52 protein-coding genes and 3 pseudogenes (1 of these 55 running past the window's edge) are annotated in these 56,543 nt (G+C 66.7%); 28 read left to right on the plus strand and 27 right to left on the minus strand.

The annotated features are described in order from the left end of the window. Positions 1–111 precede the first annotated feature (111 nt). Positions 112–897, plus strand: a complete 786-nt coding sequence (locus ACT3S6_RS06315) for an AAA family ATPase (RefSeq protein WP_444554331.1) — start codon at positions 112–114, stop codon at positions 895–897. Here ACT3S6_RS06315 and ACT3S6_RS06320 read toward each other — a convergent pair. After that, complete coding sequence (locus tag ACT3S6_RS06320) at positions 887–1,327, minus strand: YtoQ family protein (RefSeq protein WP_444554217.1); 441 nt, start codon at positions 1,325–1,327, stop codon at positions 887–889. The genes ACT3S6_RS06315 and ACT3S6_RS06320 overlap by 11 nt on opposite strands. 283 nt (positions 1,328–1,610) lie before the next feature. Here ACT3S6_RS06320 and ACT3S6_RS06325 point away from each other — a divergent pair, with 283 nt between their 5' ends. The 10 genes and pseudogenes from ACT3S6_RS06325 to ACT3S6_RS06370 all read left to right on the plus strand — a co-directional run bounded on the left by ACT3S6_RS06325 (position 1,611) and on the right by ACT3S6_RS06370 (position 10,731). Next, positions 1,611–2,303: a histidine phosphatase family protein gene (locus ACT3S6_RS06325; protein ID WP_444554218.1), complete on the plus strand. Its 693-nt coding sequence runs from the start codon at positions 1,611–1,613 to the stop codon at positions 2,301–2,303. Positions 2,304–2,327: 24 nt separating this feature from the next. Beyond that, on the plus strand, positions 2,328–2,882 hold the full coding sequence (locus tag ACT3S6_RS06330; protein WP_444554219.1) for a DUF3090 domain-containing protein: 555 nt from the start codon (positions 2,328–2,330) through the stop codon (positions 2,880–2,882). Beyond that, entirely contained in the window at positions 2,882–3,649 is a 768-nt protein-coding gene (locus ACT3S6_RS06335) for an SCO1664 family protein (RefSeq protein ID WP_444554220.1), read from the plus strand. The genes ACT3S6_RS06330 and ACT3S6_RS06335 overlap by 1 nt, the downstream gene beginning before the upstream one ends. A 676-nt stretch (positions 3,650–4,325) precedes the next feature. Next, positions 4,326–4,622 (plus strand): helix-turn-helix domain-containing protein, encoded by a 297-nt coding sequence (locus ACT3S6_RS06340; RefSeq protein WP_059280964.1) that lies wholly within the window; start codon positions 4,326–4,328, stop codon positions 4,620–4,622. Continuing rightward, complete coding sequence (locus ACT3S6_RS06345) at positions 4,619–7,612, plus strand: hypothetical protein (RefSeq protein ID WP_096197737.1); 2,994 nt, start codon at positions 4,619–4,621, stop codon at positions 7,610–7,612. Before ACT3S6_RS06340 ends, ACT3S6_RS06345 begins: the two co-directional genes overlap by 4 nt. Positions 7,613–7,640: 28 nt before the next feature. Further along, the gene (locus tag ACT3S6_RS06350) at positions 7,641–7,973 is read left to right on the plus strand and encodes a hypothetical protein (RefSeq protein WP_096197736.1); all 333 of its coding nucleotides are present in this window, start codon (positions 7,641–7,643) and stop codon (positions 7,971–7,973) included. Between the two features lie 2 nt (positions 7,974–7,975). Continuing rightward, the gene (locus ACT3S6_RS06355; RefSeq protein WP_096197735.1) at positions 7,976–8,299 is read left to right on the plus strand and encodes a hypothetical protein; all 324 of its coding nucleotides are present in this window, start codon (positions 7,976–7,978) and stop codon (positions 8,297–8,299) included. Between the two features lie 302 nt (positions 8,300–8,601). Continuing rightward, complete coding sequence (locus ACT3S6_RS06360) at positions 8,602–8,967, plus strand: plasmid mobilization protein (RefSeq protein ID WP_443385747.1); 366 nt, start codon at positions 8,602–8,604, stop codon at positions 8,965–8,967. A gap of 131 nt (positions 8,968–9,098) precedes the next feature. Continuing rightward, a pseudogene (locus ACT3S6_RS06365) lies at positions 9,099–9,446 on the plus strand (relaxase/mobilization nuclease domain-containing protein); the annotation flags it as partial. Positions 9,447–9,786: 340 nt separating this feature from the next. Then, positions 9,787–10,731, plus strand: a complete 945-nt coding sequence (locus tag ACT3S6_RS06370; protein WP_096197734.1) for a hypothetical protein — start codon at positions 9,787–9,789, stop codon at positions 10,729–10,731. Positions 10,732–10,782: 51 nt separating this feature from the next. Here the strand turns inward: ACT3S6_RS06370 and ACT3S6_RS06375 are convergent, their stop codons facing one another. From ACT3S6_RS06375 to ACT3S6_RS06385, 3 genes are all read right to left on the minus strand, one after another. After that, positions 10,783–10,989: a hypothetical protein gene (locus ACT3S6_RS06375; protein WP_096197733.1), complete on the minus strand. Its 207-nt coding sequence runs from the start codon at positions 10,987–10,989 to the stop codon at positions 10,783–10,785. 10 nt (positions 10,990–10,999) lie between these two features. After that, positions 11,000–11,554: an antirestriction protein ArdA gene (locus ACT3S6_RS06380; RefSeq protein ID WP_059280958.1), complete on the minus strand. Its 555-nt coding sequence runs from the start codon at positions 11,552–11,554 to the stop codon at positions 11,000–11,002. A gap of 137 nt (positions 11,555–11,691) precedes the next feature. After that, positions 11,692–13,248: a recombinase family protein gene (locus tag ACT3S6_RS06385; RefSeq protein ID WP_444554221.1), complete on the minus strand. Its 1,557-nt coding sequence runs from the start codon at positions 13,246–13,248 to the stop codon at positions 11,692–11,694. 118 nt (positions 13,249–13,366) lie between these two features. Here ACT3S6_RS06385 and ACT3S6_RS06390 point away from each other — a divergent pair, with 118 nt between their 5' ends. From ACT3S6_RS06390 to ACT3S6_RS06410, 5 genes and pseudogenes are all read left to right on the plus strand, one after another. Then, entirely contained in the window at positions 13,367–13,792 is a 426-nt protein-coding gene (locus ACT3S6_RS06390) for a hypothetical protein (RefSeq protein ID WP_006822820.1), read from the plus strand. A gap of 148 nt (positions 13,793–13,940) precedes the next feature. Then, positions 13,941–14,967, plus strand: a pseudogene (locus tag ACT3S6_RS06395) (ISL3 family transposase); the annotation flags it as partial. A gap of 121 nt (positions 14,968–15,088) precedes the next feature. Continuing rightward, on the plus strand, positions 15,089–16,399 hold the full coding sequence (locus tag ACT3S6_RS06400; RefSeq protein WP_013350322.1) for an ISL3-like element ISAar39 family transposase: 1,311 nt from the start codon (positions 15,089–15,091) through the stop codon (positions 16,397–16,399). Between the two features lie 120 nt (positions 16,400–16,519). Next, positions 16,520–17,821, plus strand: a complete 1,302-nt coding sequence (locus tag ACT3S6_RS06405) for an ISL3-like element ISAar42 family transposase (protein ID WP_069600542.1) — start codon at positions 16,520–16,522, stop codon at positions 17,819–17,821. 238 nt (positions 17,822–18,059) lie between these two features. Then, positions 18,060–19,266, plus strand: a pseudogene (locus ACT3S6_RS06410) (ISL3 family transposase). Positions 19,267–19,656: 390 nt separating this feature from the next. Here ACT3S6_RS06410 and dld read toward each other — a convergent pair. The 3 genes from dld to ychF all read right to left on the minus strand — a co-directional run bounded on the left by dld (position 19,657) and on the right by ychF (position 24,066). After that, complete coding sequence (gene dld, locus ACT3S6_RS06415) at positions 19,657–21,372, minus strand: D-lactate dehydrogenase (protein ID WP_035095247.1); 1,716 nt, start codon at positions 21,370–21,372, stop codon at positions 19,657–19,659. 393 nt (positions 21,373–21,765) lie between these two features. Next, complete coding sequence (locus ACT3S6_RS06420; RefSeq protein WP_011013961.1) at positions 21,766–22,923, minus strand: DNA methyltransferase; 1,158 nt, start codon at positions 22,921–22,923, stop codon at positions 21,766–21,768. Between the two features lie 39 nt (positions 22,924–22,962). Beyond that, entirely contained in the window at positions 22,963–24,066 is a 1,104-nt protein-coding gene (gene ychF, locus ACT3S6_RS06425; RefSeq protein ID WP_444554222.1) for a redox-regulated ATPase YchF, read from the minus strand. Positions 24,067–24,120: 54 nt separating this feature from the next. Here ychF and ACT3S6_RS06430 point away from each other — a divergent pair, with 54 nt between their 5' ends. After that, on the plus strand, positions 24,121–25,377 hold the full coding sequence (locus ACT3S6_RS06430; RefSeq protein WP_444554223.1) for a DNA recombination protein RmuC: 1,257 nt from the start codon (positions 24,121–24,123) through the stop codon (positions 25,375–25,377). A gap of 311 nt (positions 25,378–25,688) precedes the next feature. Here ACT3S6_RS06430 and ACT3S6_RS06435 read toward each other — a convergent pair whose 3' ends face one another. Further along, positions 25,689–26,777 carry a 4-hydroxy-3-methylbut-2-enyl diphosphate reductase gene (locus ACT3S6_RS06435; protein ID WP_444554224.1) on the minus strand — a complete coding sequence of 363 codons (1,089 nt, stop codon included), beginning with the start codon at positions 26,775–26,777 and terminating at the stop codon, positions 25,689–25,691. Between the two features lie 10 nt (positions 26,778–26,787). Then, positions 26,788–27,741 (minus strand): hypothetical protein, encoded by a 954-nt coding sequence (locus tag ACT3S6_RS06440; protein WP_444554225.1) that lies wholly within the window; start codon positions 27,739–27,741, stop codon positions 26,788–26,790. A gap of 144 nt (positions 27,742–27,885) precedes the next feature. Between ACT3S6_RS06440 and xseA the strand changes: the two genes are divergently transcribed. Together xseA and ACT3S6_RS06450 are read left to right on the plus strand one after the other, a co-directional pair. Further along, a complete protein-coding gene (gene xseA, locus ACT3S6_RS06445) occupies positions 27,886–29,136 on the plus strand; it encodes an exodeoxyribonuclease VII large subunit (protein WP_444554332.1) in 1,251 nt (416 codons plus the stop codon). Beyond that, positions 29,133–29,381 (plus strand): exodeoxyribonuclease VII small subunit, encoded by a 249-nt coding sequence (locus ACT3S6_RS06450; RefSeq protein ID WP_444554226.1) that lies wholly within the window; start codon positions 29,133–29,135, stop codon positions 29,379–29,381. The genes xseA and ACT3S6_RS06450 overlap by 4 nt, the downstream gene beginning before the upstream one ends. Positions 29,382–29,386: 5 nt before the next feature. Here the strand turns inward: ACT3S6_RS06450 and ACT3S6_RS06455 are convergent, their stop codons facing one another. From ACT3S6_RS06455 to ACT3S6_RS06485, 7 genes are all read right to left on the minus strand, one after another. Then, positions 29,387–30,289 (minus strand): PPK2 family polyphosphate kinase, encoded by a 903-nt coding sequence (locus tag ACT3S6_RS06455; protein ID WP_444554227.1) that lies wholly within the window; start codon positions 30,287–30,289, stop codon positions 29,387–29,389. 114 nt (positions 30,290–30,403) lie between these two features. Beyond that, entirely contained in the window at positions 30,404–31,618 is a 1,215-nt protein-coding gene (locus tag ACT3S6_RS06460) for a pyridoxal phosphate-dependent aminotransferase (RefSeq protein ID WP_444554228.1), read from the minus strand. Between the two features lie 82 nt (positions 31,619–31,700). After that, on the minus strand, positions 31,701–32,666 hold the full coding sequence (locus ACT3S6_RS06465; protein WP_444554229.1) for an ABC transporter substrate-binding protein: 966 nt from the start codon (positions 32,664–32,666) through the stop codon (positions 31,701–31,703). Beyond that, the gene (locus ACT3S6_RS06470) at positions 32,663–33,397 is read right to left on the minus strand and encodes an ABC transporter permease (RefSeq protein ID WP_444554230.1); all 735 of its coding nucleotides are present in this window, start codon (positions 33,395–33,397) and stop codon (positions 32,663–32,665) included. The genes ACT3S6_RS06465 and ACT3S6_RS06470 overlap by 4 nt, the downstream gene beginning before the upstream one ends. Continuing rightward, entirely contained in the window at positions 33,394–34,077 is a 684-nt protein-coding gene (locus ACT3S6_RS06475; protein ID WP_444554231.1) for an ABC transporter permease, read from the minus strand. Before ACT3S6_RS06475 ends, ACT3S6_RS06470 begins: the two co-directional genes overlap by 4 nt. Continuing rightward, complete coding sequence (locus ACT3S6_RS06480; protein WP_444554232.1) at positions 34,064–35,041, minus strand: ABC transporter ATP-binding protein; 978 nt, start codon at positions 35,039–35,041, stop codon at positions 34,064–34,066. Before ACT3S6_RS06480 ends, ACT3S6_RS06475 begins: the two co-directional genes overlap by 14 nt. Continuing rightward, the gene (locus ACT3S6_RS06485; protein ID WP_444554233.1) at positions 35,038–35,523 is read right to left on the minus strand and encodes an NUDIX hydrolase; all 486 of its coding nucleotides are present in this window, start codon (positions 35,521–35,523) and stop codon (positions 35,038–35,040) included. Before ACT3S6_RS06485 ends, ACT3S6_RS06480 begins: the two co-directional genes overlap by 4 nt. 68 nt (positions 35,524–35,591) lie before the next feature. Between ACT3S6_RS06485 and ACT3S6_RS06490 the strand changes: the two genes are divergently transcribed. Next, the gene (locus tag ACT3S6_RS06490; protein WP_444554234.1) at positions 35,592–36,077 is read left to right on the plus strand and encodes an Lrp/AsnC family transcriptional regulator; all 486 of its coding nucleotides are present in this window, start codon (positions 35,592–35,594) and stop codon (positions 36,075–36,077) included. A gap of 4 nt (positions 36,078–36,081) precedes the next feature. Here ACT3S6_RS06490 and ACT3S6_RS06495 read toward each other — a convergent pair whose 3' ends face one another. Next, positions 36,082–37,326: an MFS transporter gene (locus ACT3S6_RS06495; RefSeq protein ID WP_444554235.1), complete on the minus strand. Its 1,245-nt coding sequence runs from the start codon at positions 37,324–37,326 to the stop codon at positions 36,082–36,084. 168 nt (positions 37,327–37,494) lie between these two features. Between ACT3S6_RS06495 and ACT3S6_RS06500 the strand changes: the two genes are divergently transcribed. Together ACT3S6_RS06500 and ACT3S6_RS06505 are read left to right on the plus strand one after the other, a co-directional pair. Next, positions 37,495–37,974 carry an Lrp/AsnC family transcriptional regulator gene (locus tag ACT3S6_RS06500; RefSeq protein ID WP_444554236.1) on the plus strand — a complete coding sequence of 160 codons (480 nt, stop codon included), beginning with the start codon at positions 37,495–37,497 and terminating at the stop codon, positions 37,972–37,974. A gap of 61 nt (positions 37,975–38,035) precedes the next feature. Beyond that, positions 38,036–39,958 carry a hypothetical protein gene (locus ACT3S6_RS06505; RefSeq protein WP_444554237.1) on the plus strand — a complete coding sequence of 641 codons (1,923 nt, stop codon included), beginning with the start codon at positions 38,036–38,038 and terminating at the stop codon, positions 39,956–39,958. Here ACT3S6_RS06505 and ACT3S6_RS06510 read toward each other — a convergent pair whose 3' ends face one another. The 3 genes from ACT3S6_RS06510 to ACT3S6_RS06520 all read right to left on the minus strand — a co-directional run bounded on the left by ACT3S6_RS06510 (position 39,959) and on the right by ACT3S6_RS06520 (position 42,938). Continuing rightward, positions 39,959–41,203 (minus strand): phosphotransferase, encoded by a 1,245-nt coding sequence (locus tag ACT3S6_RS06510; protein WP_444554238.1) that lies wholly within the window; start codon positions 41,201–41,203, stop codon positions 39,959–39,961. It lies immediately after the preceding gene. A 33-nt stretch (positions 41,204–41,236) separates the two neighbouring features. Further along, the gene (locus ACT3S6_RS06515) at positions 41,237–42,217 is read right to left on the minus strand and encodes a hypothetical protein (RefSeq protein WP_444554239.1); all 981 of its coding nucleotides are present in this window, start codon (positions 42,215–42,217) and stop codon (positions 41,237–41,239) included. A gap of 94 nt (positions 42,218–42,311) precedes the next feature. Continuing rightward, positions 42,312–42,938: a GNAT family N-acetyltransferase gene (locus ACT3S6_RS06520; RefSeq protein WP_444554240.1), complete on the minus strand. Its 627-nt coding sequence runs from the start codon at positions 42,936–42,938 to the stop codon at positions 42,312–42,314. Between the two features lie 117 nt (positions 42,939–43,055). Here ACT3S6_RS06520 and ACT3S6_RS06525 point away from each other — a divergent pair, with 117 nt between their 5' ends. The 3 genes from ACT3S6_RS06525 to cpaB all read left to right on the plus strand — a co-directional run bounded on the left by ACT3S6_RS06525 (position 43,056) and on the right by cpaB (position 44,912). Further along, on the plus strand, positions 43,056–43,655 hold the full coding sequence (locus ACT3S6_RS06525; RefSeq protein WP_444554241.1) for a 5-formyltetrahydrofolate cyclo-ligase: 600 nt from the start codon (positions 43,056–43,058) through the stop codon (positions 43,653–43,655). Positions 43,656–43,747: 92 nt separating this feature from the next. Further along, positions 43,748–44,122, plus strand: coding sequence for an FmdB family zinc ribbon protein (locus tag ACT3S6_RS06530; RefSeq protein WP_444554242.1), 375 nt, complete (start codon positions 43,748–43,750; stop codon positions 44,120–44,122). Positions 44,123–44,225: 103 nt separating this feature from the next. Next, positions 44,226–44,912: a Flp pilus assembly protein CpaB gene (cpaB, locus tag ACT3S6_RS06535; protein WP_444554243.1), complete on the plus strand. Its 687-nt coding sequence runs from the start codon at positions 44,226–44,228 to the stop codon at positions 44,910–44,912. Here the strand turns inward: cpaB and ACT3S6_RS06540 are convergent. The 4 genes from ACT3S6_RS06540 to ACT3S6_RS06555 form a co-directional block, all read right to left on the minus strand. Next, positions 44,909–48,826: a DNA helicase gene (locus tag ACT3S6_RS06540; protein WP_444554244.1), complete on the minus strand. Its 3,918-nt coding sequence runs from the start codon at positions 48,824–48,826 to the stop codon at positions 44,909–44,911. The genes cpaB and ACT3S6_RS06540 overlap by 4 nt on opposite strands. Before the next feature lie 224 nt (positions 48,827–49,050). Beyond that, a complete protein-coding gene (gene guaA / locus ACT3S6_RS06545; protein WP_444554245.1) occupies positions 49,051–50,637 on the minus strand; it encodes a glutamine-hydrolyzing GMP synthase in 1,587 nt (528 codons plus the stop codon). Between the two features lie 63 nt (positions 50,638–50,700). Continuing rightward, positions 50,701–51,105: a DUF3817 domain-containing protein gene (locus tag ACT3S6_RS06550; protein WP_444554246.1), complete on the minus strand. Its 405-nt coding sequence runs from the start codon at positions 51,103–51,105 to the stop codon at positions 50,701–50,703. Next, positions 51,102–51,911: an SURF1 family protein gene (locus ACT3S6_RS06555; RefSeq protein ID WP_444554247.1), complete on the minus strand. Its 810-nt coding sequence runs from the start codon at positions 51,909–51,911 to the stop codon at positions 51,102–51,104. Before ACT3S6_RS06555 ends, ACT3S6_RS06550 begins: the two co-directional genes overlap by 4 nt. Positions 51,912–52,029: 118 nt before the next feature. On the opposite strand from ACT3S6_RS06555, the gene ACT3S6_RS06560 reads away from it, so the two are divergent. From ACT3S6_RS06560 to ACT3S6_RS06570, 3 genes are read left to right on the plus strand one after another with little or no spacing between them, the layout of a single operon-like run. After that, complete coding sequence (locus ACT3S6_RS06560; protein WP_444554248.1) at positions 52,030–53,169, plus strand: serine hydrolase domain-containing protein; 1,140 nt, start codon at positions 52,030–52,032, stop codon at positions 53,167–53,169. Further along, the gene (locus tag ACT3S6_RS06565; protein ID WP_444554249.1) at positions 53,166–53,519 is read left to right on the plus strand and encodes a hypothetical protein; all 354 of its coding nucleotides are present in this window, start codon (positions 53,166–53,168) and stop codon (positions 53,517–53,519) included. The genes ACT3S6_RS06560 and ACT3S6_RS06565 overlap by 4 nt, the downstream gene beginning before the upstream one ends. Further along, on the plus strand, positions 53,503–54,123 hold the full coding sequence (locus ACT3S6_RS06570; RefSeq protein WP_444554250.1) for a hypothetical protein: 621 nt from the start codon (positions 53,503–53,505) through the stop codon (positions 54,121–54,123). Before ACT3S6_RS06565 ends, ACT3S6_RS06570 begins: the two co-directional genes overlap by 17 nt. 35 nt (positions 54,124–54,158) lie before the next feature. On the opposite strand, the gene ACT3S6_RS06575 is transcribed toward ACT3S6_RS06570, so the two are convergent. The 3 genes in view from ACT3S6_RS06575 to ACT3S6_RS06585 are tightly spaced (at most 1 nt apart) and all read right to left on the minus strand, a layout consistent with a single transcriptional unit that may run on beyond the window. Further along, complete coding sequence (locus ACT3S6_RS06575) at positions 54,159–54,659, minus strand: PTS sugar transporter subunit IIA (RefSeq protein ID WP_444554251.1); 501 nt, start codon at positions 54,657–54,659, stop codon at positions 54,159–54,161. Next, the gene (locus tag ACT3S6_RS06580) at positions 54,628–56,397 is read right to left on the minus strand and encodes a glycerol-3-phosphate dehydrogenase/oxidase (protein WP_444554252.1); all 1,770 of its coding nucleotides are present in this window, start codon (positions 56,395–56,397) and stop codon (positions 54,628–54,630) included. The genes ACT3S6_RS06575 and ACT3S6_RS06580 overlap by 32 nt, the downstream gene beginning before the upstream one ends. Position 56,398: 1 nt before the next feature. Then, on the minus strand, positions 56,399–56,543 hold the 3' end of the coding sequence (locus tag ACT3S6_RS06585) for a GuaB3 family IMP dehydrogenase-related protein (protein ID WP_444554253.1). The gene runs 1,019 nt beyond the window's last position; 145 of the gene's 1,164 nt are visible here — the last part of the coding sequence; its start codon lies beyond the right edge, outside the window; its stop codon occupies positions 56,399–56,401.

Below are 56,543 nucleotides of genomic sequence, written 5' to 3' on the forward strand. Positions count from 1 at the left end.
CCTTTTAGAGCGGTAGTCCACGGTGGCATAGTCGGTACCAGCACTGAGGCCGCAGCATCAAAAGTGCTATTCAAACGTCCGCCTCCTCGACACCGATTCCTGTCGTCCGAAGTGACGTGCCCTGACGGCTCGTACCGTGGGCCACCGGGTGCATCCGACTGCGCTCCCCCGGAAATAAACGTTGAAGCTGAAACCAGCCGGGTTCCGGCCCGAAGAAGCCCTGGAAGCTGGAGGTCTCCAGTCCAACCCTCGACGCGCGCAGGATTCACATCCGTCTTTCAGGAAGTCCATTACGCTTGCGTCAGGGCCCGCATCCTCATCACCGGCATGTCCGGTGCCGGGATGTCGACGTTGCTCGAAGAGCTTGCCATTCGGGGACACCTCACCGTTGATACGGACTACGACAACTGGGAGTTGCCGGGAAGCGTCTGGGACGAGTCGAGAATGAGCGACCTCCTGGCCCGGCACGATGATTTGCTGATCTCGGGCACCGTCGAGAACCAGGGAAGGTTCTACGACCGGTTCGACCACGTGGTGCTGCTGAACGCTCCGGTCCAGGCTCTCATCGAGCGTGTCGCCAACAGGACGAACAACCCGTACGGACGCACCAGGGCACAGCAGGATGAAGTGCGCCGGAATCCGAGGGACGTCGAACCACAGCTACGGCGAGGCGCAACCATCGAGCTTGACGGGCGTCGGCCCGTCTCCGACCTGGCCGACGACATCGAAGCACTCCGATCACCCCGTCATTCCGTCGTGCACTCAAGGCGAGCACGAAGTTCGTGCATCAGGGGCCGATGCCGGCCCAGGGACAACGGTGGAACCGGAACGCGGCAATGCGGTGAGGCGAAAGTCGACCGCGTTCCAGCACGGAGCAACCGCTGTTTTATGCCTTGAGTACGTACTGCAGTGTCTGCACCACCTGATCAGTGGTCTTGCACCAAGCCTGTGCTTCGGCGTCGACCTCCTTGAGCGGATGGACGATGTCTTCGTCGTGCAACGTCATGTATGGCTTGCCCAGGGCTGCGCAGTAGCCGGCATCGAAGGCGGCGTTCCATTGTTTGTACTTATCTCCGAAGCGGACCACCACCAAATCACTCTGTTCAATCAGCGTGCGCGTACGAATGGAGTTGACCTTGGAGGACTGGTGATCACGCCAGAATTGGCTAGAGGTCTCGCCGAGGTGGTCGCCTGCGGCGTCGCTTGCGGGGTGGTCGGTCACCGGCGAGGTGAATTCCACGTCGAGCCCGAGGGCCTCTGCACCACGCTGGATCTCATCACGCCAGTCGGTGTGGATCTCACCGGAAAGATAGACGGAAAAAGTCATGGTTTGATGCTCCTTCATAAATGTCGGTTGGACCTAAAATTGGCCCTTCAGCCAACCTTCCAACAGAACGGCGGAAAGTTCCAACGACCGACAGAAGATGACACGCTCCGGGTTCCCCGCCGCCGCCGTAGGTGGTCAGCCGATAGGTGTCGGATGGTAGAGCGGGAGTCGACCCCGTCACGTCACGGACCACCCTCTGGTCATCTTGTACATCGCATGAACTGTCGACGCACGCCCCAGCCCGATTCACGCCCCCCAGCTAATGGGTGGCTAGGCTGGGTGGATGGCGACAGTTCTTCTCGTGCGGCACGGCCGCACCACAGCTAATGCCACTGGTCTGCTAGCTGGCCGAGCCGCTGGCGTCAGCTTGGACTCGGTCGGGCGTGACCAGGCCGCTCTGACCGGAGAACGGATCGCGCCCGTCCCCATTGCCGGGGTGGTATCGAGCCCACTTGAGCGTTGTCAGGAAACCACCGAAATCATCCTCGAGCGCCAGACCGGCACACCGGGCACGGTGGTCGATCAAGCCCTGACAGAGTGCGATTATGGCCAATGGCAGGGCCGCGCGCTCAGTGATCTCGCGTCCGAGGAGTTGTGGCCGTTGGTACAGACCCAACCGTCCGCCGTCGTCTTCCCCGACGGTGAGTCAATGGCAGAAATGCAGGCCCGGTCAGTGGCAGCAATTCGCCGCCATGATGCGGCCTTCGAAGCCGCGTACGGCCAGGAAGCCGTATGGGTGGCGGTCAGCCACGGTGACGTCATCAAGTCAATCCTTGCCGATGCGCTTGGCATGCATCTTGACCTGTTTCAGCGTATTAACGTCGGCCCCGCCTCTGTATCGATCGTGCACTACGGAACGAGTCGGCCGAACGTCTACGCGACCAACACCAACGCGGGTGATCTATCGTGGCTGACTACCAACACTCTTTCTGGTGATGCCCCGGTGGGCGGCGGTGCAGGACAGAAGGCCCCATGAACCATATGCGCCTAGAATACTGACATGGCTACACGTGTTCACGAATTCGACTGGCCCGATCGGGTCGTCGTTGGCACCCTTGGCCTTCCGGGGGCGCGTACGTTCTACCTGCAGGTGCGTGCGGGGACGCAGATCATCAGCATTGCGCTCGAGAAGCAGCAGTCTGCTCTGCTCGCGGAGAAGATCGACGAAATCCTCGACCAGCTCATCACCATCGATGGCAACCCCTTCAGTGTTCCCACGAACACTCCCGTTGAACTAGTCGATAATGACCAGCTCGAGGTCGTCCAGGAGCAGTTCCGTACCGGAGCTGTGGGCCTGGGCTGGGACCCGACCACGGCCCAAATCGTCATGGAGGCTTACCCCATCACCGATGCTGATGCTGATGGCAACGGCGAATGGCTCGTCGAGGAAGGCACTGACGAGCCCGAAATGCTTCGGGTGCGAATTCCGGTCGGCAGCGCCCGTGCATTCACCAAGCGCACCCGCGAGATCGTCGGGGCCGGTCGTCCGATATGCCCGTTCTGTGGTTATCCCATGGACGCAGACGGGCACAACTGTCCCTCCCCCGAGGTCTGATGGCGACGCCGGACCTCGCGACAGCCGAGCTGACTCTGACCGGTCGCATCACGACGGCGTCCAACGCTACGTTCCTCGGCACCATCGGCAATGTAGTGGTTGTCTATAAGCCGATAGCTGGCGAAACTCCGCTCTGGGATTTTCCGCAGGGCCTCTTGGCTCATCGGGAAGTGGCCGCATATCTGGTCTCGCAGGCCCTCGGCTGGGACATCGTGCCACGCACCTGGCTGCGTGATGGGCCGATGGGTGAAGGAATGGTGCAGCTCTGGCAGGAGCGGGACCGAACCCAAAACGCTGTGGACCTGGTCGCAACGGACCAGGTTCCGGAGACCGGCTGGAAACAGGTTCTCGAGGGGCGTGATGAGAGCGGACGGATAATCGCGCTCGTCCACGAAGACTCGCCTGCCCTCAGACGCATGGCGGTGTTCGACATCATCGTCAACAACGCCGACCGCAAAGGAGATCACATTCTTGCCATGGCTGACGGCCATCGGCACGGTGTGGACCATGGGCTCACCCTCCACAGCGACCACAAACTGCGGACGGTGCTGTGGGGGTGGCTGGGAGAAGCCCTCACCGCCGATGAACGAGACGGCATAGGTCGGGTCAGCGAAGGGCTACAGGGCGGTCTGGGCCAGGAACTGGTGGACTTGCTCAGCGTCGAGGAACTGGCATCTCTCGCGGCACGTTGCACACGGTTGCTCTCAGAGGGCCGGTTTCCATCCCCACGCGGTGAGATGTCCGCGGTGCCTTGGCCCCTTTTCTAAGGCGCCCCCACTGGCCCCGCAAGCTGAGCCACCCGAAAGTGAAGCCGCACAAGGAGCACGGCATTATTGCGACGCACCACGGGTGGAAATATGTGGGTGGCCGTCACGAACATATGTTCCTGGCGGCCACCGCTGTAAGTTTCAGGCCGGCCGGTACCTAGACGTTGAATCGGAAGTCGACCGCATCACGTACATTGCTTACCTCTTGGACTTCGGATTCCACGCTCTCGGCTGCCAACATGCGCCCGATCTTGCTACACTTAGTGGTGTAGCCGAACGTCGACTACTACCCCGACCGGAGCAGTGCTCCTCCGGCGGAAAAGATGAAGACCCCGGGACGAGCACACCGGGGTAAGAGGGACTGGCGGGCGACCCACCACCTTCGGATAACAGGGCAGGGTCGCGTGTCGGACCCAAGGGATGGGCTCCTCCGACTGCCACTGGTGACCCACACTCGCGGGACCGGCGTGACTCCCGGCGCGAGGAAAGAGGCCAGAGTCACGGGTTCCGAGCGAGATGGACGCGCTCGGGTAGACCGGCCGATTGCGAACCACACTCGTCGGGCCTGGCGCTCCAGCGACGAGGACAGAGGCCAGAGCGCAGCCGCCCTCATCGGTAGGTGAGGGACTCAAGAGGCGGCCACGAGTACACGGGTAATGACTCCTAGGGAGTCCCTGTGTCCTCGACACCTCACGTCCAACCCATCTATCTCACCCTCCAGCAGGCGGCTGCCGAGGGTTATGCCGCGTACTCCACACTTCGGAAGTACATCACTGACGGCCGACTGCCCGCCGTCAAGGTCGGTTCCCGCGTCAAGGTGCTGCGCGCCGACCTCGAAGCTCTCGCGGTGGCCGTCAGGCCCGCGACCTTCGAGGAGATTGAGGCTGCCGCAGAACGGCTTGCCGCATCCGCTCCCCCGCTGAACGACGCTCAGGTTCGTCGTCTCAGCACGATCTTCGGCGGTGCGGCATGAGCGCCGCGGCCTCCAGCTGGGTGCGCCACGACATCACCGACGGCGTGCGGCGCGGCATCGTCTTCGAGGTGCTCGTGCGACGTCGCACACGAGCCGCGGTCAGCGGGGGCGCGACCGTGCCCAACGATGCCTCGACCGGCGGGGCGGCGGGGTCTCAGCCTCCCGTCACCGAGTGTGACAGTTCCGAACTGTCACACCTTCTCGACCTCTCCGAGACGACTATTTCCCCTGGCCAGGAAGGAAATGCTCCAGCACGGTCATTAGCCCCTATGGGGAGCCCCGAGTTAAGACTGTATGACCGTGGCGCCGCGAGCGGTCCGCTGTCACCTGCGCCGGAGGCTGTCGGGGCAGGCGTGCCGGTGTCCACGACGGCGTTCGGCGATCTCCCGTCGGTGAAGGCGATGGGGACCGGCCGCGCCGGGATCGTCGTGGGCTTCGACACCGAGTTCACGACCGTGGACGGCGCGCGGATCATCGACTCGTACCAGCTCGTCACGCCGGACCCGGTCGATCCGTCGATGATGGTCGAGGTTGTCATCCTTCCCCCGCTGGGCTCCGGCGCTCGCCTCTCGCTGCACACGGCGCTGTGGGCCGTGGTGGTCGCTGCCGAGCTGTGGCATTCCGCGCTGGTGCCCGACGAGGTCGGTCCCCGTGGCGTGCCGCGCGGGGCGTTCTGGTCTGATGACTGGCAGGAGCGTCGGGACGCGCTGGCGAAGCTGCGCGTGCCCATCGTGCTTGCCTGCCACTACGGCTCGGCGGACCTTACGACTTTCCGCACGGGCGGTCAGAGCCGCGAGCTGGACAGCCTCGTCCGGCTAACCTCGGCTGCCGGTGGCCTGGTGACGCTCCTGCCGTTCCGCTCGCAGCGCGGCAACGAGAACGGGCACTGGTGGCAGAGCCTGTCGGTGTCCGTCCGCGACACCATGTCGCAGGCACCCGCCGGGAAGAAGAGCCTTGCCGTCCTCGGCGCGGCGTGCGGTGTCACGAAGCTGGACGTGCCGGAGGGCTGGATCTCCCGCATGACGGACTACCGACGTGAGCACCTGGATGAGTTCCTGGAGTACGGCATCAACGACGCGGTCATCGTCGTCGAATACCTCGCTCGGCTGTGGGGTGACGGAGTCGTTCCTCCGATCACCCTCAGCGGTGGTGCTGCTGCAGCGCTCGTGGACTCTGGAAGCTCCTACTTGGGGGCGTCGAGCCCCTCGGAGTTCCGCCGGAAGTTCGCTGGGCTGGTGGACGAGGACGAGGGCGTCGAGGCTGTCGAGGAGGGTGACCGGCTGAGCTTCTACGCGAAGCGGGGTCGCAACCCGCTCGATGGCGCTGCCGCGCAGCTCTCCTCCGCGTTCGCCCGTGCGTATCACGGTGGGTTGAACTCGTGTCCGATGCCGGGCTACTACCCGACCCCGACTGTGGACATCGACGCGCAGAACGCCTACCCGACCGCGATGGCTCTTGTGCGTGATCTCGACTGGGAGGCCGGTGCCATCGAGGAGGTCGTGCATGAGCGAGCGCTCACCGTTGACGACGTGTCCTCGGCGGCGACCCCGTTTGTCGGCTTCGTGTCGTTCGGGTTCCCCGCAGACGTGGCGCATCCGTGCTTGCCGATCGTCGCTGATGGCACCCTCGTCTATCCGCGCACGTCCGAGGGTGTTGCTGGCACCTGGGTCTGCGGCCCGGAGCTGTGGCTCGCTCTCCGCCTCGGCGCTGAGGTCCACTGCCAGATCGGCTATCTCGGTCGCGAGCTGGGGCAGGACGGTGGGCCGAGCCTGTCCCTGCGCCATGGGGTGAAGCAGCTCATCGATGACCGGAACGCTGCCAAGAAGATTTTCGGCAAGGGGTCTCTGGAAGAGCAGACGCTGAAGACCGGCGTGAACTCGGTGTACGGCAAGACCGCGCAGGACGTCGCTGAGCAGCGCTCATGGGACGCTCGCGCACAGGAGATGGACAACGTCGGCGGCTCGGCGGTCTCCAGCCCCTACCACGCCGCAACCACCACGTCTTTCGTTCGTGCGCAGCTGCTCGCGACCATGAACCAGATCGTCGAACACGGCGGGCACGTCTTCTCGGTGACCACGGACGGGTTCATCACGGACTTCACCGTTGATGAGGTCGCTGGCCTCGACCTCTACGGGCTTGACGAGGTGCTCAGCGACTCTCGCACTGCTCTGACCGGCGACCCGAGTATCTGGGAGGCGAAGCACGCGCAGGACGATCTGGTGAACTTCACTACGCGCGGCAACGTGTCGCTCTCTCCAGGCGGGGTGTGCGCTCACAACGGCCTCAAGGCTCCGAAGGGTACCGTCCCGGACAGTGCCGAGGACCGGGAACTGCTGCTGACCGCTGTCGTGACCCGCGAGGGCCGGGTGCCGAACGGGTACACGCGATTCCCCTCGTTCCAGGAGCTGTCACGCACCGAGGATCGTAAGGACTTCCTGCCGTCCCGGGTCGAGCGCTCGGTGAGCATGGACTACGACCTCAAGCGTCAGCCCGTCATGCCCTCCATGACACCCGAGATGGTGCCTCTGCCGGACGGCTCCGTTGAGGAGATGGCGACCTTCACCACGCAGCCGTGGGAGCGGGTCGAGGACTGCCTGCGCGCTCGCCAGATCGCCCGCGACATGGCCGAGACCGGATGCCTGCGCACCGTCGCTGAGTGGCGCGACTGGAACCTGAAGTACACGCACGGTAAGGGCCGCCGCATCGTCACTCCGCAGCGCGCAGTGCTCATGTCCATCGTCATGGCGCACCGTCAAGGCGTCGCCACGATCCCGACTCTCGCTGACCGCTCGATGACTATTGCCGACCGCCTCGACTGGCTCAGCGAGTGGGGGCTCGGCACTGTCTCCCGAGGCGATTGGGACAACGCCCGCCGGCCTGAGCGGGCGTCCCAGATGCTCGCCATCGACACCCTCGACCCGTACCTCGACCGGATGACATCCATGGCGCCCGGCGACCACCCTACGGACGCCGACCGACTCCCGTACTGACCAGCCCAACGACCCGAAAGGAATGACCATGAACAACGACTACCAGATGCTCGACGACCTGATGCAGGACATGCACGACCGGAACACGGTGCGCATCGCGATGACGGACTGGCTCATCGGCGGGCACGCGCCCGGTGATGCATGGCAGGCCCGCGACCCCCGGCGCACCACGGTCGAGGGTTCCCTGCGCTCTGAGGCACTCGTGCTTGGCGCAGCGCTCGACTTGCTCCGCGAGGACGTGCAGGAAGCACGAGACGAAGGCCTGCCCGAAGACACGATCATTGCTGCCCTCGACCTCCCGTCCGAGATCGCGTCGCTTGTCCTCGGAGAGGGCCACCCTCTCAACGGGAAGGATAACTGACCATGAGCAACAAGACCACGACCAACCTCGACGTGCTGATCGAGCAGGAGCGCCGCCGTGCGTCCGAGCGCATCGCCAAGCTCAAGCGTGCTGCCGCCGCCGAGCTGCGCCGCATCGACGGAAAGGTCATCGATCTGCTGCGCGACCAGAACCCCGACCTCTACGACCGGCTCTGCCATGAGGCGAGCGAAGCCATCGCCGCGGAGAAGGTGAAGCGGTCGATCCGCGCGAAGGAGGCTGCATCGTCTTCGGGCGCGGTGAACGACGGGGCCGCCTCGCAGACCGTCGATGCCGAGCATGAGGAGGTGGCACCGTGGAACGGCTGACGAGTCCGATCCGGGACTTGCGCCAGCGTCCCGGGTTCCCCTCGCCCGGAGGTCGCGCAGCGACCGAGGACGAGGGCCAGCGGCTCTTGGAGGACCGAGGCGCTAGCCGAGTGTCCGACAAGAACCCTGCTGGCCGTCTTCCGTACGCCCCGGAGAACGAGCCCGACTCCCCAAGCAGCGCTGGTCGGGATCGTGCGGAGGGGTGTGCGGAAGACCCGGCCCTGTCAGCGGAGCAGCACCACGACTCCCAGGTGAACACCGGTCGTGGTGCTGCGCAGAGGGCAGGGTCGGCCGAGGCTCCGGTGGAGCCTCGGAACAGCCGACGTCGAGAGGTCTCTCTCGACGTGCGGCTGACGGTGGCTGATCGCGACGCGATCCGCCACCGCGCCCACGTGCTCAGCGTCAAGCCGAGCGCATGGGCTCGTGCCGTCATGCTCGACGCGCTGGACTCGAGGTCCTCGAAGGTCGCTCAGCTGGAGAGCAACGCCGGCGTGAAGGAGACGGCGCCTACGTCTCTTGCTCCGGCAGTAGAGCAGCTGCGTCGAGTTGGTGTGAACCTGAACCAGGCGCTCCGCAAGGGCGCTGCCGTCGATGACGGCCTCCTTCACGCGGTGATGGTTGCGGTGGACGAGGTGCGTGCCTCGCTCGGCGATCGGACACGGTCATGAGCACCGTGAACATCCGCCCCTCGACCAACGCTGCAGGAGCCGTTGGGTACATCCTCTACGGGCGTGACCCTGAGGTGCGAAAGGAGCTCCTCAAGGTCGGATCGACTCGTGCAGCCACGTATGCGATGTCCATGGTCGACGGCGGGACGACCCCGTCGGAGTTCATAGCGTGTGCCGAGGCGCACGCCGCTGCTCATGGTCGGACGAACCAGCTTCAGAGCTATGTGCTGGCGTTCCACCCCGACGAGTTCGATGTGACCTCGCACGCCGACCTTGAGCGCATCCGGGACGTGGCCGTCGAACTCGCGGAACGCATGCACAGCGCTGACTACATGGTCGCGGTGCACTCTGACTCTGCCGGAGGCCACGGGCACGCGCACATCCTCGTCATCAACCACGACAACCTCACCGGTAAGAGCCTCCAGCGGTACACGTCGTGGAAGCACGGATTGCGTCAGTTGAACGACGAGCTGATGGCAGACGAGGGTCTGCGGGTACTCCCCGATCCCGAGGAACCGAAGCCCGACTGGGAGCTGCGCCGCGAGGCCTTCGCTCCGGGCGGGTTCGAGCAGGTCCTCGGCGACAAGGTCTACGACGCACTGACCGACTCACGCTCGACGAATCGCGAGGCGTTCGAGCACGTCCTCGCCGGGCACGGGGTCACGCTCGCGGTGACGAACCGCGACGGCTGGAGTTACAAGATGCGCCGGGATGACAACGGGAAGCTCGGACGGAAGAAGGCCTCGGCGCTGACACCCGAGTTCACCGCCGAAGGTGCTCAAGAGATCTTCGACTACCACGCACAGAAGGGACAGGCTCATGGGAGCGCTGGACAAGATCAAGCAGTCCGACGAGCAGCAGCGGACTACGGAGATGCTGGAGACCTTGATCTCGCAGCGCGACGCCGACAGGCAGCAGATCGTGAATCTCACGAAGACCGTCGCCGACCTGACCGAGTACGTGAAGACCATGGACGAGGAGCAGGCGACGCGGCTGGATCGCCTGTCGACCTCGCAGCAGCACGAGCTTCCCTCCACGCTGCCGCTCGACGCCGAGACGAAGAGTCGGCTGAACGAGATCGAGAAGACGCTCGCAAGCGTCGCGCAGCAGCTGAGCAGCAGCGAGGTGGTGAAGCTGCCCGACGGGTTCTCGGTGACCAGGGCGGACCTGGCCGCGCACACGATGACGCGGAAGATCAGCGAGGAGCTGAAGACGACTGCCTCGGCCTCGGCTGACCTCGCCGACGCCGTGCGCAAGCGCGGCAACGTCCGCATCGACACGGACAAGCTCACCGAACACGCCGTGAAGGTACTCGATGATCGGCTGGCGAAGGCCGTCGAAGCTCCCATCCAGAGGGTCGAGGAGACTCTCGCGGGACTCGAATGGCGAGTGAGCAAGCTCGGGACCGAGAAACTCGCCAAGGTGACCGACCGTGCCCACGAAGTGGTCAGCGCTGCCCGGCGGGCCGAGCGCCGGATCGAGCAGCTTTCGGCGAAGGTCACCTGGGCAACGGTCGGGCGAATCTGCCTTGCCCTCATCCCGTTCTCCGTCGCGTTCATCATGCTCACGGGGATGGTCGGCGGGATCACGCAGATGCTCGGCCTCGGACCGCTGCTCGGATGGGCCTGGGACTCGTTCGCCGCCGCGAGTGCCTGGTGGGCGAAGGCACTCATTGCCCTCGCCGCCCTGGGCGGATGCGGTCTGTTCGGTTGGTTGCTTTGGTGGCTCGGAAAGAAGCTGTACGAGAGCTATCGTGGCTGGTAGCCAAGGAAAAAAGTGAGTGCCCCGTAGCCGAAGCTACGGGGCACTCTGAACTCAGTCGACGTCGGGGTCATCACCGAACAACTCGGCATCGGTGTCGAAGTACCCGAGAAGGTCCCGCTGCTGGCGGATCAGCTCGACGGTTGCCTTGTGCAGGGCGAGCAGGTCATGGAGGTGGGCCTCCTCATCGCTCATTTCGGGGTCGCCGATCCACCACCGAAACGACTCGGCGTGGCTGTAGGCGTTGGTCTCAGCGCTCATGATCGCTCCCTCACAGGTCCCGAAAGACGTACACGGAGATCGCGTCGGCTCGGACCACCGTGTAGTCGTATTCGAGGTCGCGGGTCCAGGCAACCCAGTTGAAGTAGCGCACAAGCTCTTCCGGCGCGTCCTGCGGGATGAGGCCGATCTCCTCGGCGAGAGTCTCGGCGTAGTCCCGGAAACTGCCCCATGTTCCGCAGAAGCGCTCTTCGAAGTCGGAAACAGACGGCAGGTCTCCAGTGCCTTCTGCGACGTAGCTGCCGGAGGCCGTCCAAGCGCACAGAGCATCGCGCTGGTGCTCGGGGACCGCGAGGAGGACGCGAGCCCACTCTGCGGCCTCCGACGGACTCATCTCGCCCGAGGCGGGGATGTTCTCGTGGTCCATGACCCACAGCTCTTCGCACCCACTGTGCACGCGATGAGCGCCGCCGTGGACGTCAGCAAGGGTGACTTCGTCGGCGGTCTCGGCATCGAACCACTCGCCGACGAGGCGAGCGTTGTTGTCGCAGGCGAGGCAGCCGATCCAAGCTCGGGGCGTGGTGTCGGTGTTCGTTCGGGTGGTCATGGCAGGTCTCCTCCGTGGTCGAGGAGAGCGGCGGGCGCGACAGGCAGTCGTGCTCGGTGAATCGACGCGCTTACGCCACGTCGCCGCTCTCAAGAGGTCTCCCGGCCACGCTCCGCGTGGCTACCCAACCAGGTGGTCTACCTCCAGTCGACGACGACGGACTCGGTCCTGAACCCCTTGCGCCCGCGCGGCTGCGGGAGAAGGGTAACCGTGGCAAGGGTGTCGATGGTCTGACGACGGAGGTCAAGTGAAGCGTCCTGGAACGCCTCGGCAGGATCATCGACGCCCAGGATCGGCGACAGCGCGCCCGCGCGCCCTTGCATGAGCCTTTCGGCTTCCAGCTCCTGAATACGCACTTCTGCGGCGTCCCGAACACGCTTGAGGTCGCGGGCCTCGATGATCTCGGCGTCGTAGTCGGCCTCGGCGCGCAGAATGCGCGCCCGCTGGTCGCTGATCGCCGAGTCGATGCCTGCCGCATGCGGCCCACCGTCCGCGAGCTCGACCATCACCGTCGCGTCCTTGCGTGCAAGACGCTTGGCGACGACCGTCATGACGAAATCGTCGATGGCGGCGCCCGAGCGGACGATGTGCCCTGCGCACTTGTACCCGCGCGGTGCCCCGGTCACCTTCCTCCCGCACACCTCGCCGGTCTCCTCGTCGACGTATCCGCACCGGTAGAGCCCGCTGCCGAGGTGCTTGCGCTTGGTCGAGCCGGATGTGTTCGTCACCCGCTCCGTGTCATCGAGGACCTGCTGCGCCTTCCACCACGTCTCATCGCTAACGATCGGCTCCCACTGCCCCCGGATCGGCTCTCCAGCGTCATCACGGAGGATCTGCGCCTTCCACATCCGGCGCCGCTTCCCATCCGCCTGAGCAAACTTCGGAGTGTACGTGCTCAGCGCCGCGTAACGCGGGTTCCGCAGGATGCCCAGCACGGTCGAGGGAGACCACGGACCGTCCTCGACGATCGGCCTAGGTTCGAGGCCCTGCTGCGCGCGGGCGGTGGCGCGCTCGACGCTCACGGTGTGCGTGTGCTTGGGCAGTGGTGTGATCCCATCGATCTGCTCGGTGCCACTGAGAGCCCGGGCGAGCGATCGCAGCGACTCAGGGTGCTCGATCCTGGTGAACAGCTCGTAGATCGCCTTCACGGCCTCGGCTTCGTGAGGGATCACCTCACCGTCGACGGCGTAGCCGAGCGGGCGCATGCCCTTCGGGGCGCGCCCCTGCATAGCGCGCTGACGCTGGGCTGCAGACTGGCGGGCACTCTTGCGTTCCATCTCGGCCCGCGCCACAGCCGCCTTGATGCGGGCATACATCCGACCGCCGTCGGTCGAAAGGTCCGCGTCGCCATTGGCCGTGACGAGGGCGAGGCCGCGCAGCTCGGCGGCGTCGATCCAGTCCTCCAGCTGTCGGGGCTGCCGAGTGAGCCTGTCGAGGTCGTAGCAGATGATCGCGCCGAACCGTCCGAGCAAATAGTCGGCGACCATGCGGTCGTAGTCCGGGCGGATGGCGCTCCTGTCGGTGGCGCTCTTCGACTGGTCCACGTAGGTCTCGACGACCTCCCAGCGCCGGAATCGTGCAAGGTTTTCGCAGTCCTCGCGCTGGCGGTCGATAGCGAGCCCGTCCATCTCGCGATCCTGTGAGATTCGGAGGTAGATGGCTGCCTTGCGGGGCGCGGTGGAACGCTCGTTCATGTAGCCAGACTACATTATGACGTAAGCTCCATCCGTAACTGATGATGTCACCATCAGTGTGCACAGTGGTAGAGTTGCACCATCTGACCAAACGCACAAGACGCCCCAGGAGACACCCATGCCGCAGCTGACACTCAGCTTCCCCGACCTTGCCGAGCACGCAAGCCGAGTCCACCCCGAGCTTAGGACGCTCGTTCAGGAATTCGCCGAGACCGACCGCGCCCGGTTCACAGAGTCAGCGTCACTGTGTGAGATGTGGATTGACCCCGAATTCAAGAAACTACTCAACACTCTTCAACTCGATGGCCGGCTGCCTAACATCGATACAAACATCGACGCCAACAATGATTTCAAGCGCGTCTTGACGTTTACGTTGCCGGAGGGCGGCGAGACTACGGATGTACGCGATATCATCCAGCATGCATGGGCGGCAACGGTCGACACATACGCGGGCGCTCTCTACCACCGAGCGAAAGAGATCGCGGCAGGAAACTCGAACTCGAGCTGGACCCCCGACCAAGCCACGAGCGCCCCCACTCTCTAGAGCGTAGGTCCACGTCAGGGCCTATTTCTGGCTCTTCGCAGATGAGGGTGTAGCTGCGGAGTGTGGGGTGGGCGCGTCGGTGCCGGGATAGACGTCGAGGTCTCCCGATGATGGAAGTTCTCACGCTCGCCATCAGGAAGACCTCGACGTGCCCAACGCTACCTTCGACAGCCCCGATTTGACGACCTTCGCGCGCCTGGACGAACTCGGTCTGGTCGCCGTCGGTCAACGCCTCTCGGCCGAGCGGGCGGTGCTCGAGTGTCGACTCGCGGAGGAAGATCCGTGGTGCCGCGCCTGCGGGGCGAGGTCGACCTCGCGCGGCACGATCACTCGTCGCCTCGCTCACCAGCCGTTCGGCCACCGCCCCACGACCCTGCTGGTGCGGATCCGGCGCTACCGGTGTGATCACTGCGGCAACCGCTGGCGAGAGGACACCACCGCCGCCGCGCCCGAGCGGGCGAAACTCTCCCGCGGCGGGATGCGGTGGGCACTGGAAGCCCTGGTCATCGATCACCTCACGATCGCAAGGATCGCCGCCGGGCTCGGGGTTGCCTGGCACACCGCCAACGACGCCGTCCTGGCCGAGGGCCAGCAGCTGCTGATCGATGACCCAGCCCGCTTCGACGCCGTCCGCGTGATCGGTGTTGACGAGCACCTCTGGCGCCACACCCGGCGCGGCGACAAGTACGTCACCGTGATCATCGACCTCACCCCAGCCAGGGACAAGACCGGCCCGGCGAGGCTGCTGGACATGATCCCCGGCCGCTCCAAAGCAGCGTTCAAGGCCTGGCTCAAGGCCCTCCCCAAGGCATGGAAGGACCGCATCGAGGTAGTGGCGATGGACGGGTTCACCGGATACAAGACCGCCGCCGGCGAGGCCCTCCCAGGCGCGGTCGCGGTCATGGATCCCTTCCACGTCGTCCGCCTCGCCGGAGACGCACTGGAACGACTGCCGACGACGCGTCCAGCAGCAGCTCCACAAGCGCAGGGGCCGCAAGGACGACCCCCTCTACAAGACTCGCCGCACCCTCCACACCGGCACCAAGCTGCTGACCGACCGCCAATGCCAGCGCCTCAGCAGCCTGTTCGAGCGAGAGAAGCACGTTGCGGTCGAGGTGACCTGGGAGATCTACCAGGCGATGGTCGCCGCCTACCGAGAACCCGACCGGGCGAAAGCGGCTCTTCGCAGATGAGGGTGTAGCGGTCGGTGGCGGGGTGGGCGCGTCGGTGCGGGGATAGACGTCGAGGTCTCCCGATGATGGAAGTTCTGACGCTCGCCATCTGGAAGACCTCGACATGCCCCACGCTACCTTCTCGTCCCCTGATCTCGATGCCTTCTGCGGCCTGGACGGGCTCGGCCTCACAGCCACCGGCCAGCGCATCGAGACGGGCCAGGCAGTTCTGGAGTGCCGGGTCCTCGCGGACGATCAGTGGTGCCATCGCTGCGGCCAGGCCGGAGTTCCTCGCGGCACGGTCCTCAGGACGATCGTGCACGTCCCCCTCGGCTGGCGACCGACGATGCTGCAGGTCAGAGTGCGTCGCTACCGCTGCCCGGACTGCTGCACCGTGTGGCGTCAGGACACCACAGCCGCTGCCGCGTCCCGCACGAAGCTGTCGCGCGACGCGGTCTTCTGGGCACTCAAGAGCGTGGTCATCGACCGGATGTCGATCGCGCGGGTCGCCGAGAACCTCGGCACCGCCTGGCACACCGTGAACGACGCTGTCCTCGAAGCCGGCTCCGAGCTCCTGATCAACGATCCTGCCCGGTTCGAGGGGGTCCGGGTCCTCGGCGTGGACGAGCACGTCTGGTCCCACACCAGAGGCGGTAACAAGTACGTCACCGTGATCATCGACCTGACCCCGGTCCGCGATGGCACCGGAGCCTCGAGGCTGCTGGACATGGTCCCCGGCCGTTCGAAGAAGGTGCTCAAGACCTGGCTCGACCAGCAGGAACAGGGCTTCCGCGACCGGATCGAGACCGTGGCGATGGACGGGTTCACCGGTTTCAAGACCGCCGCTGCGGAAGAGATCCCGCAGGCCGTCGCGGTGATGGATCCGTTCCACGTCGTCGCCCTGGCCGGTGACGCACTGGACCGCTGCCGGCAACGGATCCAGCAGACCACCTGCGGGCATCGTGGCCGATCCGGGGATCCTCTCTACGGGATCCGCCGAGTCCTCCGCACCGGCGCAGACCTCCTGACCGATCGCCAGTGCGGCCGCCTGAGCAGCGTGTTCGCCGCAGACGAGCACGCCGCAGTGGAGGCGACCTGGGGCATCTACCAGCGGATCGTCCAGGCATACCGCAATCCCGATCGCGTTGCCGCCAAGCAGCAACTCACCGCCGTGATCCAGGACCTCGCCGGCAACGTTCCAGCCTCGCTGACCGAGGTCATCACGCTCGGCCGCACTCTGAAACGCCGGGCCGGGGACGTGCTGGCCTACTTCGACCGGCCCGGCACCAGCAACGGCCCAACAGAGGCTATCAATGGCCGCCTCGAGCACCTCCGTGGCACCGCGCTGGGCTTCCGCAACCTCGCCCACTACATCCTCCGATCCCTCCTCGACACCGGCGGATTCAGACCCCTGCTACACCGTCAAATGCGATGAGCCGCATAGGCTCTTCGCAGTTGACGGTGTAGTCGGGGGTGGGCGGCTGGTTCGTGGATAGACGTCGAGGTCTTCCAAGATGGAAGTTCCTACACTGCTCATCCGCCGGAAGACCTCGACTTGCACCACGCTACCTTCGCCGCGCCCGACCTGACCACGTTCTGCCGTCTCGACGAGCTCGGCCTCGAGGCCGTTGGGCAGCGTCTCGAGCCAGATCGGGCGGTGATCGAGTGCCGCGTCGTCGAGGACGACCCGTGGTGTCGGAAGTGCGGCGCCGAGGGCGCGCCACGGGACACGGTGACGCGCCCGCTGGCGCATGAACCGTTCGGGCACCGGCCGACGACGCTGCTAATCCGGGTGCGCCGCTACCGGTGCGTGTCCTGCCGCCGCACCTGGCGGCAGGACACGTCGAAGGCGGCCGCGCCCCGGGCGAAGATCTCCCGCGGCGGGATCGGGTGGGCACTCACTGCGATCGTGGTCGACCACCTCACCGTCTCGCGCGCCGCCGCCGGTCTCGGGGTGTCGTGGCACACCGCGAACACCGCGATCCTCGCCGAAGGCAAGCGGCGCCTCATCGACGACCCGGCCCGGTTCGACGGGGTCACCACGATCGGCGTCGACGAGCACGTCTGGCGACACACCCGATTCGGCGACAAGTACGTCACCGTGATCATCGACCTCACGCCCGCCCGCGAGAAGACCGGCCCCGCGCGCTTGCTGGACATGATCGAAGGCCGCTCCAAGTCCGTCTTCAAGCAGTGGCTCGCGGGCCGCCCGAAGCAGTGGCGCGACGGGATCGAGGTGGTCGCGATGGACGGGTTCAGCGGGTTCAAGACCGCCGCCGCGGAAGAGCTCCCCGACGCGGTTGCGGTGATGGACCCATTCCATGCCGTCCGTCTCGCTGGCGACGCGCTGGATGCCTGCCGGCGCCGGGTCCAGCAGGACACCACCGGGCACCGCGGGATGAAGGGCGACCCGCTCTACAAGGCCCGCCGCACCCTCCACACCGGCGCGAGCCTGCTCACCGACAAGCAGCGGGCACGCCTGGACGCGGTGTTCGCGAGCGAGGAGCATGTCGAGGTCGAGGCGACCTGGGGCATCTACCAGCGCATCGTCGCCGCCTACCGGGAACCCGACAAGAAGAAGGCCAGGCAGGCCATGCAGGCGGTGATCGCCACGATCACCACCGGGGTTCCCGCGGCGCTCGTGGAGATCCGCAAGCTCGGCCGCACCATGAAGCAACGCGCCGCCGACATCCTCGCGTTCTTCGACCGGCCCGGCACCAGCAACGGCCCGACCGAGGCGATCAACGGCCGCCTCGAACACCTCCGCGGCTCCGCGCTCGGCTTCCGCAACCTCACCCACTACATCGCCAGGTCGCTGCTCGAAGCCGGAGGGTTCAGACCTCACCTACACCCTTGATTCCGAAGAGCCGCGAAAGCCAAAGCGAAGATGGAGAAGCTCATCACCGCGCTGAGCAAGCGCGTCCCGGACGCCTTGCCCGAGCTGGCCAAGCTCGGCCGAACACTGACGAAACGGGCTCTTCACAGATGAGGGTGTAGCGCGTAGTCAAGGATCGAACGGCGTGGCGCTGCCCGGGTAGGCATCGAGGCCTTCCGATGATGGAAGTTCTCACACTGCCCATCTGGAAGACCTCGACGTGCCTGACGCTACCTTCACCGACCCTGACCTGACCATGTTCTGCCGCTTGAATGAGCTCGGCCTTGAGGCCACCGGTCAGCGCCTCGAGCCCGCCGGTGCGGTCCTGGCCTGTCGAGTCGTCGAACCCGACCGCTGGTGCCGACGCTGTGGCTGTGAAGGAACCGCGCGCGGCACGGTTGTCCGCCGGCTGGCCCACGAGCCGTTGGGGTGGCGTCCGACGACGTTGGAGGTCACGGTCCGCCGCTACCGGTGCACCGGCTGCGGCCACGTGTGGCGCCAAGACACGTCTTTGGCGGCCGAGCCACGCGCGAAGCTCTCCCGGCGAGGGCTGGCGTGGGCGCTGGAGGGCATCGTCATCGCCCACCTGACGGTCGCGCGGGTCGCTGAGGGGCTCGGGGTTGCGTGGAACACCGCCAACGATGCCGTCCTGGCCCAGGGCACACGCGTCCTGATCGAGGACCCGAACCGCTTCGACGGCGTCCGCGTGCTCGGCGTCGACGAGCACGTCTGGCGGCTCCAAGCGAGTCTTCAAGGAGTGGCTCGCCGCTCGCCCTCAGGCATGGCGTGAGGCCATCGAAGTCGTCGCGATGGATGGCTTCACCGGGTTCAAGAGCGCCACCGCCGAGGAACTGCCCGACGCGGCTGCGGTGATGGATCCCTTCCACGTCGTGCGCCTTGCCGGTGATGCCCTCGACCAGTGCCGACGCCGAGTCCAGCAGGAACTGCACGGGCACCGCGGCCGCAAAGACGACCCGCTCTACCGTGCGCGTAGAACGTTGCACACCGGCGCGGGCCTGCTCACCGACAAGCAGCAGACCCGCCTGCAGGAGCTGTTCGTGCTCGAGGAGCACGTGCCCGTCGAGGCGACCTGGGGGATCTACCAGCGGATGATCGCGGCCTACCGCGAGAAGGACCGATCCCTCGGCCGCGCGGCGATGGAGGCGCTCATCGACGCCGTCAGCCAAGACGTCCCCGCCGGGCTGGACGAGTTGCGCAAGCTCGGTCGGACCCTGAAGGCTCGCGCCACCGACGTGCTGGCCTACTTCGAGCGGCCTGGCACCAGCAATGGCCCCACAGAGGCGATCAACGGACGCCTGGAGCACCTGCGCGGCTCGGCCCTGGGCTTCCGCAACCTGACCAACTACATCGCCAGATCCCTGCTCGAGTCCGGCGGATTCAGACCTCAACTACACCCTCATCTGTGAAGAGCCGCTTTAGACATCCCTCATCGTCACGGACCACTATGAACGATGTCCCGACTCACCTATGAACGATGTCCTGAACCTACACACCTTCAGCTCCACCAATATGTTCAGGCAATGTGTTTCAGCAATAGCCTCCGGGCTCGTCGATGTGGCCGGTGGCGAGGATTTCGCCGGTGTGCCGGCCGTCGCGGGTCAGCTGACGGCGTGAGGCGATGACCCGTTCTCGGACCGGGCGCGGCCCTCGCCGCCACGCGATTCTATGGCCTGCCCAGCCTCTGACCGATGTCTCGACTCATCCGTCCCGGTGGACCTAGGGAGTCGAGCCCTAGGTCCACCCGAGATGGATAAGACATCGCTCAGGCTCTCACGGCGTCGCGCTACCTTGGGGACTTAGGCCCAGTCCTTGTGCGGCGACGTGCCGCCGATACCGGCGTTGAACGTATTCGTCGGATCGAGCTCCTTGAAGTGCTCTTCCATGGACTCCGGCAGCTTGTAGATGCGACCGTAGTTGTGCTCGGCGGGCAGCTTCGCGCCGCGCTCCTCCAGCAGGTGCTGGATGCGGTCGTGCAGCGCCTCGGGATCCACGCCCTGCTTGGCGACATAGTCCTGGTGCATCACATGGCAGAAGAAGTGCCCGTAATACGCCTTGACCTCAAGCTGGTCGTCGATCTCCTCCGGCAGCACCTCGAGCCAGTTCCAATCGTCGCGACGCAGGGCCACATCGATGGGGATGAGCCCTGCGATGTGCCGGCGCTTCAACGCGGCGTAGCGAGTGGCGGCACTGGCCGCGCCGAACCGGTTGAGCGACGCGCTCTTTTCTTCATCAGACGTGCAGATGAAGAACTCACCAGTGTGCTCGGGCTCTGCGAAGAACTCCTTGAGCATCTTCTCGCTCGCGGCCTTCTGCGACTCGCTGACGGTGAGCAGCAGGTGATGCTCGAAACGGTTGCGGTACTCCATCATGCGCTTGGGCAGCTGGTTGGGCAGCACGCTGAACATGGCTTGCGATACCGTGTCGGCGAAGGTCGGACCAATGCCGGGAATCTTCGAGAACAAGCCGTTGGCCCACGTCTTGAACGAGAACATGCGCGTCTGCAGCGCTGGACTCATGAACTTCAGGAAGACGAAGGTGTCTTTGCCGTACTTCTCGGCCAAGTCGAAGGCACTGCGGCCCATGTACTCACCAGAGATAGGCAGCGGCATGTCGGCTTCGAGGAACAACCGACGGATCTCTTCGAGCTCGTGCGTGTTGTTCGTGCCGATGTAAAGCACGGTCGGGTGCACTTCGCGAGGGAAGGTGCGGGTGCGCACCGCGAACACCATCAGCTTGCCGGCCGAGCCGGAAGCCTCGAACAGGTACTCGGGGTTCGCATTGTAGCGAGCAGGCGAAGGCACGATCTTGCGCAAGTGCTCGGCGTACTCGGTCTCGTTCGAGTCTTCGGGAGCTGGGGTGACATCCTCGGGAGACCACTCGCCGCGCTGTAGACGGTCGAGTGCGACCTCAGGGTCGTCTCCGAGCGAGATGCCCAGGTGATTGACCAGCTCGACCTTGCCGTCGTCGTTGACGCGGGCGAAGATCGCTTCGCGCGTGAATGCCGGACCCTTGCGAATCTGGCTGCCGCCCGAGTTGTTCGCGATGCCGCCGATGACCGAGGCGCCGATTGATGTCGACCCGATCACCGAGTGCGGCTCGCGCTGGTGCTTGGCGAGCGCGTCGGTCAGGTGTGTCAGCGGGGTGCCCGCGAGCGAGATCGCCTCGCGCGCGTCGTTGATGAGGTGCACCTCATCGATGCGGTGAGTCGAGATGATCACAATGGGGCGATCGTAGTCTTGGAAGCCGGGGCCGGATCCACCAGTCAGGCCCGTGTTCGATGCCTGCGGGATGACGATGAGGTTGTTGTCGACGGATACCTGCAGCGCCCGCCACATCTCGACCAGCGTGCCGGGGCGCACCACGGCGAAGACTGGTCCTCCGCCGAATCGATAGCCTTTGCTGAATGGCATCGTGGCACGCTCAGAGGTCAGTACATGTTCGTCGCCGACGATTCTCTTGAACGCATCGATCGCTTCGTGCGAAGTCGTGGTGGTCTGTCCTGGTTGCGTCATCTCTAAGCTTCCTATATTCAGTTGCATCACAAGTGCGTCATGATGCTGAGGGGATGTCGCCTTGATCCGAGCTAGTCCGCGGTCGTTCATTTTTTGATGGGCGGGGAAACGAGCCAGGGGGACGACGTCTGCGACCGTCTGCCCGGAAGCTCGCTACGGCGTCCAAGGAGTGTGCGTGTGCGTATGCATGTGCATACGCGCATCCTCATTGTACAAGATGCGCATCAGATAGTTTCGGACCGCGGTACTTTCGGACTCCGGTAGGTTCGGACCGCGATAGTTCGGACCGCGATAGTTCGGACCGCGATGTCGGCCACTGCCCTCACCCCATAGATCGACGCAGCAATCAGACTCGCCTAGCGCCGCTTGAACCGTCCCAGGTTTGGTGGCTCTTCACAGATGAGGGTGTAGCGCGTAGTCAAGGATCGAACGGCGTGGCGCTGCCCGGGTAGGCCCCTCCTTCATGTCCCGCCTAATAGGCCAGATCGGCGTCAGGCCATCCTGCGGACTGAAGTCAGGAGTTTCGTCAAGTGGCAATGCTTCGCCCGCGTGGCTGAGTCGCCCAGTCGACTCATCGAACCACACCGGATAGAACATATCTTTACGGTCAGCTCGAAGCGAGTCGTCGCCCGACCGCAAGAGCCCCTTCCATCGAGGCCTCTGCAGTTCCCCTTCAGCATCGGCCATGTCTCGATGCGTCAGAAGGTCGTCATCGACCGAACCGATTCGCGCGTCAGGACCAAATACAAAGAACGCATACTCTTCGACCCTCGAAAGATATCCCTGAGTAACGCCTTTAGGGTTGTTGACAATTGTGACGAGTTGCCGCGTAGATTCCGGGAAGAGCTGATCTAGCAACACGCCCAAACGGTTTACTTCATGCTCATCGATAGTTGCCACAAGAGTAGCATCGCTACGCATGAGCTCCCGACAGATCTTCAACCGTCGCTCCATGAACGCCAGCCATTTCGAGTGTCGATAGTCGTCATCACTCGCGACGTAATCGTTGTCGTACTTCCAGTCCCTCGCCCCGGTGTTGTACGGCGGGTCGATGTAGATGGCGTCGATGGAATGCCGGTGCGTATAGGTCAGCATCTCCAGCGCGTGGTAGTTCTCAGCGTTGACGACCGTGTGGAACGGCTTGTCGCCGCCCCGCTCAACCCTGCCTGTCTCCACCAGGCCGGGGTAGATGCGATCCCGGAACTCCGCGACGACCACCACGTCGTCGGCAAGCACTGCCCGAGTCTCGGGTTCTTCGACGTCGAGCTCCGCGAGATGAGCCACACGCTGCCCGTCGACGCACTCGATCCGAGTTGTCCGCCACAGCCGTTGGTCACCTGCCTTTGTCCCCCCTCGCGGAGGCAGCACCCGCACCTTGTCGCCGCGACGGACGACCCTGCCGGGCAGCTCGACAGCCTCAGGCTGATGCTGCTCAAAGACGAGCCCGAAGGTGCGACGCTTGGTCAGCGCAGCGACCTCGGCTTCCAGGTCAGTACCAAGTTGCGCGTCCGCCTTGCGCACCTGCCGCAGCAGTTCCGTCAGTCTCGACACGGATAGGGCTCCTTCGTCATCATCCGTAGCGCGTCCGGGCTATTTCTTACTTCCAGACGTAAGTCCCGTCCGGAACTCCACGACGTCGCCGTCCTTCATGATGTATTCCTTGCCTTCGATACGTGCCTTGCCGGCGGCCTTGGCGGCAGCGGTTGACCCGGCAGCGACCAGGTCTTCGAAACCAATGATTTCGGCCTTGATGAATCCTCGCTGGAAGTCGGTGTGGATGACTCCGGCTGCCTGAGGCGCGGTGGCCCCCTGCGGGATCGTCCAGGCACGTGATTCCTTCGGGCCTGCCGTCAAATAAGTCTGCAGCCCCAAGGTGTTGAACCCGACGCGGGCCAACTGATCCAGGCCGGACTCCTCATAGCCGGCGTCGGCCAGCATCTCCGCGGCTTCGTCCTCTTCGAGTTCGACCAGGTCGGATTCGAACTGGGCATCCAGGAAGATCGCCTCGGCCGGAGCCACGAGTTCACTCAGTCGGGTGCGCAGGGCCTCGTCGGCGAGGGCTTCTTCGTCCATGTTGAAGACGTAGATGAATGGCTTGGTGGTCATGAGCTGCAGCGAAGCGATCTCGGCGAGATCGAGCTTGGCTGCTGCGGCGCCGGCGTAGAGCGTGGTGCCCGTTTCCAGCACTTCCTGCGCCGTCTTGATGGCTGCCAGCAACGAGGCGTCGGCCTTCTTGGCCTTGACTTCCTTCTCCAGCCGCGGCAGCTGGTTTTCAATCGTCTGCATGTCGGCCAGGATCAGCTCCGTGGCGACGGTGTCGATGTCTCCGGCGGGGTCGATTTCTCCGTTGACGTGGACCACGTCAGGATCAGCAAACGCCCGGGTGACCTGGCAGATGGCGTCTGCTTCGCGGATGTTGGCCAGGAACTTATTGCCCAGCCCCTCCCCCTCGGAGGCGCCCTTGACGATTCCGGCGATGTCCACGAACGACACCGTTGCCGGCAGGATGCGCTCGGATCCGAAGATCCCGGCGAGGACCTTCAGCCGCTCATCCGGCAGGGGGACGACGCCGACGTTGGGCTCGATCGTGGCGAACGGGTAGTTCGCCGCGAGAACCTGCGCGCGGGTCAGTGCATTGAACATGGTTGACTTGCCGACATTGGGCAGTCCGACGATTCCGATAGTAAGTGCCACGGGAGACAACTCTACCTGCCGCAATGTGTCGGCGCGGACTGGCACAGTGGACCCATGGACGCTTTTGCATGGGTTGTGTCGACTCTCACGTTGTTATTGGGCCTGGTTCTCGGGGCTTTCGGCCTCTGGATGCTCGGGCTCAGGGACCGTTTTTCCGTCCTCAATCACGAGAACCGCACGGCCACGCAGGAACTCGCCACCGCCGAATCGGCGTTGGCGACCGCACACAGCCACATTGATTCGCTCCAGTCCCGGCAGGACGCTGAACGCCAACGCGACGGCGACGAACGGAAGGTGCTGCAGGTGTTGGCTCCCGTGGCGGAGAAGCTCCAGCAGGTCCAGCAGCAGGTGACGGTCCTCGAACGTGACCGGGTCGAGCAATACGGCCAGCTCAGCCAGCAGTTGAACATGGCAGCCGAGCAAGACGCCGCCATTTTGAGGACGACGTCGTCACTGGCCGGGGCCTTGCGCAACACGTCGGCGCGGGGCACCTGGGGCGAGGTCCAGCTACGCCGGGTGGTGGAAGCAGCGGGGATGCTGTCCCGGGTGGATTTCAACGAGCAGGTCACCACGTCCGACGGCAAGCGCCCCGACATGGTCATCACCCTGCCCGGCGGCAAATCCGTCGTTGTCGATTCAAAGGTCCCGCTCAATTCCTACCTATTGGCCCAGGAGATTGATCTCCTGGCGGAACCGTCACGGGAGGCCGAACGGCGGACGCTGCTCGAAGCCCATGCCAAGGCCCTGCGGGCGCATGTCGACGATCTGGGGTCGAAGGCCTATTGGGAATCCCTGGCCGCCAGCCCTGAATTGGTGGTCTGCTTCCTACCGGCGGAATCCTTCCTCGCCGCAGCAGTCACCAGTGATCCGGAGCTCCTCGATCATGCGTTCTCCAAGAACGTCGCCCTGGCCGCACCGGCCACGTTGCTCTCCATCCTCAAGGGCTTGTCCTTCGCCTGGCGCCAGGAATTGCTCACGGAAAACGCCAGGGCCCTCTTCGACGAATCCAAGGACCTTTACAACCGCTTGGGCACGTTGGGATCCCATGTGACGAAGTTGGGATCCTCGCTGAAGTCCAGCGTTGAACGCTACAACTCGTTCGTCGGAACCCTTGAGTCCAGGGTCCTGCCCTCGGTACGTCGGATCCAGAACCTGGACCCGGGCCATGGGTTGTCCTCCACCGATGGAGCCGGGCTGTCCGTGCCGCCCCTGGAGTCCACTCCCCGGGTCCTCAGTGCCAGTGAGCTCCTGCAGGCCGAGCGGCCCACGCAGGAGCAGCCCGCGGAACCACGCAGCGGGGCAGGTGCTTAGACGGCAGGATCCGATGCCGCACGCCGGGCCCCGTGGGGGGAATCGTCCACAATGTTGCGTACGGTGGATTTCCGCCTAATCGCACGGCGGCCGGGGCCGGTCGCATCGAGCGCCTATTTCCCCGGGACGTTCCCAGGATCCCCGGCAGGTCCGTCGAAGTCCGCCATCGGTACCTTCGAGCGGGTTGGTCCATTGGATGAGGGCGGCACCCCGCTCCGGGTCCGCCACTTCCGTACCGGCCGCATCGAAGACGTGCGCCTTGGTGCCGTTCGATGCGGTCATGACGTGCTTCTCGTGCGGCGCAGGTACGCCTAGTTCGCGGTTCCGTGCCCGCCAAGTCCGGTCGAGGTGTCGCCGGCTTCCTTGAGCTTGGCCCGCAGTTCCTTGGGCAGCGAGAAGATGATGTCCTCCTGCGCGGTGACGATCTCCTCGACGGGACCGAACCCGTAATCGGCGAGTAGTTCGAGCACCTCGTAGACGAGGACTTCGGGAACCGAGGCGCCCGAAGAGATCCCCACGCTGGAGATGCCTTCGAACCATGCCTCGTCGATCTCATGGGCGAAGTCGACCCGGTGGGCGTATTTGGCCCCGTATTCAAGGGCGACCTCGACCAGACGCACGGAGTTGGAGGAGTTGGACGAGCCAACGACGATCACCAGTTCCGCCTCGGGGGCGATCTTCTTGATCGCCGTCTGGCGGTTGGAGGTGGCATAGCAGATATCGTCACTGGGCGGATCCTGGAGTTTCGGGAACCGCTCGCGCAGGATATCCACCATTTCCAGCGTCTCGTCGACCGACAAGGTCGTCTGCGAGAGCCAGATCAGGTGCTCCGGATCCTCGACTTCGACGGTACGGGCCTCCGCCGGGTTGTTCACGATCGTGATGCTCTCCGGGGCCTCCCCGTAGGTCCCTTCGACCTCTTCGTGGTCGGCATGGCCGATGAGCAGGATGTGGTTCTTGGCCTTGGCGAACCGGACGGCTTCGCGGTGGACCTTGGTGACCAGGGGGCAGGTCGCGTCGATGGTCCGCAGATTGCGGTCTTCGGCGGACTGGACGACGGCGGGGCTCACCCCGTGGGCCGAGAACACGACGAGCGCGCCTTCGGGGACCTCGTCGGTCTCCTCGACGAAGATGGCTCCGCGTTCCTCCAATGTGGACACGACGTGGACGTTGTGCACGATCTGTTTACGGACATACACCGGGGCCCCATAATGTTCCAGGGCCTTTTCCACGGCGATCACCGCCCGATCAACGCCGGCGCAATAACCCCGCGGGGCGGCCAGAAGGACCCTCTTGGGTCCCTCAACGGGGGCAACGGCGGCTACCTCCTCGGGCGAACGACGACGACGGGGCACCTGTGGCATGGGCACGGAAACCGGGGCGGCAGAACTGATGGACATGCCATCCATGCTATCCGTTCCTGCCACGACCCACGAGGAGCCGGATCACAACCCCGCCAATCAGGACCACTACCCCACCCACCAGTGAGGCCGTTCCGACGCCCTGCACCTGCTCCGCCAGCCCGGTCATGATCCGGGATCCGGCCACCGCGCCCAGCCCCTCCGAGGCCTGGACCGCGCCGTCCGGGGCGAGACGCTCCGCCAGGATCAACAGGGCCGCCGACCAGAGGCAGACGACCGCTCCTCCCAGGGCGACGACCCCTCCCCGGGACCGGGGCCGGGCCAGCACCAGTCCGGCTAATGCCAGGATCGCCGAGCCAACGGCGGCCCATCCCCAGGAACCAGCCAGCCATACCGTCGTGGCCACCCGTTGCGCCACCGTCGGATCGGCGGACGGGAGATCCAGGGGAACGGAGGCAGTGATGTCCTGGCCCAGCGAATCGATCACCAGCCCCAGCCCCACCCCGGGGGCCGCCTCCTTGAGGCCCTCGACGCCGAGATCGACCACGGGGCCGAGTTCAAGGGTGGCCGGCGCCGTTTCCGCCGCGCCGTTCCGCACCGCGGAGAGCCGATCCACATAGGCCTGTCGGGATTCATCGATGCTTTCAAGCCAGGCCGGCTCGAAACCTTCACTGTCCAGCACCACCTCCACGGCCCGTGCACTGGCCTTGTTCAGCGGCTCGACCAACATCTCGGGTACTTCGATGCTGCCGGGAAGGGCCTCGTGGATTCCATCGATCATCACCTGCGGCAGTGCGTCCCTGACGTCCTGGTCTGTGGGGAGGCCCCCGGCGATCTCACGGGCCGGTCCGGCGGTGTGTGCGATTCGATCGATGGAGGATCCGGTGACGGCCCCGCCAGCCAGAAGCGCCGACAGGATCATGAGCACCACGGGTCCGATGGAGCGCACGGCCTCCCCTTCCCGGATGGTTTGCCTCGGCACGCCCGGCCGGGCGTACGCCATTTATCCCAGCCTACTGGTATGCATGTACATGGGCCCGGACGACTGCCGGAGCCGCAACGAGACCGGGGAGCAAGAGCCGTGGAGAACCCGAACCCGTCCGCCGCCGCGGGACGGCAGCCCGATGGCGGAGCCATCTTGCCCCCGATGGCCGGTGACACCAGCCCCGACGCCCCCTGGCCGCTGCGGGTCTTCTCCGAAAAGCTCAAGCAGCATGTCGAACGGGCGCCGGCGGCCTGGATCGAAGGCCAGCTCCTCGAAGCCAATGTCCGCAACGGCCACGCCTATCTGACCATGCGCGATGTCGACGTCGAATATTCACTCTCGGTCAACGTCTGGTCCTCGGTGATGCGCCGGCTGGAGACCAAACCCGAGGTCGGCTCCCGGGTGGTGGCCCGGGTGGCCCCGAACCTTTATCTGAAGACCGGCCGCCTGTCGATGATCGCCTCGGACGTGCGGCCCGTCGGGTTGGGCGATCTGCTCGCCCGGCTCGAACGGCTGCGCCATGCCCTGGCCGGAGAGGGACTCTTCGACCCGTCCCGGAAACTCCGGCTTCCGCTGCTACCGCAACGGATCGGTTTGATCACAGGGCGTGACTCGGACGCGGAAAAGGACGTCATCCGCAATTCCACGCTGCGCTGGCCGGCCGTGGACTTCACGGTTCGCAACACCGCGGTGCAGGGGGTCAATGCCGTTCCCGAAGTCATCGCCGCGCTCTGGGAGCTCGATGCCGACCCGGAGGTCGATCTGATTGTCATCGCCCGCGGTGGCGGTGCGCTGGAGGATCTATTGCCCTTCAGCGCCGAGGAACTCGTCCGTGCGGTCGCCGCGGCGACGACGCCTGTGGTCAGCGCGATCGGACACGAAGCCGATCGGCCGATCCTCGACGACGTGGCCGATTTGCGGGCCTCCACGCCCACGGACGCCGCCAAGCGGATCGTCCCGGATCTGGCCGAGGAGTTGCAGGGGATCGAGCAGGCCCGGCAGCGGCTGGACCGCTCGGTGGTGTTGTTCCTGGACCGTGCGTCCCACCAGCTCGAATCCCTGCGTACCCGGCCGGTCCTTTCCCATCCGGAGGGCATGGTGCAGGTCAGGAGCGAGGACCTGGAGCGTCTGCGTGAAAGATCGCATCGTTCCATCGATACGTTGGTGCGGCGCGGGCGTGATGCCGTGGCGCATCTGCGGGCCCAGGTCAGGGCACTGTCACCGCAACAGACCCTGGACCGGGGGTATGCGGTCGTCCAGACAGCCCACGGTGCCGTGGTCCGCTCCCCCGCCGATGCTCCCCCCGACACCGAGCTGGCCATCCGGCTGGCCCGGGGGAAACTCACCGCCGTCGTCCTGTCGGGGCAGGACGACGACCAGGACACGATGCACGACAGGAAGGCACCACAATGACAGAGACGGACTCCACCGGCGATATCGCAGCGCTGAGCTACGAACAGGCCCGTGAGGAACTGGTGGCCGTGGTGGCCCAGCTCGAAGCAGGCGGGGCCAGCCTCGAGCAGTCGTTGGCCCTCTGGGAGCGTGGCGAGGCGCTGGCCGCCCGCTGTGAGGCCTGGCTCGAAGGCGCCCGGGAACGCCTGGACGCCGCCCGCAACCGGGCCGGTCGTGGCGACGCCGAGGAGACGGCGGGCAGCTGATCGGCTCAGCCGACGTCCTTGGACTCCTTGAGCCGGAGACGTTCGGCGTCCACATCGAAGCGGGCGGCAGGCCATTGCGGGTCCATCCCCGCCAGGGTCTCGAGCAGCAGATGCTGCACGGCCACCCGGGCATACCATTTGCGGTTGGCCGGCACGACGTACCACGGGGCATGATCCGCATCGGTTTCCTCGATGACCCGCTGGTAGGCCTGCATGTACTCCTCCCAGAGGAGCCGGTCATCGATGTCGTCGGGGGCGAACTTCCAGTATTTGTCCTTGCGGTCCAGTCGCTTCGCCAAACGCTGGTACTGCTCCTGCGGTGAAATATGGAGCATGACCTTGATGATGCGAGTGCCTTCAGCGGCGATGCGTTCCTCGAACTCGCGGATCGCCCCGTAACGCCGTTCGATTTCCTCGTCGGTGGCCAAGGACCTCACCCGTCCGATGAGCACGTCCTCGTAATGCGATCTGTCGAAGACCCCGATCATGCCCGCATGCGGCAGACGGCGTTCGATCCGCCACAGGAAGTCGTGGCGTTTCTCGGCCGCCGTCGGCGCCTTGAACGATTGCAGCTCCACCCCCTGCGGGTCCACGGATCCGATGACGTGGCGCACGATCCCGCCCTTGCCGGCGGTGTCCATGGCCTGCAGGACCAACAACACCCGTTCGGTGGCGTCGCCGCCGATCGCCTGCGCGTAGAGGCGTTCCTGCAGGTCGTCGAGGCGTTCATCGGCGGCGGCCAACGCCTTCCGCCCGTCCTTCTTGCTCCCGGGGAAGCCGGGTTTCGCCCCGGGGTCGGCATCCTGCAGGGAGAAGCCCCGGCCGGCCCGCAACAGGGCCGATAGCGGGTGGGTGACCCCGAAGGAGGCCCCCGGGAAACCCTGGGATTTCTTGTGCTTCTTGCCCATATGAGGCCCCTTAGCGGTTCGCTCGTCCGGCGGCACCTCCACCGTGCGGTCCACTATGCCATCCGGGGCCCTGCGCGGATAGCGACGGGAGCACGGCGGTGGGGCGGAACCGGCTCAGCGGCGGATGTCATCCAGGAACTCGGCGATCCGTCCGATGGCCTCCTCCAGGTCAGGCACCGACGGCAGGGTGACCAGCCGAAAATGGTCGGAGGTGATCCAGTTGAAGGCCCGCCCGTGGGAGATGAGGATCTTCTGCTGTTTGAGCAGATCCAGGGCGAACTGCTCGTCGTTGTCGAAACGGAAGACCTCCCGGTCCAGTTTCGGGAACAGGTACATCGCTCCCTGGGCCTGCTGGACCGAGACGCCGTCGATCTCGTTGAGCAACCGGTAGGCGGTGTCGCGCTGTTCCTTGAGCCGGCCTCCGGGCAGCAGGAAGTCGTTGATCGACTGGTATCCGCCCAGGGCCGTCTGGATGGCGTGTTGTGCCGGGACGTTGGCGCAGAGGCGCATGTTCGTCAGCAGGTTGATGCCTTCGATGTAGTCCGCGGCCAGATGCCGGGGCCCGGAGATGGCCATCCACCCGGCCCGGAAACCGCAGACCCGGTAGGCCTTGGAGAGCCCGGAGAAGGTCATGATCAGGACGTCGTCGGCCAGGGCCGCCGTGTTGTGGTGCACCGCGTCGTCGTAGAGGATCTTTTCGTAGATCTCGTCGGAGAAGACGATCAGTGAATGTTTGCGGGCCAGCTCGAGCATCCCCTCCAGCACATGCTTGGGGTAGACCGCACCGGTGGGGTTGTTCGGGTTGATGATCACCAGGCCCTTGGTGCGCGGGGTGATCTTCGCTTCGATGTCCTCCAGATCCGGGAGCCAGCCCTCCTCTTCGACGCTGAGGTAGTGCACGGGGGTGCCCCCGGCCAGCGACACCGAGGCCGTCCACAGCGGGTAGTCCGGGGCCGGGATGAGGATCTCGTCGCCGTTGTTCAACAGGGCATTCAGGCTCAGCGTGATCAATTCGGAGACCCCGTTGCCCAGATAGACGTCATCGACGCCGATCGTCTGGATGCCCCGGGTCTGGTAATACTGCGAGACCGCCGTCCGGGCGGAGAAGATGCCGCGCGAATCCGAATAACCCTGCGCCTGGGGCAGGTTGCGGATGATGTCCACCAGGATCGAGTCGGGGGCGTCGAACCCGAAGGGTGCCGGGTTGCCGATGTTCAGCTTCAGGATCCGGTGGCCCTCGGATTCCATCCGTTGGGCGTGCTCGAGCAGCGGGCCGCGGATGTCGTAGAGGACGTTGTGGAGCTTATTGGACTGCTTGAACTCGGGCATTGTCCCAGCATATGACAGCAGCGCCGGGTCATCCCGGAAGGATGACCCGGCGCTGCGGGAACCACTGGGGGTCGGTGAGGTGCTACTTCCCGTCCAGCCCCTTGTCCTTGAGCCATTCCCCGGCCGCCTCGGCCGGGTCCAGCTTCGCGTCACCGGAGACCGAGCGGTTCAGTTCCACCAGGTCGTCGGTGGTCAGTTCGCTGGAGACCTGGTCCAGCACCCCCGCCGCTTCCTGGCTGACCACGCCGGCGTTGATCAGCGGCAGGACCTGCTGGGCGATGAAGTTGTCCTTAGGGTCCTCCAGGGAGACCAGACCGTTGTCCTCGATGGCCGGGCTGGTGGTGAAGATGTCGGCGATCTGGACCTGATCGGAGATCAGCGCCTTCACGGTCAGCGGGCCGCCGCCGTCGGCAATGGGTTCGAAGGATTTCGGGACGCAGTCGTAGGCCTTTTCCAGCCCCGGCAGCCCGTAGGCGCGCGTCTTGAACTCCGGCGGTGCCCCCAGGACCAGCTTGTCGCAGACCTTCGCCAGATCGGACACCGTCTTGAGGTCATATTTCTCGGCGGTCGCCGAGGTGACGACCATCGAGTCCTTGTCCTCCGCCGCGGAGGCCTTGAGCACGCCGAGTCCCTCGGGCACGGCGTCCTGGAGCGCGTCGGTGATCTCCGTGTCGGAGACGGCCTTGGCGTCCTTGTCGAAGAAGAGCAGCAGGTTTCCCGAATAGTCCGGGACGACGTCGGCCGACCCGTCCTTCACGGCCCCGACATAGGCCTCGCGGGCCCCGATGCCAGGTTTGGTCGTCGCGTCGATCCCGGCGCCTTCCAGGGCCCCGGCATAGAGCTCGGCGATGATTTGGGATTCGGGGAAATCGGCGCTGCCGATGACCAGCGGTCGGTCCAGTGCCGACCCCGAGGCCTGGGCACTGTCGCCGGCCAGCGGGTCCGAGCCGCTGCAGGCCGACAGGCCGAGGGCTGCGACGATTCCGAGTGCGGCCGCGAGCCGGGCCCGGCGGACCGGGCGGGCTCCTGGTGGGTTGATGCGGTTCATGGGGTGCCTCCTGTGTTGGTTCTCAAGCCGGGCGAGACGGCAATCCGTTGGACCATCGCCAGCACCGCATCAACCACAATAGCCAATGCAGCGATGACGACGGCCCCGCCGAAGACCTGGGGGTAGTCACGGACGGCAATGCCGTCGATGAGATAACGGCCCAGCCCTCCGAGGTTGATGATCGAGACGATGGCGACGGTGGCGATGACCTGCAGGACCGCCAGACGCAGGGCGCCCATGAGGACGGGCAGCGCATTGGGGACCTCGACGGTGAAAAGCACCTGGGGTTCCGTCAGGCCCATGGCCCGGGCCCCATCGACGATTCCGGGGTTGACGGCGGAGATGCCTGCGGCGATCCCGGCCAGCAGGGGTGGCACCGCCAACAGCACCAGGGCCCAGATCGGCGGCATGATGCCCAGCGTTCCGGAGAGCAGGATGAACAAGGTGACCATGCCCAGCGTCGGCAGGGCCCGCAACATGCCGGATCCGGCGATAACCGCGACCCGGCCCTTGCCGGTGTGTCCGACGTAGAGCCCGATGGGGACGGCGATGACCAGGGCGATCGCCAGGGTCAGGCCGGTATAGGCCAGGTGCTCGACCAGGCGGGTCGGGATGCCTCCGGGGCCGGAGAGCGTCCCGGGGCGGGAGAACCATTCGGCGAGTCCGCCCAGCGGGCCGGCCGTGGGCACGGCGGCGGGCAGCAGGGCGAACGCCGTGGTGGGGGCGCTCATGCGGCCACCCACCGGGTCGCTCGCGGTGCGGTCCTGGCGCGTTCCCAGGGGGTGAGCATGCGTTGGGCCAACACGAGGATCAGGTCCATCAGCAGGGCCAGGAGCAACGTGGCGACGATGCCCACCCCGACTTCGAAAGTGAAACTACGCCGCAACCCGTCCATGAACAAGGTCCCCAGATTGTCGATACCGATCAGTGCCCCGACGCTGACCAGGGAGATGTTGCTGACCGAGACCACGCGCAACGCGGGAAAGAGCACCGGCAACGACAGCGGAAGGTCCACCGAGAAGAACCGGCGCACCGGCCGGTAGCCCATGGCGTCGGCGGCGCGCAGAACCGCGGGATCCACCGATTCCAGGGCATCGGCGGCACTCCGCACCAGCAGGGCGATGGCATACATGGTCAACGCGACGATGATGTTCAACGGGTCCAGGATCTGTGTGCCCAGGATGGAGGGCAACACCACGAACAACGCTAGCGAGGGGATCGTGTAGAGCAGGGCACTGAGCTGGACCACACCCCACCTCACGGTACGACGCCGGCGGGTTCCGTTGATGCGGATCAGCCGGGCCACGGGAATCGAGATGAGGGCCGCCAGCAGCAACGGCAGGATTGATTGGACCAGGTGGCTACCGGCCAGGCTCAACACCTCCTGCCAGTGGCCTTCAAGCCACTTCATCGTGGTCCCTCCCCCCGATCTGCCGGCCGATCTCCTCGGCATCCAGCAGTCCGGTTTCGGTTCCGTCCTCGTCCACGGCGAGCGCCAGCCCGGAGAGCGAGGTCAGGGCGGCGTCCAGGGCGGCGCGGACGGTGGAGGAGCGTGGGATCCGGACGGCCCGCGCCACGTCGTCGTCGGTATGGCCGGCCAGGGACTTCCAGCGCAGTTCGGTGGCGGGTCGGAAGGACAAAGCCCGGAAGCCACGGTCCCGGCCGATGAAGTGGGCGACGAAATCGTTGGCGGGGGCCCGCAGCAGTTCGTCCGGCGGGCTGAACTGTTGAAGTATTCCGGCGTTGCCCATCACCGCGACGTGGTCTCCCAGCAGGACCGCCTCGTCGATGTCGTGGGTGACGAAGACAATGGTCTTGGAGAGTTGGTCCTGCAGCCGCAGCAGTTCGTTCTGCAATTCCCCGCGGACCACCGGGTCCACGGCGCTGAAGGGTTCGTCCATGAGCAGCACGGGCGGATCGGCGGCCAGGGCGCGGGCCACCCCGACCCGTTGCTGCTGGCCCCCCGAGAGCTGGGAGGGGTACCGTCCAGCGAGTTCAGCGTCCAGCCCCACGGTCTCCAGCAGTTCCTGCACGCGGCGACGGTAGTCCGCCTTGGCGGTGCCGATGAGCCGGGGCACGGTGGCAATGTTCTCGGCGATGGTGCGGTGCGGCATGAGTCCGCCCGCCTGCATGACGTAGCCCATGGAACGGCGCAGCTGATAGGGGGCGACGTCGGCGATGTTGCGGCCATCGACCTCGATGGTGCCCGATGTCGGATCCACCATGCGGTTGATCATCCGCAGCGACGTGGTCTTCCCGCAGCCGGAGGGGCCGACGAAAACGGTGATGGAGCCCTCGGGAATCTCCAGGTTGAGGTCGGAGACGGCTGGAGCACCGCCGTCGTACTGCTTGTTCACCTGCTGGAATCGGATCATGGACGGCCCCCGTCGACGTGGTGGTGGTGTGCTTTCACGGCCCAATCAACCCGGGAGGTCCGCTCCAGCCGGGACAGCTCTGCGAGGTCGAACCAGCCGGCCTCGGAGGTGGTGCCGTCGACTTCGAATTCCAGTTCCCCGCCGGTGATCTCGGCGGAGTAGAGCACCGCGACGTTCTGCAGCGGTTTACTGGTCGGGTGCAATCTGGATTCGGCAGGAACATGTCCGGCATCGACGTCGAGCAGCGCGGTCAGGCGCACGTCGTAGCCGGTTTCCTCCGAGACCTCGCGGACGGCACCGTCCTCGATGGCCTCTCCGAGTTCGACGCCTCCCCCGGGGAGGGTCCAGCGGGGGGTGAAGCCAGGCCAACTGGGTCGCATGTCCCATAGGGCCAGCAGGATCTTGGATCGGCGGACCACCACGCAATAGGCGGCCAGCCGCGTATCGAAACCTGTCTCCGGCTTCCGGGGCGCAGCGCTCATGGCCCCAGCGTACTGTGCCGCAGACCCTCCCGCTCCGCGGACCCGGCCGCATGTGGTGGAATATTGGCATGCCTGCCGCCAAGAAGCCCCTGGGAAACGCCCCGTTGGACGAGGTCGACCGTGTGTTGATCACCGAACTGCTCGCCGACGCACGCATCAGCAATGCCGCGTTGGCCCAGCGGGCCGGAATCGCTCCGTCGACCGCCCTGCTGCGCACCCGCCAGCTGGTCGAGCGCGGGATCATCGAGGGCTACCATGCCCGGTTGCACCTACCGGCCGTCGGGCGCAGCGTCCAGGCGTTGATCGCGGTGAAGCTGCGGATCCACGACCGGGTGCAGATCGACCGGTTCACCGGTGGGGTTCCGCAGTTGCCCGAGGTCCTGTCGATGTTCCATGTCTCCGGCGGCACCGACTACCTGCTCCACGTCGCGGTCCCCTCCACGGAGGCCCTGCGCGATTGGGTCTTGGACAACCTGGCCACCGATGAAGCCGTCGGCCATACCGAGACGACGTTGGTCTTCGACCACGTCCAGGGGCAGGCCGGCCCGCTTTGAGGCCTTAGGCGGCCGCGGGTCGGCGGTGGGCCAGCACGCTGATGGCCACCGCCAGGCAGCCGGCGCCGATGATCCCGGCGAACCAGGCCACCGCTGCGGGCAGGCCGATGAGCCCGGCGACCAGGCCGAGGCAGAGCACGGGGACGGCGCTGCCCAGGTAGGTCACCACATACACGGTGCTGATGACCTGGGAGTGCTGGGAAGGTTCCACCGCCAACGCGACGTCGTTGAAGGCCGTGCGGAAGGCGGTGCCTTGTCCGGCCCCTGCGAGCAGGCTGGCGGCAATGAGCAGCGGCAGGCTGCGCACGGACCCGGCGACGGCGATCAGTACGATCCCGGTGGCCATGACCATCAGCGCCACCGGCAGCAACCCCCGGTGCGAGCGCCCCAGCAGTTGGGCGGCGGCCGAGGCCATGAGGGTCAGGGCCGCCAACGTGCCGATGCCCAGCATCGAGGTGATCCCGAACAGGTCGGCGAAATAGCGGGGCGCCAGTGAGAGGCCGAAGCCGAAGAGTGCGAAACTCAGGAACCCGATGGCGGCCGCCCGGCGGAACTGCACCCGGGCATCGGCCACGGGGCCCAGACGGCGCGGACGCAGGGCCTTGACGGCTGCCGCCCCCGGGGCCGGGTCCAGGGCGGGGCGGGCGTGCAGCACCCACAACGGCACCAGCACCAGCAGCAGGGCGAACCCCAGCAGCAGGAACGGCGTGAGGTCCGGCCGGGGAAACACGCCGAGCGCGCCGCCGAGCACCGGGCCCGCGGCCACCCCGGACGCGGAGGCCAGCAGGGTCAGCCGGCTGGCCCATTCGGGGTTGCGGGGCAGCAGTTCGCGCAGGGCGGCGCTGCTGGCTCCGGTGCACAGGGCGACGGCGGCCCCCTGCAGGATGCGGCCGAAGATCAGTCCGCCGAGTCCGGAGGCCATGCCGAAGACCAGCGAGCCGGCCAGGCCCACGAGGACCGCGACCACCAGGGCCGCCCGGCGGCCGATGTGATCGGACCAGTGACCGTAGAGCACCAGTCCGGCGATGAGGGCCAGCACGTAGGAGGCGAAAGCCAGCGTCACCGCGAAAGGCCCCAGATCGAGCTGCTCCTGCAGCAGCGGATACAAGGGCGTGGCCAGGTTCGCCCCGATGAGCAACAGCGTCATGGCCGCGAAGGTCAGCAGCAGCCGCGCCTTCACGGAGGCGTTCCAACCGCGGGTGGAGGCGGTGGGCTGGGCGCGCATGCGCAGTTCGCTGATGACGGTCACGAGGCCTCACAGGGTGGGTCGGGCGGTGGCGGCCTGAACGGTGGATGTCCCGCTTTGACCTTCGAGTAGCCATTCTGGGTGAGGATGAGCCGAAATAGTACATATAGAAGTTCAAAATTGATGGTTTTGATCAAAATTTATTGTCAATGTGATCTACTGGGACGCACTATGGCTACTTTTGATGAACTCGAATTGCGTCTGGTGCTGGCCCTGCTCGAGGACCCCCGGGCCCAGATCGGGGACCTCTCCACCACCTTGGGGGTCGCCCGGAACACCGTGCAGTCCCGGCTTAAACGCCTGGACCGGACCGGGGTGCTGCGCCATGGCGGACGGGAAGTGGATCTGGCGGCGCTGGGATTCGACGTGCTGGCCTTCATCACCATCGAGGTCTCCCACCGCGAGCTCGATTCCGTCATCGCCGCCCTGCGCACCCAGGAGCAGGTCCTGGAGGTCCATGAGATCTCCGGGCGCGGCGACGTCTGGTGCCGGGTCGTCGCCCGGGACACCCACCACCTGCAAAGCCTGTTGCGCTCGATCCTGCGCATGCGCGGGGTGATCCGCACCGAGACCTCCCTGGCCTTGAGTGAACACATCCCGTACCGCGCCGAACCACTACTTCGGCACCTCGCCGGGCCGGGCAGGCACTAAGCTGGAAGGCCACCGGCCACCCGGGAACGAACGAAACGCAGAACTTGGGAGAATCAGGTACTTGTCGGCATTGACACAGCGGCTGCAGGAGATTTCCGGCATGCCGCAGCCGGACCCGCTGGCCTCGCCCGCCACCGCCCACGGTTGGCTTGAGCTGGCCTACGACCGCGCCTATTCGGAGGACCATCCGGGGGCCGCGCGCGCCGCAGCCGCCGGACTCGATCTGCTGCGCCCCCTCTTGGCAGGGGCCCCCGCGACCGGGGAGGGTGTCTGCGCGACCGGGGAGGACTCCCCCGCCCTCGAGACCGCCTTGTCGCTGCTCGGGGTCCTGGCCTCGGTCCAGCAGCTCGATGGCAACATCTCCGACGCCGAGGAGGCCGCCGCCCGGCGGATCGTCCTGTTGCGCTCTGCCGGCCGGACCCATCAGGCCGATCTCGAGGAACATCTGGGCGGGCTGCTCTTCCGCGAGCCCCGTCCCGAGGAAACCGCCATCCTGCAGGCCGCCCTGGCCACCCATGCGGCCTCCGGGGCCCACGCCGACGTCCTGGCCGATGCCCGGCTCCCCCTGGCCGTGGTCCGCTTCGAGGGCGGCGACGAATCCGCCTTGGAGGAGTTGCAGCGCTGTGCCGACGACTACCGCGATGGCGGTCGTGCCGAAAGCGAGGCCGGGGCGCTGCTGTACCTGGCCCACGGCTTCGCCAAACACGGCCGGCAGCCCGAGGCCATCGAGGCCGCCGACCGGTTGCTGGCCCTGCGGACCAACCAGGCGATGCGGGCGGCGATCTGGATGGTCAAGGCCTCCTGCCACCACGAATTGGGGCATCCGGTGGAGGCAGAGGGCTGCGCCGTCGAGGCGCTGGAATTGTATTCGGCCTCCGGGGTGCGCCGCGGGGCGATCTCCGCCGCCGCCCTGGTGGCCAACTTCGCCTCGGCCGATCTGGACCAGGACGCTGCGATCACCGCTTGGCGGATAGCCGTCGAGCAGGCCGAACGCGGAGAATTCGAGGAGACCTGGGCCATCCGTCTGGCCCTGGGCAACCAACTGCTGGAGGCCGAGGAGTTCCTGCTCGCCGAGGAGGTCCTCGAATCGCTGGCCCAGCTGTTGGAAGCCCGCGGACGGGAGGATGACGCCGCCCGGACGCTGATGTCCCTCGGGCATTGCCTGCGGCACCAGGATCGCGAGGTGGATGCCCTGCAGGTCTGGGAGAAGGCCGCCGCCGGGTTCGAGGCCTCCGGACTGGCCGGCGATGCCGCCCGCGCCCACCTCAGCGCCGGCACCCTGCTCTCGGACGCCGAGGACCCCGGGGCCTGCCTGGCCCATTTCTCCCGCGCCACCGAGCTGGCGCGCGCCTGCGAAGACGATCCGACCGTCCTGCCGGTGGCCCTGCACGCCTACGGCCACGCCCTGTCCGAAAGCGGGGACCCCACCGGTCTGGTCATCCTGGCCGAGGCGATCGAACTCGCGGACGACGACGGGGCCGACTGGCATCAAGCGGACTTCCGGGACACCCGGGCCCGCTCACTCTGGGCGTTGGGCTACCCCACCGAAGCCGTGGCCGCGGCCTTGGAGGCCGCCGACCTCTTCCGGGTGGCCGAGGACTCCGACGGGGCCGGCAACGCCGAGCTCTTTGCCGCCCATGTGCTCTCCCAGACGGACCGCGGGGACGAGGCCATCCAGTTGTACCGGCTCATCGCGGCCGAACACCGCCAGAGCGTCGCGCACTTCTATGCGGCCCAACGCGGCCTTTCCGAGGTCCTGACCACCCTCGGATTGCCGGTGCAGGCCAAGGAGGCCGCGGATCTGGCCAACCGGGCCCTCGTGGAGGCGCAGGAGACCTATGACCGCGACGAGCCGGAGGACGACGAGGAACCCCGGGACGGCAACGATCCCGCCCCCACGACCGGGGCCAACGCCACCGACCCGGAGGACCCGGTGGAAGGTCCGGACCCGCAGGGCACCCCGGAGGACCCTGAACCCGGCTAGCTACTGCGCCAGTTCGGCCAGCCGCCGGGCCACGTCGAGGCGGGCCAGTGCTTCCCGGTTCCAGGTCCGCATGCCCGGCCTCCTGGCCCCGGCGATGAGGGACACCGCCACGGCTGCAGCCCGGGCGTAGAGGGAGCCGGCCTCCACCTCCCGAGAGAATTCGGTGCCCCACGCCTGCAGCGTCGACCAGATGATTCGTTCCCGTCGGAAGTTCCTGCCCCCGAGCGCGGGGATCATGGCCAGGTGTCCCAGCAGGCAGGCCAGGTCATCGACCCGGTGTCCCGGTCCCACCGAGTCCAGATCCAGGAGCCCGCTGACCGCGGGGCCGTCCATGAGCAGATTGGCTTCGTAAAAGTCCCCGTGCACCGGAACCACCGGTCCGGCGTCGTGCGCGTCGATGACCAGGCGCAGGTGGTCCGCCAGCGCGGCGATCCCCCGGCGTTCCTCCGGCAGCGCGCTACCGGCCGCGTGGGCGTAGCGGGACAGTCGGTCCGTCCAGGACGGGTGGCGGGGAAGATCCAGCACCGCGGCGGGCAGCCGGTCCAGCAGGGACACCAGCGTGGCCGGGTGCACCCCGCCGGCTCCTTCCAGGCGCATGGCCGCGCCCAGCGCGGTGCCGGGGAGCCCGGCGGTGGCCACGACCGAATGGGCCACCGGGTCGAGCACGTCGGCCACGGGCAGGCCGGCGTCGGCCAGTAGCCGGTGGCGCAACACCAATGGTTCGGCCTGCCCGGCCCGCAGGACCTTCAAATACACCCTGCGGGTGGCCACCACCGGCCCGGGGGTCGAGAAATCAGCGCGGAAGACGGCCCGGCGCAAGGGGCGGTAGGTCATGGTCCGCAGATCCGTCAGACGGTCACCACCACCCCAGAGCCGTTCGGCGGTGGCTGCGACCCCGGCATGGGCCAGGCCCGGCAGCCGGGGGTCCTGCGGATGGAGCCAACTGGAGATCCGTAACGGGATCCTCGCCCGGTCCACTCCCACGGGACCGGGGACATCGCTACGCCGCAGCCCCGGCGATGCCTCCAGCCGTTCGGTGCTCAGGCCCACGAAATGCTCGGTGGTGCCGCGACGCAGCGAGTAGACGGCGCTGGCCCCGGCGCCGGGCCGCAACTGGAACTGGACCTGGCGGGCCGTTCCGGCCACCCGGGCGTCGAAGTGGTCCGCCCAGACCCGGGCAATCAGTGTCGGTGCGTGGCGGCCCAGGGCCTCTGCCTGTTCGGCGTCGGACCATCCGGGCTGCATGGGTGGGGACCGCGGTGTCGGCTACCCGCCGGTTCAGGCCCGGCGGCGCTGCAGGACGGCGTCGAGGTTCATCCCGCCGGCCGGTGCCGCGGGACGACGACGGGGTGCCTCGGCCACTGCGGGCAGTTCCCCGCCCCGTTCGGCGCGCTCGGCCCGTTCGGCCAGCTGGGCCTCCTGCTCGGCGAGGCGGGTCTGCGCCAGGATGCTGGTGGCCTTCTGCGGCTTCTTCTCCTCGCCGGCCGGCAGCGGCTCGGGGGCGGGGCGTTCGGCCTTGGCGGCTCCGACGTAGGTGGGCTTCGGCACGGCGACCGGTTCCCAGGTCGCCGGGGCGGTCGGGGCCGCGAGCGGTGCGTGGTGACGGACGGTGCCGTGGGCTGCGGGGGCCGAAGCCTGCGCGTTCTCCTGTTCCCGGGCGTCGAAGACCTCCGTGGCCTGGTGCCGGACGACCGGTTCGGCCGGCCGGGTGTCCATGGCTTCGTGGAAGATCGCGTCCATGCGGGCCAGGACCTTGCGCCGGCGATCCCGCACGGCCAGCACGCGCAGTCCGATGAAGGATCCCACGAGCACGATCGCCCCGATGAGCGGGACGAGCCCAGAGAGGATCCCGAAGGGGGCCAACAGTCCACCGACCACCAGCGCCAGCGCGGCCAGGACGCCGGCCAGGGCGATCGACAGCCGGCCGTATCGGATCCGGAAACCCGCCGTGGTCGGTGCGGCGGTCCGGGTCCGTGCGGGCGTTGCCATGGTGTTCCTCCGGGGACGTTCGGTGTCGTGGGCTGGGCTGGTCGTCGGGGCCTGGGTCGGCGGGCCCTCGGCGGGGTCCGGGCCGTCCGGCGCCGGTGTTTCGTCCAGCCGGTCGGGGCCGGACGTAAGTGCTTCGTCGGGCGCCGAGGCGAGCACGAAGGCGGGCTCGCCGGTTCGCCGACCGCGACGGATGAGTGAGGGGACGATGAAGGCGAGCAGCACGGCGATCATGGCCGCCAGGACCACTGAGCTTTCGACTTGGATGTCCACACCTCGACGTTACGTGGCCCACCGCGCAGGGGGCGGCATTGACCCCGGTGTGTCCGCTCCGAAGTCGGTCCCGGACCCCTGCATGACCTGCGGTTCAGCGGGTGGCGGCGTCGCCCAGCCACCGTTGGAGCAGTCCTTCGGGGACCTCTTCGGAGGTCAGCGCGAAGGCCCGGTGGTCGCACCAGGCGCCGTCGATGTGCAGGAAGCGTTCGCGGACACCCTCATCCCGGAATCCGAGCTTGTCCACCACGCGCAGACTGGAGGCGTTTGCAGGGCGGATGTTGATTTCCATCCGGTGCAGTCCCAACGTCGAGAAGCAGTAGTCGGTGGCCAGGGCCACGGCATGCGGGGTGATCCCCCGGCCGGCGTACCGGCCATCCACCCAATACCCGAGCGAGGCACTCAGCGCCGACCCCCAGAGGATGCCCGAGACGGTGAGCTGGCCGACCATCGTCGGTTCGCGTCGGTCGCTGGTGCGCAGGCCGATCGCCCACGGAAGGGTCAATCCGGCCCGGGCCTGGCGGTTGAGCGAGGCGATCATGTCCCGGTAGCTCGGCAACGGCCCCTCGGGACGTGGGGACGTGGCTTCCCAGGGCTGCAGCCAGTCGGCGTTGCGCCGTTTCAACGCCATCCATTCGGCCTTGTCCCGGTAGCGCAGCGGCCGCAGGAGAAGATCGTCGCTTTCCAGTACCACCGGCCACGAACCGGTCCCGAATCCCATGCCCCCAGCTTATCCTCAGCACCGCGGTTCGGAGGCCTCGACGCAGGGGTGCTTCATCGGGCGGTCCCTGCCCTCGGCTTCGGCCCTCTGCTGTCCTACCATCGAGGAGTGGAGACGATGAGCAAGGCGGCGGCCCGTACGCATTTCCGGACCCTGCGCAGTGAAATGGATCCCGAACGACGCCGGCAGGAAGCCAGGGGCATCGCCGCGGTCCTGCTGGATTGGCTGGGCCGGGACCGGAGATACACCTTGACCTCGGTCCTGTCCTTCGGCTCCGAGCCACCCACCGCGGAACTGCTGGACCGGCTGCATGGGCTGGGACACCGGATTCTGGTCCCCATCTGCGAGCCGGGGCGGCAACTGTCGTGGGCCGACTGGTACCCCTCGGTTCCCATGGCCCGGGCCACGGTGGCCCCGATCGACGAACCCGTCGGGGAACGCCACGGGGTGGAGGTCATGGACGACGTCGATGTCGTCCTGGTCCCCGCCCAGATCGTGGATCCCGACGGTGGACGGCTGGGCCAGGGCGGCGGATACTACGACCGCTTCATCGCCTCGCTGGCCGAGCGCAGAACCCGGCCGGTGCTGTTGGCCATGGTCTACGAGCACGAGCTCGTCCCGGCAGGGACCTTCGAGGTCGGGGAACTGGACCAGCCGGTGGACGGGGTCCTCACCGCCTCGGGAATCACCTGGATCGGTCCTCCGCGCACCGCATGAGGTAGAATTGGCACTCGACGGATGTGAGTGCCAAGAAGGCCTCGATGGACCGCACCGGCCCTCCGCCGAGACCAGTGCAATGAAGGAAGACAATGCCCACTTATGCCTATGCCTGCAAGGATTGCGGCCACGCCTTCGACACCGTGCAGTCCTTCAGCGAGGATTCGCTGACCGAATGCCCCCAGTGCCATGGCTTGCTGCGCAAGAAGTTCAACAGCGTCGGCGTCGTGTTCAAGGGATCCGGTTTCTACCGGAACGATTCACGGAACAGTTCCAACGGCTCCTCCCCGGCGACGAAGGATTCCACCTCCGGGACCAAGGCCGGCGGGTCGGACTCCGCGTCGACGTCGGAGTCGTCCTCCGATTCCTCCTCGGGCACCTCTACGGACTCCTCCTCCACGGGATCCTCCGGATCCTCCGGGTCCTCCGGAGCCTCATCGGCGCAGAAGGTCTCCACGAACTCCTGACGGACACCTCACAGGGGCCGCGGTCTCCCCTGGGGGCCGGCTTCGTCCACAACCGGCGGTCTCCGGGTCGCCCCGGACGGCCGACTCCGGGCCTACTGGAGGCATGAGAACCAGAGAGCGTCGTGCCGCGTCCGGCCGGACCAGTGGATATCGACGATCCTGGCGTGAGGTCCTGGCCCGCTACCGCCGCCCGCTGGTGGCCGCCTTGGCGGCGTTGACCGTCGCCGTTTCACTATCGGCACTGGCCCCGGAGCACACCGAGACCTCCGCCGTCGTCGTCGCGGCCCGGGACCTGCCCTCGGGAGCCGTCTTGGACGCCACCTCCGTGCGGATCGTCGAACTGGCCCGTGAGGCCCTGCCCCCTGGTGTCCTGGACGACGTCGAAGCCGTCACCGGGGAACAACTGGCCTTTCCGGCGGCGTCGGGGTCACCGCTGGCTTCGGCCATGCTGGTCGGACCCGGACTGTTGACCGGTACGGCCTCCGGGACGGTCGCCGTGCCGGTTCGCCCCAGTGATCCCGAGACGATCGGGCTGCTCTCCCCCGGCCAGCTGGTCGACGTCGTCCTCAGCGAAGGCAACGGCTACGAGCGCGCCGTTGATTCGGAAGTGATCGCCCATGGGGTCCCGGTGTTGTGGGTGCCCACCGGTGCCGCCGACACCTGGTTGGATGCGGGTGAATCGGCGGGCATGGTGGTCGTTGCCGCCTCACAAAAGGATTCGGCCGCTCTGGCGGGGGCCGCCGCCCGGGGACGGATCTTCCTGGTCCTCGTCGGCCCCGGTTCCTCCTAGCCCCAGTGCGGCGGGCGCTGTTCGCGCAACCACTGGTCGTGGTTTCCTTCGCCATCGCCCCAACCGTGCGGGTCGTCGTCGCCGGAACGGGTCGGAAGCACCGGCTCGCTCCCCTGGCCCGCGGTCCGGTCCGCCGGAGCACCGGCTCCCGGATCGGCGGCGTGCCGGCCGGCGGGGTTCTCCGCCTGGCCGGTCCGGTCGTGGTCCTGTGCGTGCGATTCCATCTCATCCTCCCGGTCGTGTGCGGTAGCTGCCGGATCGTCCAGCCCCAGGGAGCGGGCCATGGTCGAGGCGATGCTCGCCGGGTCCGAGAACACGTCGATCGTCCACAACGGGATGTACCGCCAGCCCATGGTCTCCAGCAGTTGCGGGCGCAGCCGGCTGCGTTCGCGCACCGTCATGTTCCGGTATTCCTCGGTCCCGTCGGACACGACGGCCAACGGCAGTTCGGCGCCTTGGCTCGTATCGGCTGCCTGGGCGGCCAGATCCAGCACGCCACGGTAGCGTTCCTTCACGATGGCCCCTGCCGCTTCCAACCGTTCCTTCAGATCCGCCACCAGCGGGTCCTCCAGAGGATGCCCGTCACCGGTGACCCCGGATTCGCCGGAGAGGACGCGGCCGACGAGTTCGATGAACTGGCGTGCCCCGCCGGTCACCCGGTCCATGTCCATGTCCTCCGGGGCCACGGCACTCACCAGATGCAACAGATCGCGCGAACGGGTCACCCCGGTCACGAAAAGTTCGTCGCCTCGTTCGGAGGACAGCGCGCCGAAGTCATGCAGGCTCTTGCCATGCGGGGTCCGGCCGTAGCCCAGCGAGAAGATCACGGCATCGCGGACCAGACCGTGGGCACGTTCGACGGAGGAGACCTGGAAGGCCTCCACCCGTTCCTTGAAGAAGGGTTGGGCCCAGGGGTGGTTGGGCAGCTGGAGCGAAATCGCCTCGGCGATCCGGGCGGCATGACGTTGGTTCGCGGCGATCACGGCCAAGGAGCGGTGCGGGCGGCGACGGATGTGGCTGAAGACCAGATCCACGATCCGGTTGACTTCGGCGACGGTCGTCTCCACGGATTCGCCGCCGGAACCGGGCATCCCGGTCCCGTCCGGGACATAATCCACCGACAACGAAGGCGTTCCGCCGGACATGGCCCGGGCCGCCGGCAGCCGGTGCAGCGAGCCCGAGTAGTAGGCGCGACCCAACGCTTCGGTCAGTCCCTCATCGACTCCGCGATAGACGGTCCGCAGGCGCCGCAGCGGCAGCACGGTGGAGAGTTCCTCGAAGGTGCTGGCCGGTTCGTGGGGCGCCCGGGCCGAGGCGGTCGGATCGACCGAGACGTTGAAACCGCGGGGTTTGCCCAGCATGGCGTCGCCGAAGGCGATGACCTGTCCGGAACGGCTGATCGAGCCGACCGCCGAACGCAACGACAAGGCATCGGCGTCGAGCAGGATCACGGCATCGAATTCGACGTCCTCGGGGACGACGGCCGGGATCAGCAGCGGGGAGCCGACCCAGACGGGGACCAGGGCGTTGACCAGGCCGACGCCCAGGCCGGCGACGTCCTCCAGGGTTGGTTCGCCGTTCTTGAGCAGGGCCCGGAGTTCCCGGGAGGCGGCCCGGTGGTCAGCTAGGGCGGCCTTCCATCGTTGGGCCAGCTGCCAGCGCAGCCGCGAGGCGCCCGAGGCGATGTGGGCGTTGTCGGCGAGGCGGTATTCGGCCTCGAGCCGGCGCAGGCTCGCGCCGTCGGACATCGCCAGGTATTCGTCACCGGAGATCATCGCCTCCAGCGCGGACTGCCACCAGGCCAGGTCCAGCTCGGCGGCCACCTCCTCGGCGACCACTTCGCGTTCGGCCAGGTCCTCGAGCAGTTCACCGAGTCCCTGTTCGCGCAGCTGTTCCAGGACCAGGGTCCTCTCGGGCAGCACGTGCAGGGCATTCTCGTCGTCGACGAGCTCCTTCAGCCGGGTCACCAGGTCACCCAGGGGCAGATGCTGCAGCTCGTCATCGGCGTCCACGGGGGCGAGGGATTCGTCGAGCCGGGCGATCCGCCCGGCGGCATCGAGGTAGGCCTTGTTCAGTTCGATCAGCCCGGTGGGGACCTTGGGGTGGCGCTGGCTCGTGGCATAGCTGTTCCACAGTTCGCGCTGCTGCTGCACCTCGATGATCGAGTGGTGCAGATCGGAGATGTGCACGCCGGGGCGCACGTATTCCTTGGCCACCCGGCGTAGTCGTGAACGCGTGATCGAACTCATTTCGATGCCGCGTTCACGGCGCCAGGAGGAGCTGGCGGTGGCACTGATGAGGTCCTCGACCGAACGGTCGAAGATATCGGGCTCGAATTTATCCAGCGATCCGCGCACGGCCACCAGCAGGTCCAGCTGGGCACCCCATTCAACGAAGGTCTCCCCCAAGGTGATCTCCGAATGTTCGGCGACCTTGAGCATCCGGGCGTGCAGTTCTGGCAGGTCCTCGGCCAGCGAGCTGGCGATCTCCAGCGCGTCGTCGGTCTCCCGCCGGTTGCGCAGGCGGGCTCCGTACCAGGGGCTGGCGGCGGTGGAGGCGGTGAAGCTGCCGACCTCGGCGGCCCGGTGCAGGCGGACCGCGGTTTCCTCACGGTCGCTGATGCTGTCCAGGACGGAGCGTTTGAGCCGCACCGAGGTGGCGGGCGCCGGTTCCATGGAGGTCAGGCGGGCCAGTTCCTGCATGGCCTGGTAGGGCGAGCAGCCCCACCGGCTGCGCACGTCATGCAACGAGTTCACGTGGTCCAGCAGGGCATGGCGGTGCTCCGTGAGGCGTTGGTGGAGCTGGCCCAGCTGTGGTTCGGTGGCTCGTTCGTTGCGCAGGATGGCCTGGGTCAACTGATCACGCAGTTCCTCCGGTCCGACCTCCGGGGACAACCGCAGGGCCATCGACGCCAGATCGAGTTCGGCCAGTTTTTCCGTCAGGCTCCGGGAGGTGTCCCGGCGTTCCGCCACGACGAGCACGCGTTTGCCCTGGCCGGCAAGGATGGCCGCGGCGTTGACGGCCGTCTGGGTCTGTCCGGTGCCGGGCGGGCTGGAGACGACGACGGATTCCCCTGCGTCGACGAGGTCCAGGACCTCCTGTTGGCTGGCATCCGCGTCCAGGACCAGGGCCTCATCCGCGGGGTGGCGTTCGTCGCTGCTCAGGACGGTGACCTCGGGCTCGTCCACGACGACGTCCTCACCGGCGTCCTCGCCGGCGTCCTCGGCCAGCAAGCGGGAGATGACCGGATGGGTGGTATCGATGAGCGAGGGGTCGGCGGGATCGGCCAGATCGGCGAAGGTCGAAACCAGGAGCCGGTGTTCGATGACCGTTCCGGGAAGGGAGGCCACCTGTTCGCGCAGCGTGTCCAGCGCGCGGCGGGGATCGAAACGGGCGGTCATGTATGCGGCGCCCTCGAGGGCCTCCACGTCGATGTCCAGTCCTTGCTGCTCCTGGAAATAGCGGACCAGCGCCGGATTCACCTGCGCCCGGCCGGCCAGCTGGACCTCGTCCTCTTCCTGGCCTTCGCGCTGGGTCAGCGAGATCCGCCCGAGCATGATCGGGGCGCTGAACTGTTCGGAACGGCCGTCCTGTACCGCCCGCCAGGTCGCCACGCCGGAGGCCAGGTAGCCCACGTCGATGCCGCGGTCCTCGGACAACTCGCGGATCTTCGCGCGCAGGGCCCGGGCGGTGCGACGACCCTGGTTATAGGCGTCGACGTCGCGCAACAACATGGACAGCCGGGTCCTCCGTCCGGCCAGGAACTGGGCCAGCCCCGAGGGATGGGCGTGGGTGATGTCGATGCAGTTGGACGTCGAACCGGCAAAGCGCAACAGGGTGTCGGTACCCGCCCCCGGACCGAGCTTCTCCAGCCAATCGGTCAATGCTGCCTCGCCTTGTTGCGTCCCTACCACCGGAACACCACCTTCCTTGCATTTGGTCCCCCCCTCAGTACCCGCCCGGCGCGGGGTGATGGAGATCGGCCGGTGCGCGATCCTCGGCGCACGCCACTACTTAAGGTACGCGACCCCGGCCCCTCGGCGCTTGATCGCAACACGTCGACGACGGGTCAGGACGACGAAGAGAGGGCCGCAGGCCCTCCCTCCGTGTCAGGCCAGGGTCCGAGGGGACCGCGGGCCTACTCCCATTCGATGGTTCCCGGGGGCTTGCTGGTCACATCCAGGACCACCCGGTTGACCCCATCGACCTCGTTGGTGATGCGGTTGGAGATCCGCGCCAGCAGATCGTAGGGCAGCCGTGACCAGTCGGCGGTCATGGCGTCCTCGGAGGACACCGGGCGCAGGACGATCGGATGCCCGTAGGTGCGGCCGTCACCCTGGACACCCACCGACCGGACGTCGGCCAACAGAACGACCGGCATCTGCCAGACTTCCTGGTCCAGTCCGGCGTTGGTCAGCTCGGCGCGGGCGATGGCGTCGGCCTTGCGCAGCAGTTCCAGGCGTTCCTCATCGACCGAACCGATGATGCGGATGCCAAGCCCCGGGCCGGGAAACGGCTGACGCTGCACGATTTCGGCCGGCAGACCCAATTGGGCTCCGACGGCACGGACCTCGTCCTTGAACAGTTCGCGCAACGGCTCGACCAGTTCGAACTGCAGATCCTCGGGCAGACCACCGACGTTGTGGTGGCTCTTGATGTTCGCGGCGCCTTCGCCTCCCCCGGATTCGACGACGTCGGGGTAGAGGGTGCCCTGGACCAGGAAGCGCACCGGTTCGCCGGTATCGGCGGCTTCGGACATGATCGCCGCCTCGGAGGCTTCGAACGCGCGGATGAATTCGCGGCCGATGATCTTGCGCTTGGTTTCGGGGTCGGTGACGTCCTTCAAGGCGCTCAGGAAGCGTTCGCGTTCGTCGGCGACATGGAGTTTGGCGCCGGTGGCAGCCACGAAATCGCGTTCGACCTGTTCGGCTTCGCCTTCGCGCAGCAGGCCGTGGTTGACGAAGACACAGGTGAGCTGATCGCCGATGGCCTCCTGGACCAGGGCCGCCGCGACGGCCGAATCGACGCCGCCGGATAGTCCGCAGATGGCCCGGCCGGTGCCGACCTGCTCACGGATGCGGGCGACCTGTTCCTCCAGGATGTTCCCGGTGTTCCAGCTCGGTTCCAGTCCGGCACCGTTGAACAGGAAGTTCTCCAGGACCCGCTGGCCGTAGGAGGAATGCTTGACCTCGGGGTGCCATTGGACGCCGAAGAGCCGTTTGTCCTCGTGGGCGAAGGCCGCCACGGGGGCTCCTTCGGTGGAGGCCAGGACATCGAAGCCTTCCGGCGCTTCCTGCACGGAATCGCCGTGGCTCATCCAGACCTGCTGGTCCTCAGGCAGCCCGGCCAGCAACGACCGGGAGACCCCGGTGGAGGTGGCGTCGGTGGACCCGTATTCGCGCAGGCCGGTCTTCGCGACCGTTCCGCCCAGGGCGTTGGCCATCGCCTGGAAGCCGTAGCAGATGCCCAGGACCGGCACACCGGCCTCGAACAGGTCGGGGCCGACGCTGGGGGCCCCGTCGGCATAGACGCTGGAGGGTCCGCCGGAGAGGATGATCGCCGCCGGGTTCCTGGCCAGGATCTGCTCGGTCGTAAAGGTGTGCGGAACGATCTCCGAATATACGTTGGCCTCACGGACGCGGCGTGCGATCAGCTGCGCGTACTGGGCTCCGTAGTCGACGACCAGAACCGGCTGGTGCTCTGGGGTGGGTGCTGGGTTGCTCACGCGCTCCAGCTTAGTCGCCAGTGGGCATCGGCCGCACCTTCACCGTCGGCGCCGCGTTTTGCCTCAGTACCGTTTGGCGGCCTCGGGATGTTCGTGCAACTCCCGCTCGACCTCCTTATGGACCTTCTTCTCCATGTAGAAGGAGAGCAACGGCACCACCCCACCCAGGGCGATCGTGATGAACCTGCTGAAGGGCCAGCGCATCTTGGACCACAGGTTGAAGTCGGCCAGCAGGTAGACCACGTACATCCAGCCATGCACGATCAGCACGGTCGTGGACAGGTTCAGCGACCCGAGGTAGGCCTCGAAGGAAAAGGCATATTTGGCGATCATCTCCACGCACAGCAGCAGCAGCATCACGCCGGTGGCGTAGGCGAGCACCCGGTAGAAGGTGGCTGCCGTGCGGATTTGTGCCGGGGTTCCGGCGAAGCGGCGCTTGCGGGGTGCTGGGGCGGGTTGCTGGGTCACTGCTGGTCCTCGTGGTTCGGGGGGATGGTTGGTGTGTGGGCTTCGGCCAGGGCGTCTTCGATGTCCTCTTGTTGGCGGCGGTAGTCGTCGGCCACCAGACGCCACCAGAGGAAGACGGCAAAGCCGGCGAAGACGACCCATTCGATGCCATAGAAGATGTTCAGCCAGTTCAGCGGCTGTTCCTGGGGCTGGGGTCCGACGTGGACCTCGTCCAGTCCCACGGAGGCGGCCCCGGCATCCGCCCCGTCGGGCCCGGTGACCTCCGAGGCGACGATGAAGCCGCTATAGGAGGGCACGTCCCAGAGGTTGATGAGTTGGGCGACCGAAAGGGCGCGCAAGGACGGATCGTCATCGGGTTTCTCATCGACGGGAGCTTCGGTGGGCAGCAGCCGCCCGGTGACTTCCAGCTCGCCGGCCGGCGGCCGCGGCGGGGTCGTGGATTCGGACTGCCAGCCACGGACGACCGGAATCGTGTTGTGCCCCGGGGCGCCGTCGACGGCGAAGGCGGAAACCACCCAGTATCCCTGGACCCCCTCCTGGACACGCCCCCTGACCAGGACTTCCTTGTCCTTCAGGAAGTGCCCCTTGGCGCTGACGACCTGGTCGGCCACGGATTCGAACATCACTGTTTCGGGTTCGAAGTGATCGGTCAGCGGCACCGCCGTTTCGGTGGTGGATACCGGTGGTGGCGGGGCATCCTGGGATCTGGAGAACTGCCATTGGCTCAGCAGCACGAAGCCGCTCGCCAACAAAAGGGCCCCCACCAGAGCGAGGATCCATTTGGGCTTCAGGGCAGTCTTCAACACATACCCAACCGTACTTCGATTCTCTGTAGAAGAGCGAATGCATCGTCGGTATCCATCACCCAAAAATCACGTCAATAAGATATTGACATTGAATCAGCGTCAAGGAAATATTGACGCCATGCTTTCCTCCCCTTCCACCGATCACCGCTCGCGGACGACGAACCGCCGGATCCCCTGGGTCATCGCCGCGGTGACCATCGCCGTCCTCCTCGTGGCCGCACCACGGGCCCTGCCCGCCGCGGCACCGACCGGGGACCAGGATTTGGGAACCCGGATCGGCCACGGCCCCGAGGCTCCCGCCGGGAATTTCGCCGCCGCCGTCATCGAGGACGGTAAGATCGACTTCGCCGGACGCGGCGCCGATGAGCACACGGCCTTCGAACTCGGCTCCATCAGCAAGGTCTTCGGCGGACTGCTACTCGCCGATGCCATCGACCGTGGGGAGGTCAGCGCGGACACGACGCTGGGCGAGATCCTCGGCTACCCCGCAGACGGGTCGGGGGCCATCACCCTTCAACAACTGGCCACCCACACCTCGGGTTTGCCGCGCTTGCCGCTCTCGGTGCCCTTCTACGCCAAGACCCTCGCCTCGATATTCGCCAACTCGAACCCGTATACCCAGTCGGTCGATGACGTGATCGAGCTGGGGCGCACCGCACATCCGAAGGCCGATCCCGGATTCGCCTACTCGAATTTCGGGGCGGCCCTGCTGGGGCAGGCCCTGGCCCGGGTGACGGGCACCAGCTATCCGGCGCTGGTCGCCGAACGGATCACCGGCCCCTTGGGAATGGACCGCACGTGGGTCGAACCACTGGACGCCGCATCCGCCTCCGCGGACCGGGGCACGGCACCACGGTTGGCCACGGCCAGTGCTACAGGGCATCGGGCCACGGGACACGTGGCCGGCGCGTGGCCCGCCGGGGGCTTCGCCCCGGCCCTGGCCATCCACTCGACCGCCGGAGACCTGTCCCTCCTGGCCCAGGCCGTGCTGGATGGAACCGCCCCGGGAACCGACAGCTTGAATCCGGTGACCGCGGACGATAGCGGGGGGCAAGTGGGATTGGCCTGGATGACCACCGCGGAACCAGTCGACTCCCCCGCTAGTGGAGAAGTCGTCTGGCATAACGGGATGACCGGCGGATCCGCCTCGTATCTGGGCCTGCTGCCCGACGGAGAGCGTGCCGTCGTCGTGCTCTCCGCTACAGCCCGCGGCGTCGACGAAGCAGGACTCGGTCTCCTGGACGGAGGCAGCCGTTGAACACCTTCATCGCCTACGCGGTTCCTGTCATCCTGCTGGCCTTCACGGCCCCCTGGTGCTTTCGGATGTTGCGCACGAGGACGGCTGAACCGGCGCTGAACCGCATCTCCCAGTTGATGTCCATGACGGCCCTTGCCGCCTTGGGAATGGTGGCCCTCCGGGCCGACATCGTCCCCTCGTGGACCTGGTGTCCCACCGCGGTCGCCGTCGGCGTGGGTGCCGTTGCCCTCAGCGCCCGCTGGCCGACCCTGGTCCGGTCGGGCCCGGCGGACCGGCGGATCCGCACCGTCGTGTCGCTCGTGATCGAGAGCATGGTTCTGGTAGTGGTCTTATATGGACTCCTTCGCTAACGCCACGGCCGAGACGACGGCACGGGCCCGCCGTGCGGTCGAACTGGCCGGCCGGCTCGCGGACCCCCTCGAAGCGGACGGGGCCGTGACCGCCCTGCGGCAGGCCGAGGAGTTGAAGTACCTGGCCGATGATCTCCTGACCGCCGCGGCATCCCGGGCCCATGATGCCGGTCTGAGCTGGCAGGACATCGGCAACCAGTTGGGAATCTCCCGGCAGGCCGCCTACCAGCGGTTCGCCGTGGGCAACCCGGCCGACGACGAACGGCGGCGCGAGGACCACGCGCTCCTCGACCAGGTCCGGAGGCTATTCGCGGCCATCGATTCAGGCGGCCTTGAACGGATCGGCGCGGAATTCACCCCACGCATGCTGGCCCAGGTCCCCCCGTCCACCGTCACGGCGCTGTGGGCCGATGCCATCGGATCCCTCGGCCCCTTCGATCGGCTGACCGCAGCCACGGTGCGGCGCAACGGCTCCACCCGCTTCGTGCACTGTTCGCTGGTCTTTGCCGACGGTCTGCTCGATGGCCGGGTCGCCGTGGACCGTTCGGGCAAGGTCGCCGGTCTGCTGATCACCGACCCGGGGTTCACCCCGCCGGCCGGCTGACCCGGCCCGGCAGGTGCCGGCCGGCACCGGATCGACTAGACGTCGGTGAAGTCGACCGTGGAATTGATCAGATCGGCAATGACCTCGGCGTCGTAGGCTCGGCGCAGGGATTCACGGAAGGACGGCTTGACCAGACTGCGGGCCAGGGTGGCCAGGACCTGCAGATGCACCGAATAGCTTCCGGCGGGTGTCGCCAGGAGCAGCACGACCGTGGCCGGGCCGTCGACCGACCCGAAATCCAAGGAGTGTCCGAACGCCGTGATCCCCACGGCAATGGAGACCAGGTCGGCGTGTGCGGTCCGGGCATGGGGCATGCCGATCCCGCCGGGCAGCCCGGTGGCTAGTTGGTGTTCGCGCGAATTGACCTCGCCGACGAAGCCTTCCAGGTCATCGATCCGACCGGCTTCGAACAGTCTTCCGGCCAACAGCCGGACGGCCTCCTGCCGGTCGGCCGCCTCCATTTCCAGGACGACCAGTTCAGGGGTCGTGAGTTCATCGTTCTGTTCAGTCGCGGACGGGGACAATATCTTCAACATTCAGTCGTGTTTCATCGGCGGACTCGTCGTCGGGCTGCTCCTGGCTGGCGCGTTCGGCAGCCACGCGGGCTTCGTAGAACGCGACTTCGCGATCGCACTGCGCCTGGCTCCACCCCAGCAGCGGGGCCATGATCCCGGCGACGACCGGGGCCGCCGCCACTCCCCGGTCCCACGATTCAATGGAGACGCGGGTTCGGCGGGTCAACACGTCCTCGACGTGTCGTGCCCCTTCATGGGTGGTCGCGTAGACGACTTCGGCGGCCAGGTAGTCGTCCGCGCCGGGCAGCGGGCGGGCCAGATCCGGGTCGGCGGTGGCCAGGGCCAGCACATCGCGGGCCAGCGAACCGTAGCGGCCCAGCAGGTGTTCGACCCGGGAGACGTGCAGCCCCGAGGATTTGGCCATGCGGTGGCGGCTGTTCCAGCCCGCCTGGAAGCCCTCCGCCCCCAGCAAAGGGATCGTTTCGGTGCAGGAGGTCGGGGCGTTCAGGTCCATCGAACGCACCGCCTCGTCGATGGCATCGCGGGCCATGACCCGGTAGGTGGTGTATTTGCCGCCGGCGACGACCACCAGCCCCGGGACGGGGTGGGTCACGACGTGTTCACGGGAGAGCTTGGCCGTGGAATCGGATTCCCCGGCCAGCAGCGGGCGCAGCCCCGCATAGACCCCTTCGACGTCCTCGCGGGTCAATGGACGCTTGAGCACCTTGTTCACATGATCCAGGATGTAGTCGATGTCCTCACTGGAGGCCGCGGGATGTGCCTTGTCCAACGTCCAGGCGGTATCAGTGGTCCCGATGATCCAATGCCGTCCCCAGGGGATGACGAACAACACCGATTTCTCGGTGCGCAGGATCAGCCCGACCGTCGACTGGAAGCGGTCGCGGGGCACCACCAGGTGCACGCCCTTGGAGGCCTTGACCCGCAGTTGTCCCCGATCGGTCACCAGGTCCTGGGTTTCGTCGGTCCAGACGCCGGTGGCATTCACGATCTGCTTGGCCCGGACGGTGAACTCCTCACCGCTTTCCTGATCCGCGAGCCGGGCCCCGACCACGCGTCCGGCCTCGCGGACGAAATCCACGACCTTGACCCGGTTGGCCGCCACGGCGCCGTAGTTCGCTGCCGTGCGGACCAGATCCATGACCAGCCGTGCGTCGTCGACCTGGGCATCGTAATAGCGGATCGAACCGACGAAGGCCTCGTCCTTGAGGCTCGGTGCGCTGCGCAATGTCGCCTTCCGGCTCAGGTGCCGGTGGAAGGGCACCCCGCGGCTATGTCCTGAGGCCAGCGACATCCCGTCATAGAGGGCGATTCCCGCCCCGACGTAGGGGCGTTCGATGAAGCGCTTGGTCAGTGGATACAGGAACGGGACCGGCCGGACCAGGTGTGGTGCGATCCGGTCGATGAGCAGTCCACGTTCCTGCAGGGCCTCGCGCACCAGCGCGAAGTCCAGCATCTCCAGATAGCGCAACCCGCCGTGGATGAGCTTGGAGGATCGCGAGGACGTCCCGGCCGCCCAGTCACGGGCTTCGACGATGCCGACCTTCAGCCCCCGGGTGGCCGCGTCGAGGGCGGATCCGGCTCCGACGACTCCCCCACCGATGATCAGCAGGTCCAGTTCGGCCTCGGGCCCCTCCGTGGTCGCCCGCATCGTCTCGAGCGAGGCGGTGCGGAAGGTCGGGTCGAGCACTCCCCTGGTTGACGTGGATCCCGGTTCGCGGTGCTTCATCGGTGGTGTCATGCTACCCAGCTTCGTACGGGGAGACGACGACGTCAACGCGTTGGAACTCCTTCAGATCCGAATAACCGGTGGTGGCCATGGCCCGGCGCAAGGCGCCGATCAGGTTCGAGGTGCCGTTGGTGTGGCGCGAGGGGCCGAGCAGGACC

The organism is Arthrobacter sp. AOP36-C1-22 (assembly GCF_052377515.1).
Taxonomy (GTDB): Bacteria; Actinomycetota; Actinomycetes; order Actinomycetales; family Micrococcaceae; genus Arthrobacter_H.

What these genes read in the sequence shown, in the direction of transcription:
- ACT3S6_RS06320 (WP_444554217.1), bottom strand. Translation starts at nt 1,327, where the DNA reads ATGACTTTTTCCGTCTATCTTTCCGGTGAGATCCACACCGACTGGCGT.
- ACT3S6_RS06325 (WP_444554218.1), top strand. Translation starts at nt 1,611, where the DNA reads ATGGCGACAGTTCTTCTCGTGCGGCACGGCCGCACCACAGCTAATGCC.
- ACT3S6_RS06330 (WP_444554219.1), top strand. Translation starts at nt 2,328, where the DNA reads ATGGCTACACGTGTTCACGAATTCGACTGGCCCGATCGGGTCGTCGTT.
- ACT3S6_RS06335 (WP_444554220.1), top strand. Translation starts at nt 2,882, where the DNA reads ATGGCGACGCCGGACCTCGCGACAGCCGAGCTGACTCTGACCGGTCGC.
- ACT3S6_RS06345 (WP_096197737.1), top strand. Translation starts at nt 4,619, where the DNA reads ATGAGCGCCGCGGCCTCCAGCTGGGTGCGCCACGACATCACCGACGGC.
- ACT3S6_RS06350 (WP_096197736.1), top strand. Translation starts at nt 7,641, where the DNA reads ATGAACAACGACTACCAGATGCTCGACGACCTGATGCAGGACATGCAC.
- ACT3S6_RS06355 (WP_096197735.1), top strand. Translation starts at nt 7,976, where the DNA reads ATGAGCAACAAGACCACGACCAACCTCGACGTGCTGATCGAGCAGGAG.
- ACT3S6_RS06370 (WP_096197734.1), top strand. Translation starts at nt 9,787, where the DNA reads ATGGGAGCGCTGGACAAGATCAAGCAGTCCGACGAGCAGCAGCGGACT.
- ACT3S6_RS06375 (WP_096197733.1), bottom strand. Translation starts at nt 10,989, where the DNA reads ATGAGCGCTGAGACCAACGCCTACAGCCACGCCGAGTCGTTTCGGTGG.
- ACT3S6_RS06380 (WP_059280958.1), bottom strand. Translation starts at nt 11,554, where the DNA reads ATGACCACCCGAACGAACACCGACACCACGCCCCGAGCTTGGATCGGC.
- ACT3S6_RS06385 (WP_444554221.1), bottom strand. Translation starts at nt 13,248, where the DNA reads ATGAACGAGCGTTCCACCGCGCCCCGCAAGGCAGCCATCTACCTCCGA.
- ACT3S6_RS06390 (WP_006822820.1), top strand. Translation starts at nt 13,367, where the DNA reads ATGCCGCAGCTGACACTCAGCTTCCCCGACCTTGCCGAGCACGCAAGC.
- ACT3S6_RS06400 (WP_013350322.1), top strand. Translation starts at nt 15,089, where the DNA reads ATGCCCCACGCTACCTTCTCGTCCCCTGATCTCGATGCCTTCTGCGGC.
- dld (WP_035095247.1), bottom strand. Translation starts at nt 21,372, where the DNA reads ATGACGCAACCAGGACAGACCACCACGACTTCGCACGAAGCGATCGAT.
- ACT3S6_RS06430 (WP_444554223.1), top strand. Translation starts at nt 24,121, where the DNA reads ATGGACGCTTTTGCATGGGTTGTGTCGACTCTCACGTTGTTATTGGGC.
- ACT3S6_RS06435 (WP_444554224.1), bottom strand. Translation starts at nt 26,777, where the DNA reads ATGTCCATCAGTTCTGCCGCCCCGGTTTCCGTGCCCATGCCACAGGTG.
- ACT3S6_RS06440 (WP_444554225.1), bottom strand. Translation starts at nt 27,741, where the DNA reads ATGGCGTACGCCCGGCCGGGCGTGCCGAGGCAAACCATCCGGGAAGGG.
- xseA (WP_444554332.1), top strand. Translation starts at nt 27,886, where the DNA reads ATGGCCGGTGACACCAGCCCCGACGCCCCCTGGCCGCTGCGGGTCTTC.
- ACT3S6_RS06450 (WP_444554226.1), top strand. Translation starts at nt 29,133, where the DNA reads ATGACAGAGACGGACTCCACCGGCGATATCGCAGCGCTGAGCTACGAA.
- ACT3S6_RS06455 (WP_444554227.1), bottom strand. Translation starts at nt 30,289, where the DNA reads ATGGGCAAGAAGCACAAGAAATCCCAGGGTTTCCCGGGGGCCTCCTTC.
- ACT3S6_RS06460 (WP_444554228.1), bottom strand. Translation starts at nt 31,618, where the DNA reads ATGCCCGAGTTCAAGCAGTCCAATAAGCTCCACAACGTCCTCTACGAC.
- ACT3S6_RS06465 (WP_444554229.1), bottom strand. Translation starts at nt 32,666, where the DNA reads ATGAACCGCATCAACCCACCAGGAGCCCGCCCGGTCCGCCGGGCCCGG.
- ACT3S6_RS06470 (WP_444554230.1), bottom strand. Translation starts at nt 33,397, where the DNA reads ATGAGCGCCCCCACCACGGCGTTCGCCCTGCTGCCCGCCGCCGTGCCC.
- ACT3S6_RS06475 (WP_444554231.1), bottom strand. Translation starts at nt 34,077, where the DNA reads ATGAAGTGGCTTGAAGGCCACTGGCAGGAGGTGTTGAGCCTGGCCGGT.
- ACT3S6_RS06480 (WP_444554232.1), bottom strand. Translation starts at nt 35,041, where the DNA reads ATGATCCGATTCCAGCAGGTGAACAAGCAGTACGACGGCGGTGCTCCA.
- ACT3S6_RS06485 (WP_444554233.1), bottom strand. Translation starts at nt 35,523, where the DNA reads ATGAGCGCTGCGCCCCGGAAGCCGGAGACAGGTTTCGATACGCGGCTG.
- ACT3S6_RS06490 (WP_444554234.1), top strand. Translation starts at nt 35,592, where the DNA reads ATGCCTGCCGCCAAGAAGCCCCTGGGAAACGCCCCGTTGGACGAGGTC.
- ACT3S6_RS06500 (WP_444554236.1), top strand. Translation starts at nt 37,495, where the DNA reads ATGGCTACTTTTGATGAACTCGAATTGCGTCTGGTGCTGGCCCTGCTC.
- ACT3S6_RS06510 (WP_444554238.1), bottom strand. Translation starts at nt 41,203, where the DNA reads ATGCAGCCCGGATGGTCCGACGCCGAACAGGCAGAGGCCCTGGGCCGC.
- ACT3S6_RS06520 (WP_444554240.1), bottom strand. Translation starts at nt 42,938, where the DNA reads ATGGGATTCGGGACCGGTTCGTGGCCGGTGGTACTGGAAAGCGACGAT.
- ACT3S6_RS06525 (WP_444554241.1), top strand. Translation starts at nt 43,056, where the DNA reads ATGAGCAAGGCGGCGGCCCGTACGCATTTCCGGACCCTGCGCAGTGAA.
- ACT3S6_RS06530 (WP_444554242.1), top strand. Translation starts at nt 43,748, where the DNA reads ATGCCCACTTATGCCTATGCCTGCAAGGATTGCGGCCACGCCTTCGAC.
- cpaB (WP_444554243.1), top strand. Translation starts at nt 44,226, where the DNA reads ATGAGAACCAGAGAGCGTCGTGCCGCGTCCGGCCGGACCAGTGGATAT.
- ACT3S6_RS06560 (WP_444554248.1), top strand. Translation starts at nt 52,030, where the DNA reads ATGCTTTCCTCCCCTTCCACCGATCACCGCTCGCGGACGACGAACCGC.
- ACT3S6_RS06570 (WP_444554250.1), top strand. Translation starts at nt 53,503, where the DNA reads ATGGACTCCTTCGCTAACGCCACGGCCGAGACGACGGCACGGGCCCGC.
- ACT3S6_RS06575 (WP_444554251.1), bottom strand. Translation starts at nt 54,659, where the DNA reads ATGTTGAAGATATTGTCCCCGTCCGCGACTGAACAGAACGATGAACTC.
- ACT3S6_RS06580 (WP_444554252.1), bottom strand. Translation starts at nt 56,397, where the DNA reads ATGACACCACCGATGAAGCACCGCGAACCGGGATCCACGTCAACCAGG.